Origin of the sequence: Colwellia marinimaniae (assembly GCF_002207865.1) — a bacterium.
In the GTDB taxonomy this organism is placed as follows: domain Bacteria; phylum Pseudomonadota; class Gammaproteobacteria; order Enterobacterales; family Alteromonadaceae; genus Colwellia; species Colwellia marinimaniae.
The window spans coordinates 1-57,671 of the sequence record NZ_BDQM01000016.1; the positions used below are offsets into that span (position 1 = coordinate 1).

General features: G+C 39.7%; 54 protein-coding genes and 1 pseudogene (1 of these 55 running past the window's edge). 35 read left to right on the forward strand and 20 right to left on the reverse strand.

Features of this window, described 5'->3' with window-relative positions; translation table 11 throughout:
* Positions 1-525 precede the first annotated feature (525 nt).
* From MTCD1_RS10745 to MTCD1_RS10785, 9 genes are all read left to right on the forward strand, one after another.
* The gene (locus MTCD1_RS10745) at positions 526-858 is read left to right on the forward strand and encodes a type II toxin-antitoxin system RelE/ParE family toxin (protein WP_057183197.1); all 333 of its coding nucleotides are present in this window, start codon (positions 526-528) and stop codon (positions 856-858) included.
* Positions 845-1,159, forward strand: a complete 315-nt coding sequence (locus tag MTCD1_RS10750) for a helix-turn-helix domain-containing protein (RefSeq protein WP_057183175.1) — start codon at positions 845-847, stop codon at positions 1,157-1,159. The genes MTCD1_RS10745 and MTCD1_RS10750 overlap by 14 nt, the downstream gene beginning before the upstream one ends.
* A gap of 109 nt (positions 1,160-1,268) precedes the next feature.
* Positions 1,269-1,619: a DUF7674 family protein gene (locus MTCD1_RS10755; protein ID WP_057183173.1), complete on the forward strand. Its 351-nt coding sequence runs from the start codon at positions 1,269-1,271 to the stop codon at positions 1,617-1,619.
* A gap of 20 nt (positions 1,620-1,639) precedes the next feature.
* Positions 1,640-1,921 (forward strand): hypothetical protein, encoded by a 282-nt coding sequence (locus tag MTCD1_RS10760; protein WP_057183170.1) that lies wholly within the window; start codon positions 1,640-1,642, stop codon positions 1,919-1,921.
* 506 nt (positions 1,922-2,427) lie between these two features.
* Complete coding sequence (locus MTCD1_RS10765; RefSeq protein WP_057183168.1) at positions 2,428-3,096, forward strand: Fe(II)-2OG oxygenase family protein; 669 nt, start codon at positions 2,428-2,430, stop codon at positions 3,094-3,096.
* A 10-nt stretch (positions 3,097-3,106) separates the two neighbouring features.
* Positions 3,107-4,078: a hypothetical protein gene (locus MTCD1_RS10770; protein WP_057183166.1), complete on the forward strand. Its 972-nt coding sequence runs from the start codon at positions 3,107-3,109 to the stop codon at positions 4,076-4,078.
* 638 nt (positions 4,079-4,716) lie between these two features.
* Positions 4,717-5,391, forward strand: coding sequence for a HupE/UreJ family protein (locus MTCD1_RS10775; RefSeq protein WP_438819284.1), 675 nt, complete (start codon positions 4,717-4,719; stop codon positions 5,389-5,391).
* 200 nt (positions 5,392-5,591) lie between these two features.
* Complete coding sequence (locus MTCD1_RS10780) at positions 5,592-6,134, forward strand: hypothetical protein (RefSeq protein WP_057183162.1); 543 nt, start codon at positions 5,592-5,594, stop codon at positions 6,132-6,134.
* Positions 6,135-6,260: 126 nt separating this feature from the next.
* Positions 6,261-7,571 (forward strand): dipeptidase, encoded by a 1,311-nt coding sequence (locus MTCD1_RS10785; RefSeq protein ID WP_082606606.1) that lies wholly within the window; start codon positions 6,261-6,263, stop codon positions 7,569-7,571.
* A gap of 120 nt (positions 7,572-7,691) precedes the next feature.
* Here the strand turns inward: MTCD1_RS10785 and MTCD1_RS10790 are convergent, their stop codons facing one another.
* The 7 genes from MTCD1_RS10790 to MTCD1_RS10820 form a co-directional block, all read right to left on the reverse strand.
* The gene (locus MTCD1_RS10790; RefSeq protein WP_057183160.1) at positions 7,692-8,273 is read right to left on the reverse strand and encodes a hypothetical protein; all 582 of its coding nucleotides are present in this window, start codon (positions 8,271-8,273) and stop codon (positions 7,692-7,694) included.
* Between the two features lie 148 nt (positions 8,274-8,421).
* Positions 8,422-9,213 (reverse strand): substrate-binding periplasmic protein, encoded by a 792-nt coding sequence (locus MTCD1_RS10795; RefSeq protein ID WP_057183158.1) that lies wholly within the window; start codon positions 9,211-9,213, stop codon positions 8,422-8,424.
* Between the two features lie 109 nt (positions 9,214-9,322).
* Complete coding sequence (locus MTCD1_RS10800) at positions 9,323-12,454, reverse strand: efflux RND transporter permease subunit (RefSeq protein ID WP_088568945.1); 3,132 nt, start codon at positions 12,452-12,454, stop codon at positions 9,323-9,325.
* Positions 12,454-14,220, reverse strand: a complete 1,767-nt coding sequence (locus MTCD1_RS10805) for an efflux RND transporter periplasmic adaptor subunit (RefSeq protein ID WP_057183154.1) — start codon at positions 14,218-14,220, stop codon at positions 12,454-12,456. Before MTCD1_RS10805 ends, MTCD1_RS10800 begins: the two co-directional genes overlap by 1 nt.
* Positions 14,220-15,632, reverse strand: a complete 1,413-nt coding sequence (locus MTCD1_RS10810) for a TolC family protein (RefSeq protein WP_057183152.1) — start codon at positions 15,630-15,632, stop codon at positions 14,220-14,222. Before MTCD1_RS10810 ends, MTCD1_RS10805 begins: the two co-directional genes overlap by 1 nt.
* Positions 15,632-16,228: a DUF411 domain-containing protein gene (locus MTCD1_RS10815; protein WP_057183150.1), complete on the reverse strand. Its 597-nt coding sequence runs from the start codon at positions 16,226-16,228 to the stop codon at positions 15,632-15,634. The genes MTCD1_RS10810 and MTCD1_RS10815 overlap by 1 nt, the downstream gene beginning before the upstream one ends.
* Positions 16,229-16,415: 187 nt before the next feature.
* The gene (locus tag MTCD1_RS10820) at positions 16,416-16,841 is read right to left on the reverse strand and encodes a hypothetical protein (RefSeq protein WP_057183148.1); all 426 of its coding nucleotides are present in this window, start codon (positions 16,839-16,841) and stop codon (positions 16,416-16,418) included.
* A gap of 154 nt (positions 16,842-16,995) precedes the next feature.
* Here MTCD1_RS10820 and MTCD1_RS10825 point away from each other — a divergent pair.
* From MTCD1_RS10825 to MTCD1_RS10845, 5 genes and pseudogenes are all read left to right on the forward strand, one after another.
* A pseudogene (locus MTCD1_RS10825) lies at positions 16,996-17,221 on the forward strand (hypothetical protein); the annotation flags it as partial.
* 250 nt (positions 17,222-17,471) lie between these two features.
* Positions 17,472-17,855, forward strand: coding sequence for a CopL family metal-binding regulatory protein (locus tag MTCD1_RS10830; protein WP_057183146.1), 384 nt, complete (start codon positions 17,472-17,474; stop codon positions 17,853-17,855).
* Between the two features lie 311 nt (positions 17,856-18,166).
* Positions 18,167-18,577 (forward strand): copper resistance CopC family protein, encoded by a 411-nt coding sequence (locus MTCD1_RS10835; RefSeq protein WP_231733103.1) that lies wholly within the window; start codon positions 18,167-18,169, stop codon positions 18,575-18,577.
* Between the two features lie 11 nt (positions 18,578-18,588).
* The gene (locus tag MTCD1_RS10840) at positions 18,589-19,467 is read left to right on the forward strand and encodes a CopD family protein (protein ID WP_057183144.1); all 879 of its coding nucleotides are present in this window, start codon (positions 18,589-18,591) and stop codon (positions 19,465-19,467) included.
* A gap of 35 nt (positions 19,468-19,502) precedes the next feature.
* Entirely contained in the window at positions 19,503-19,982 is a 480-nt protein-coding gene (locus MTCD1_RS10845) for a YybH family protein (protein ID WP_082606605.1), read from the forward strand.
* Between the two features lie 133 nt (positions 19,983-20,115).
* Here the strand turns inward: MTCD1_RS10845 and ilvA are convergent, their stop codons facing one another.
* From ilvA to ilvG, 3 genes are all read right to left on the reverse strand, one after another.
* Positions 20,116-21,684, reverse strand: a complete 1,569-nt coding sequence (gene ilvA, locus MTCD1_RS10850; protein WP_197410305.1) for a threonine ammonia-lyase, biosynthetic — start codon at positions 21,682-21,684, stop codon at positions 20,116-20,118.
* Between the two features lie 302 nt (positions 21,685-21,986).
* A complete protein-coding gene (ilvM, locus tag MTCD1_RS10855; RefSeq protein ID WP_057183140.1) occupies positions 21,987-22,250 on the reverse strand; it encodes an acetolactate synthase 2 small subunit in 264 nt (87 codons plus the stop codon).
* A 1-nt stretch (position 22,251) separates the two neighbouring features.
* Positions 22,252-23,916, reverse strand: a complete 1,665-nt coding sequence (gene ilvG, locus MTCD1_RS10860) for an acetolactate synthase 2 catalytic subunit (RefSeq protein ID WP_057183138.1) — start codon at positions 23,914-23,916, stop codon at positions 22,252-22,254.
* Between the two features lie 443 nt (positions 23,917-24,359).
* Here ilvG and MTCD1_RS10865 point away from each other — a divergent pair, with 443 nt between their 5' ends.
* Positions 24,360-25,883, forward strand: a complete 1,524-nt coding sequence (locus MTCD1_RS10865) for a YifB family Mg chelatase-like AAA ATPase (RefSeq protein ID WP_057183136.1) — start codon at positions 24,360-24,362, stop codon at positions 25,881-25,883.
* 15 nt (positions 25,884-25,898) lie between these two features.
* Here MTCD1_RS10865 and ilvY read toward each other — a convergent pair whose 3' ends face one another.
* Complete coding sequence (gene ilvY / locus MTCD1_RS10870) at positions 25,899-26,777, reverse strand: HTH-type transcriptional activator IlvY (protein ID WP_057183134.1); 879 nt, start codon at positions 26,775-26,777, stop codon at positions 25,899-25,901.
* A gap of 207 nt (positions 26,778-26,984) precedes the next feature.
* Between ilvY and ilvC the strand changes: the two genes are divergently transcribed.
* Together ilvC and ppnP are read left to right on the forward strand one after the other, a co-directional pair.
* Entirely contained in the window at positions 26,985-28,466 is a 1,482-nt protein-coding gene (gene ilvC / locus MTCD1_RS10875) for a ketol-acid reductoisomerase (protein WP_057183132.1), read from the forward strand.
* 416 nt (positions 28,467-28,882) lie between these two features.
* The gene (gene ppnP / locus MTCD1_RS10880; RefSeq protein WP_057183131.1) at positions 28,883-29,197 is read left to right on the forward strand and encodes a pyrimidine/purine nucleoside phosphorylase; all 315 of its coding nucleotides are present in this window, start codon (positions 28,883-28,885) and stop codon (positions 29,195-29,197) included.
* Between the two features lie 279 nt (positions 29,198-29,476).
* Here ppnP and ilvD read toward each other — a convergent pair whose 3' ends face one another.
* The gene (ilvD, locus tag MTCD1_RS10885; RefSeq protein WP_057183128.1) at positions 29,477-31,156 is read right to left on the reverse strand and encodes a dihydroxy-acid dehydratase; all 1,680 of its coding nucleotides are present in this window, start codon (positions 31,154-31,156) and stop codon (positions 29,477-29,479) included.
* 333 nt (positions 31,157-31,489) lie between these two features.
* Between ilvD and MTCD1_RS10890 the strand changes: the two genes are divergently transcribed.
* Both MTCD1_RS10890 and MTCD1_RS10895 read left to right on the forward strand, forming a co-directional pair.
* Complete coding sequence (locus MTCD1_RS10890; protein ID WP_057183126.1) at positions 31,490-32,461, forward strand: SPFH domain-containing protein; 972 nt, start codon at positions 31,490-31,492, stop codon at positions 32,459-32,461.
* 36 nt (positions 32,462-32,497) lie between these two features.
* Positions 32,498-32,959, forward strand: coding sequence for an NfeD family protein (locus MTCD1_RS10895; protein ID WP_057183123.1), 462 nt, complete (start codon positions 32,498-32,500; stop codon positions 32,957-32,959).
* A gap of 95 nt (positions 32,960-33,054) precedes the next feature.
* Here MTCD1_RS10895 and yegD read toward each other — a convergent pair whose 3' ends face one another.
* Entirely contained in the window at positions 33,055-34,428 is a 1,374-nt protein-coding gene (yegD, locus tag MTCD1_RS10900; RefSeq protein ID WP_057183120.1) for a molecular chaperone, read from the reverse strand.
* Between the two features lie 121 nt (positions 34,429-34,549).
* Here yegD and MTCD1_RS10905 point away from each other — a divergent pair, with 121 nt between their 5' ends.
* From MTCD1_RS10905 to MTCD1_RS10915, 3 genes are all read left to right on the forward strand, one after another.
* Positions 34,550-34,939 carry a hypothetical protein gene (locus MTCD1_RS10905; protein ID WP_057183118.1) on the forward strand — a complete coding sequence of 130 codons (390 nt, stop codon included), beginning with the start codon at positions 34,550-34,552 and terminating at the stop codon, positions 34,937-34,939.
* 462 nt (positions 34,940-35,401) lie between these two features.
* A complete protein-coding gene (locus MTCD1_RS10910; RefSeq protein WP_057183116.1) occupies positions 35,402-36,544 on the forward strand; it encodes a Fic family protein in 1,143 nt (380 codons plus the stop codon).
* Positions 36,545-36,807: 263 nt separating this feature from the next.
* Positions 36,808-37,782, forward strand: coding sequence for a transposase (locus MTCD1_RS10915; RefSeq protein WP_088568946.1), 975 nt, complete (start codon positions 36,808-36,810; stop codon positions 37,780-37,782).
* A 540-nt stretch (positions 37,783-38,322) separates the two neighbouring features.
* Here MTCD1_RS10915 and MTCD1_RS10920 read toward each other — a convergent pair.
* Positions 38,323-39,579, reverse strand: coding sequence for a glutamate-5-semialdehyde dehydrogenase (locus tag MTCD1_RS10920; RefSeq protein WP_057183112.1), 1,257 nt, complete (start codon positions 39,577-39,579; stop codon positions 38,323-38,325).
* Between the two features lie 79 nt (positions 39,580-39,658).
* On the reverse strand, positions 39,659-40,756 hold the full coding sequence (gene proB / locus MTCD1_RS10925; protein WP_057183110.1) for a glutamate 5-kinase: 1,098 nt from the start codon (positions 40,754-40,756) through the stop codon (positions 39,659-39,661).
* 349 nt (positions 40,757-41,105) lie between these two features.
* Here proB and yihG point away from each other — a divergent pair, with 349 nt between their 5' ends.
* The 3 genes from yihG to MTCD1_RS10940 all read left to right on the forward strand — a co-directional run bounded on the left by yihG (position 41,106) and on the right by MTCD1_RS10940 (position 43,917).
* Entirely contained in the window at positions 41,106-42,005 is a 900-nt protein-coding gene (gene yihG / locus MTCD1_RS10930) for a 1-acylglycerol-3-phosphate O-acyltransferase, YihG family (RefSeq protein ID WP_057183108.1), read from the forward strand.
* Between the two features lie 71 nt (positions 42,006-42,076).
* A complete protein-coding gene (locus tag MTCD1_RS10935; protein ID WP_057183106.1) occupies positions 42,077-43,348 on the forward strand; it encodes a mechanosensitive ion channel family protein in 1,272 nt (423 codons plus the stop codon).
* A 26-nt stretch (positions 43,349-43,374) separates the two neighbouring features.
* Positions 43,375-43,917 carry an Mpo1 family 2-hydroxy fatty acid dioxygenase gene (locus MTCD1_RS10940; RefSeq protein ID WP_057183104.1) on the forward strand — a complete coding sequence of 181 codons (543 nt, stop codon included), beginning with the start codon at positions 43,375-43,377 and terminating at the stop codon, positions 43,915-43,917.
* 61 nt (positions 43,918-43,978) lie between these two features.
* Here the strand turns inward: MTCD1_RS10940 and tesB are convergent, their stop codons facing one another.
* On the reverse strand, positions 43,979-44,836 hold the full coding sequence (gene tesB, locus MTCD1_RS10945) for an acyl-CoA thioesterase II (RefSeq protein ID WP_057183102.1): 858 nt from the start codon (positions 44,834-44,836) through the stop codon (positions 43,979-43,981).
* A 174-nt stretch (positions 44,837-45,010) separates the two neighbouring features.
* Here tesB and MTCD1_RS10950 point away from each other — a divergent pair, with 174 nt between their 5' ends.
* The 4 genes from MTCD1_RS10950 (at position 45,011) to hemN (ending at position 48,040) form a co-directional block, all read left to right on the forward strand.
* Positions 45,011-45,268: a hypothetical protein gene (locus MTCD1_RS10950; protein WP_057183100.1), complete on the forward strand. Its 258-nt coding sequence runs from the start codon at positions 45,011-45,013 to the stop codon at positions 45,266-45,268.
* Positions 45,269-45,392: 124 nt separating this feature from the next.
* Positions 45,393-46,031 (forward strand): Der GTPase-activating protein YihI, encoded by a 639-nt coding sequence (gene yihI, locus MTCD1_RS10955; RefSeq protein WP_057183098.1) that lies wholly within the window; start codon positions 45,393-45,395, stop codon positions 46,029-46,031.
* A 5-nt stretch (positions 46,032-46,036) separates the two neighbouring features.
* Positions 46,037-46,525, forward strand: a complete 489-nt coding sequence (locus MTCD1_RS10960; protein ID WP_057183096.1) for a DUF2489 domain-containing protein — start codon at positions 46,037-46,039, stop codon at positions 46,523-46,525.
* A 144-nt stretch (positions 46,526-46,669) separates the two neighbouring features.
* Positions 46,670-48,040: an oxygen-independent coproporphyrinogen III oxidase gene (hemN, locus tag MTCD1_RS10965; RefSeq protein ID WP_057183095.1), complete on the forward strand. Its 1,371-nt coding sequence runs from the start codon at positions 46,670-46,672 to the stop codon at positions 48,038-48,040.
* A gap of 184 nt (positions 48,041-48,224) precedes the next feature.
* On the opposite strand, the gene rmf is transcribed toward hemN, so the two are convergent.
* Both rmf and MTCD1_RS10975 read right to left on the reverse strand, forming a co-directional pair.
* Complete coding sequence (gene rmf / locus MTCD1_RS10970) at positions 48,225-48,398, reverse strand: ribosome modulation factor (protein ID WP_057183093.1); 174 nt, start codon at positions 48,396-48,398, stop codon at positions 48,225-48,227.
* A 436-nt stretch (positions 48,399-48,834) separates the two neighbouring features.
* Positions 48,835-49,080 carry a DUF3820 family protein gene (locus tag MTCD1_RS10975; RefSeq protein ID WP_057183091.1) on the reverse strand — a complete coding sequence of 82 codons (246 nt, stop codon included), beginning with the start codon at positions 49,078-49,080 and terminating at the stop codon, positions 48,835-48,837.
* A gap of 96 nt (positions 49,081-49,176) precedes the next feature.
* Between MTCD1_RS10975 and MTCD1_RS10980 the strand changes: the two genes are divergently transcribed.
* From MTCD1_RS10980 to MTCD1_RS10990, 3 genes are all read left to right on the forward strand, one after another.
* Entirely contained in the window at positions 49,177-50,289 is a 1,113-nt protein-coding gene (locus tag MTCD1_RS10980) for a DUF3083 family protein (protein WP_057183089.1), read from the forward strand.
* Positions 50,290-50,699: 410 nt separating this feature from the next.
* Complete coding sequence (gene msrA, locus MTCD1_RS10985) at positions 50,700-51,254, forward strand: peptide-methionine (S)-S-oxide reductase MsrA (protein WP_057183190.1); 555 nt, start codon at positions 50,700-50,702, stop codon at positions 51,252-51,254.
* Positions 51,255-51,349: 95 nt separating this feature from the next.
* Positions 51,350-53,536, forward strand: coding sequence for a DUF6351 family protein (locus MTCD1_RS10990; RefSeq protein WP_057183087.1), 2,187 nt, complete (start codon positions 51,350-51,352; stop codon positions 53,534-53,536).
* A gap of 228 nt (positions 53,537-53,764) precedes the next feature.
* Here MTCD1_RS10990 and nadC read toward each other — a convergent pair whose 3' ends face one another.
* Together nadC and MTCD1_RS11000 are read right to left on the reverse strand one after the other, a co-directional pair.
* Complete coding sequence (gene nadC, locus MTCD1_RS10995) at positions 53,765-54,676, reverse strand: carboxylating nicotinate-nucleotide diphosphorylase (RefSeq protein ID WP_057183085.1); 912 nt, start codon at positions 54,674-54,676, stop codon at positions 53,765-53,767.
* A 13-nt stretch (positions 54,677-54,689) separates the two neighbouring features.
* Positions 54,690-55,211: a retropepsin-like aspartic protease family protein gene (locus MTCD1_RS11000; RefSeq protein WP_057183083.1), complete on the reverse strand. Its 522-nt coding sequence runs from the start codon at positions 55,209-55,211 to the stop codon at positions 54,690-54,692.
* A 119-nt stretch (positions 55,212-55,330) separates the two neighbouring features.
* On the opposite strand from MTCD1_RS11000, the gene ampD reads away from it, so the two are divergent.
* The 3 genes from ampD to pdhR form a co-directional block, all read left to right on the forward strand.
* Entirely contained in the window at positions 55,331-55,900 is a 570-nt protein-coding gene (gene ampD, locus MTCD1_RS11005) for a 1,6-anhydro-N-acetylmuramyl-L-alanine amidase AmpD (protein ID WP_057183081.1), read from the forward strand.
* A 1-nt stretch (position 55,901) separates the two neighbouring features.
* Positions 55,902-56,825, forward strand: a complete 924-nt coding sequence (ampE, locus tag MTCD1_RS11010) for a beta-lactamase regulator AmpE (RefSeq protein WP_057183079.1) — start codon at positions 55,902-55,904, stop codon at positions 56,823-56,825.
* Between the two features lie 290 nt (positions 56,826-57,115).
* Positions 57,116-57,671 carry the 5' portion of a pyruvate dehydrogenase complex transcriptional repressor PdhR gene (pdhR, locus tag MTCD1_RS11015; RefSeq protein ID WP_057183077.1) on the forward strand. The gene runs 206 nt beyond the window's last position, so 556 of the gene's 762 nt are visible here — the first part of the coding sequence; its start codon is at positions 57,116-57,118; its stop codon lies off the right edge, out of view.

Genomic DNA, 57,671 nt, shown 5'->3' on the forward strand with positions numbered 1-57,671 from the left:
CGAAATACTTTTGCTAAGTTATTCGCGTTAAACAGGTACGTTCCCGTTTTTTTCTTCCAACACTTGTGTTTTTTATCCAATATAACAGACACCCACCCAAAATAATCAATAAACAATATCGCAAAAAAACAGTGTTATTAATTAACATTGAACAAAACCATACTTTGATTGTGATCACGAACATTTGAGTGGGTGTCTGCTATATTCTTAAGATCCTCAATGGTTAATTGGTCCGGGCAGAGATCAAAGAACGACGCTGTTTGTCGAAGACATCGACTATAACACTCGATAGCTTTATCACTTTTTCCTTGTAAGGTCAGTTCGTTAAGGTAAGTACAGATGATTTTATTGTATTCTGCCGTAAAGCGGCTTCGTTCAACAAGCACTTCAAACGGAACAAAAACTGTTGGCCGCGCTCACTACGTTCACAATTATGGCCAACTATTACTTAGCCCGTTAATTGGGCGTTATAGCTCAATCATATCCCATCTTGTTTTCTATACGCGATTTGCGTATACTTTCCTCATGAAATGTATATTTGTAGAATCAAAAATATTTGAGAAATACCGAGATGACCACCTCAGTGATGAAGAGTTTAGACTGTTTCAAGCTGAGCTAATGTCAAACCCGAAGAAGGGTGATGTGATTCAAGGTACTGGTGGTTTGCGGAAGGTTCGAGTTGCAAGTAAGGGTAAAGGAAAACGTGGTGGTTCCCGTGTTATTTATTACTTCCTTGATAAAAAGCGACGTTGCTATTTACTTCCTATTTATGGAAAAAGTGAAATGTCGGATTTAACCGCAGATCAAAAGAAACAGTTAAAGGTTTTTATGGAGGTATGGCGTAATGAGCAATCGTGATTTATTTACAGAATTAAGTTCCGCTCTTGTTGAAGCAAAAGAACATTCAGAGGGGAAAATCACCCTTAAAACGCATCATGTCAACGATGTAAGTGAACTTGATATTTCACCTAATGAAATTGTACATATTAGAGAAAAATTTAATATGTCACGTGGTGTGTTTGCTAGTTTGCTTCATACATCTTCTCGTACGTTAGAGAACTGGGAGCAAGGACGCAGTGCTCCAAATGGGCAAGCAATAACACTTTTGAAATTAGTGCAACGTCATCCAGAAACTCTCACGCACATTGCAGAGCTATAACAAGCAATTCAACGTGACACGCAACAGTTGGCCGCGTTCACTCCGTTCACAAGTATGGCCAACTATTACTTAGCCCGTTAATTGGGCGTTATATGCCTAGGGAAATCTAATGCTTGATAGAAGTATTCTGCTGAAAGAATTAAAACGAGAATTCCCTGAATTGACGTCATTAATTAATGCAGAACAAGGATTACTTCACTTTGAGGTTGGCGCTTTCTACCAATTTACTCAATCACTCATAAATGACGGTGACTTAGATAAAGTAAAAACATGCTTCAGTATCGCTAATAACTATTTAGTTAATGGCGATAAAAAAGTTAAAAATGCTATTAGTGTTAGCTACGCAGAGTGTTTAGAGTTTAAGAATACAAAGAATAATAATCGAGAGTGGGCTTGGGAAATATATCCTGAGTTACTTAAAAAAGAATATGAAATTGTACGTGGTAAATTCGGCATATAATAAGCTGTTAGGTGTAAATCATGGATGATAAATATCGTTATATATTTCAATCTCTCATATATGGGTCATTAAGTACGATAGCAATTAACATTCCTCTGGGAGGTATGCTCGTAGTTTTTGGTGCTTTTCCGTTGTTGCTAATATTTCCTGATTTGGCAACGACAAGCGAGTGGGTTGAATACGGCCCTTTTTGGCTAACGATCAAAAAAGAAGAGGTTTGGCTTTTATTTTGGGGTTATTACATATTGGTCTGGGGCATGTTTTTTTATTTTAAGAATAAACGTAACAGTAAAAACACCTAATAAGCTGTTAGTTGGCTAATAAAAAAGATCGTCTAAGTGCTAAATAATTCAGTTTCACCAATTCACTGTTCGGTGCTTTACCGCGAATAAGTTAGTCACTTTTATCACGTTTCTGAAAGGTGTATTAGCGTAACTATTCGCTCTAAATAGTGAGTGTAATGGCTCAAATTCACGGTTTGGTATTTTCATTACGGTGCGTTTAAGTTATTGTTGTACTTGGTGAAAGTATGTTGCAACTAACAAGCAAATCAACTGGGACACGTAACACTTGCTCGGTTCCACTTCGTTTCACATTTTAGCAAGTATTACTTAGCCCGTTATTTGGGCGTTGAGGCTGTAGAATAACTAATTCCGCCAAAACTACTAAAATTTTGTGCTCCTGTATCGAACTGTAGAGGATTAACTCGATATAGGTAATGCATTTACCACCCCGATTTTAGGGGGTAATTCATAATAAACGAGTTATTCTACAAGCTCGTTAGGGCTTTCTCGTAACTTGAGTATATATGGATATTAAAAGTGAACTTTCGAAAAAAGGTTTTGTATTTATTCCCAAGTGGGAACCTGATGCCGAAATCGAATACTTAGCTAAAAAATTTGGAAAAATCGTAAAGGTTTCAGATTATGTTGGACATGAAATTATTCCTAACACTCAAAAAATTCGACCTAAAACACAAAGTAATTCTTCAAAGAATCAATACAGTGGAAAGTTTGGATTAGATGCTTTCCCTTTTCATACCGATTTAGCTCACTGGTCAAAACCTCCTAAATTTTTAATGCTACGATGTGTTCGAGGTTTTGAACAAGTTTCAACAAAAGTATTGCCACTGAAATATATTTTAGATCAGTTGTTTGAGTTAGGCTTACGTCGTGCAGTAGCGCAACCAAGAAGTAACGGAAGCAATACTAAAAGTTGTTTGCTGCCATTGTTATTCAAAATAAATAATCAAAGGTGTATTCGTTGGGACTCTTTATTTTTAGAAGCAGTAAATGATAATGTGAAACGAATTCAACATGTAATGTTAAAAAATGAAACTTGGGATATGGCAATCGACATCAAATTAGTAGATTCAGGTGATACCCTTATCCTAAATAATCACTCAAACTTTCATGCTCGTTCAAATATTCCAAAAGAATGTATCGATCGTGAACTTGAGCGTGTTTACTTTAATTAGAGAAATATAAATGACGAGTACAATAATAAATAATCCATGGGAATCAGATTCTCTCTACGCTAAAGCTCTTATCTATATTCAGCAAATGGAAAACAGTATTGCTGAAGATTGGCAATATGGACTATGGTCTTCATTTGCCTTAGAGCTACTCGCTAGATCTGCATTATCAAATATATCACCAGTATTATTGGCTGACTCTAAGAATTGGAGAAATATAACATTTGCTTTAGGCAGCGCCCCAACAGCTAAAAAATTCAATCCTATTTCAGTGTCAACTAAAGAGGTATTAGCTAGGCTTACAGAACTTTTACCAGACTTCACCGAAGAAATGGCTGGATTTTGCTCAAAACACACAGATGACAGAAATGCAGAGTTGCATACTGGAGAAGTGATATTTGGAAAAAAAGGCACTGCAAATTGGTTACCAAGGTTTTATCAAGCTTGTAACGCATTATTGAAATCTATGGGGAAAACATTAGCAGACCTAGTATCTGACTCCGCTCACGCGGAATCTCTAATTCAGTCATTAAGCGATGTAGCAGCTAAAAGTGTTAAACAAGATATTTCGGCTCACTCAAAAGTTTGGTCAAATAAACCCGACACAGACAAAGAAGATGCTGCATTACAGGCTAAAACATGGGCGACCAGACAATCTGGACACAGAGTAGATTGTCCATCATGTTCCTCTACGGCGCTTGTATATGGTTCTCCTGTTGGAGCTGTCTCTACAGAAATTATTGAGGGTGATGACGAAGTAACCGAAAGACAATCAATGTTACCCTCTACTTTTGAATGTATCGCTTGTAGGCTTAAAATATCTGGCTTTTCAAAGTTATCGGCTTGTGGGTTAGGTGATACTTTCTCAGCAAAAACAATTTATACTGCGGCAGAATATTTTGAATTGTACACTGCTGACGAGCTGCAAGAAGCACGAGATGAAGTAGAAGCATCATTTACATACGAACCTGATTTTAATGAGTAGTAAAGCCCTATAAGAAATTCAACAAGGACAAAAAACAGTTGGCTTTTGCTCCTTCGTCGCTTATTTTAGCCAACAATTTTTTGCCTGTTAATTAGGCGTTAGTTGGCTAATAAAAAAGATCGTCTAAGTGCTAAATAATTCAGTTTCACCAATTCACTGTTTGGTGCTTTACCGCGAATAAGTTAGTCACTTTCATCACGTTTCTGAAAGGTGTATTAGCGTAACTATTCACTCTAAATAGTGAGTGTAATGGCTCAAATTAAGTTAGATAAAACAAAATATTATCAATGTTCATTACTGCTTAATAAAAAGTTTTTTTTCTAGGATTTTTCTATTTTTAGCAATAACTAGCTTTTTAATAGGACTTTTGCGGCTGTTTTTTTCATTGTGGTGGCCTCAATGGCTGATTTAGGGGCATGAAAAGGCAATTGGCCAAGGTGAGCGCAATTTGTTTAAATATATTTCCACTCGAAACTTAACAACTTTAGCCTAAAGGCTTGTCACAATAAATATAACTGGCATGATGTAGTCATCATTTTATCTTGCTTGCTTGGCTCTATAGCGCCATATCAGGCATTCAAAATAGCCTTATTCTAGCGGAGTCATCAATGTTTTCTAGTAGTAAACGCCTAACTTTAATGGTTATGGTGTTATGCCTGATGGGTTTGTTTTCACTCGATGCCATGGCACATGGCGTTGATGAGAGTACCCGACTGTTTTTACAAAATAATACCGGCGTACAATTTTTTGCCTTTATGTATATTGGCGCGAAACATATGGTGACCGGTTATGATCATTTACTGTTTTTAGCCGGCGTCATTTTCTTCTTATACAAGAGTAAAGATATTCTACTTTATGTCAGTATGTTTACTTTGGGCCATAGCCTAACCTTGTTATTTGGTGTGCTGTGGGACGTACAAGTTAATGCCTATATTATCGATGCAATTATTGGCTTGTCGGTTGTTTACAAAGGTTTTGATAACTTAGGTGGTTTTCAGCGTACCTTAGGTTTTACTCCTAATGCTAAAGCTGCGGTGTTGATCTTTGGCCTATTCCATGGCTTTGGCTTAGCGAGCAAATTACAAGAGTTTCAACTGCCACAAGATGGCCTTTTTACCAATTTAATCGCCTTTAATTTAGGTGTGGAACTAGGACAGTTTGCCGCCTTAACCTTTATCTTACTGGTTATTAGCTTTTGGCGGAAACACCCATCGTTTGTGCAGTTTTCAACGGTAAGTAATACTTTATTGATGAGCGCGGGTTTTATGCTGATAGGTTTTCAGTTAACCGGTTATTTTAGTAACCTCAATTAGAGTAAAAGTAGTAGCTATGAAGCGGTCTTATGAAGCAAAATTTATTATTCACGGACGAATAAGTAAAGTTTATAGGGATATATTTACAGCGTTTTTGAGTAATAATGACCGCAAAGGCTAAATAAAAACCAGATTAATGAACGAAATTACTCAATTTAAGTATTAAGAAATATTAAGAAATATAAAGAAGAGAAATAGATATGCAAGATACCTTATCAAACAAAGCTTTGCTCAAAGCCACCGTTATCGCGGTGTTTATTGCCGGCTTAGCGCTGGTAAGTTTTATATTACCGGCAGAATACAATATCGACCCAACAGGTATAGGCGCTAAATTGGGCTTAACGGCTTTAGCTAATCCTAAAGCTGCTGTGGTTAGCGGTGCTGAGACAAAGGCCACTATTGACGTTCCGAAAAGTGTTCAAGCTGCCGATATCATTGAGGTCATTATCCCTGCAGGGCGTGGCCTTGAATTTAAATTTGCCATGGAAAAGTTTAAAAAAATGGAATATCAATGGCAGACTGATGGCGCAGCGATTTTCTTTGATTTACACGGCGAGCCTGAAGGTGATACCACAGGTTATTATGAAAGTTATGCTATTGCCACGTTAGCGGATATGCAGGGTAGCTTTACCACACCTTTTGCTGGTGTGCATGGTTGGTATTGGAAAAATAAATCAGCTCAAGCGGTAGTGATCACACTTACCGTCAGTGGTGAATATAGTGTTATTGGCTTAAAAAAATAGTTATTACAAATTAGCTCGTGATCGAAAGAAAGCGCTTAACAATTTTATCTATATTAAGTGCATATGTTTTGACATTAACGCCTAGCATTGGCAAAGTAATTTTTTAAATGCAAAAAGATAATAATAATGAATCAAATAAGCAGTAAGTCAGTTAAAAATCATCCCTTTAAGCTATCGCCATTAATGGCTGGCATTGTTTTATCCTTGGGCGTAGTCGTCAGTGGTTGTCAAGATGCTAAAACCGTGACACCAAGCAGCGCCAATATAGCTGAATCGACCAGCAATACTGAACAAGTAGTTGCCGTAAATTATGCCGAATTAGCCCAAGAAATCGCTAAAAAATACATTATTACTGATGGCCATATTGATGTGCCATATCGTTTAGAAGATCAATTTGAAAATGTTGCTGAACATACTGAACATGGCGATTTCGATTTTCCAAGAGCAGTTGCTGGCGGTTTAGATGCGCCATTTATGTCGATTTATATTCCAGCCAGACTTGAGAAAAGCGGTGGCAGTAAAGCGCTTGCTGATAAATTGATCACTATGGTTGAAGATATAGTAAAAGCAGCGCCTGATAAATTTGCCTTAGCTTATTCAACGGCTGATGTTAAAGCTAACTTTGCTAAAGGTATCATTTCACTGCCTATGGGCATGGAAAATGGTAGCCCTATTGAAGGTGATTTAGCTAACCTTAAACACTTTTATGACCGCGGTATTCGTTACATTACTTTAACCCACTCAAAAGCGAATCATATCTCTGATTCCTCTTATGATGAAAATCGCCCCGCTGGCGGCTTAACTGATTTTGGTAAAACTTTAGTTGCAGAGATGAATAATATTGGCGTCATGGTTGATGTTGCTCATATCTCAGATGAGGCTTTTTATGATGTCATGGCGATAACTAAGACACCTGTTATCGCTTCACATTCTTCAGCACGTCATTTTACTCCAGGCTTTGAACGTAATATGAGTGATGAGATGATTAAGGCACTGGCGGTAAATGGTGGTGTTATTCAAATCAACTTCGGCTCTAGTTTTATCTCTCAAAAGGCTATTGATTACGGCACGTTACGTAAAGCAGCAATAAAAACTTTTATCACGGAAAACAACCTTGAAAAGGATAGTGATGAAGTTACCACCTTTAAAGCAGCATACAAGATTAGCAATCCATACCCTTTTTCTAGCCTAAGCGATGTGCTTGATCATTTTGACCATGTGGTGCAATTAGTTGGCATTGATTATGTTGGTATTGGCTCTGATTACGACGGAGTTGGTGATAGCTTGCCTAGTAACCTAAAAGATGTGGCTTCGTATCCTAACTTGATCGAAGGCTTGTTAAAGCGTGCCTATAGCGAGGCAGATATTGTAAAAATTCTTTCGGGTAACGTGCTGCGTGTTTGGCAAGCTGCTGAGGCTTATGCTGCACAGCATTAGGTTGTTTACTTAGCCATATTTACTTAATGATATGGTTACTGAGTACTTATTGGTTTCAATTGCTATTTAGTTAGCTGTTGGCAATCGATAGTGCTCATTAAAGCTGACCATGACAGTCAGCTAAGGTAACAACTCAATGGCGCGAACTTGTAATATTGCTTCGCCGCCGTCTTTGTCGGTCAAACTTGGTGTTAAATAAATAGCATCTATATGTTCGGGTAATAAGCCAATATCTGTTGAACTAGCAGGGGTCCATTCTGGTCGATAGAAGTCTTTTAAATCGACTTCTTGCGTAGTCCATTGTCGCGCGGGCGGCAATTTTATTTGATAATGGGCATAACTTTGATCACCATTTTTGCCATATTCTTGCTGTGATAACTTAATTAACAGTGGCGTATCACATTGATACGTTAGACGTATTTTTTTTATGCCCGTTAATGAAGCGCTAGGTAATTTATGAATCAATTCAATCCATGAATTGCGCTTTTCATCAATACGCGGTACACGCTTAAATTTTATCCAGATGCCACCATGTCTAATGAGTTTTTCATTAATGATAGCCTCACTGCCATAAGGGTCAGTGTCATAAGTCCATTGGTTTCTATCTAGTGCGGCATAAGTAGTCTCTGCTTGGACGGCAGTTGCTGCTAAAAGTAGTAAACTCACCATGCTAGTACGCAGTGTAGCGCTGAGAAAATTCATATTAATCCTGTAAAGTAAGGTGCGAACTGGGTGATAAAAATAAGCTGGTCTTGTACGTTATACTCTAGCAAAATACGGGCACATTGTTTTACTAGCACTCGCGTGATTTTTAGCCGCAGGCACGAGCAATGTGCGCGTTAATACTCTGCTATTGCCAGTCGGTGAGGCCATATTTTGCTAATATCTTCTTTAACCTGCCGCTTTGCCTCAGCGTTATTAAGCCGCTATCAAATATCTTTACTAGTTTTTTACTGAGCAAAGCTGAAAAGCCTAAATACAGCGGAGTAAAATCACCTTGGGTTCCGGCATAAATAATGCCTTTGTTTTCTCCTTTGGCTAGTTGGTATTGCACGGTAAATCGAGAGTCTAATAATATATCTAATCGGCCCATTTGTAGCATTTTTAACTGCTTTACTAGTGGCGAGTTACCACTGGCCGCAAAAACATGTTCGCTTTGTGCTTTGAGAAAACGGCTGAATTCTGCGCCATATTGATAACCATTAATGGTACCTAAAATAGCGTTACCTGTTAATGTCGCTGATAAGTGAGTCATACTCTGAAAGCGCCAAGGGTTATCTGCTCTGACATAAAAATCATTATATAAGCCAGCAAAGTTTAACTGACTTTGCTGAAGTTGATAACGTTCAATATGTTGTGGTGTTAAGGCGAGTACTATATCGACTTTGTTTTTTTGCGCTAGCTTTAATGCTCGAGCTAATGGCATTAAAGAAAAGGTTAACTTTATTTCGTTATCTCTAGCTATCTCCTTGACTATTTCCACCAAGAAACCCGGTAAATCTTGCTCGTCACAGACATAAGGGCACCATTCATCAGAGACAACTACTAAGGCCTTAGCTTGTACAGCAGCGTGCGACAAAGTTAGCCATAGCAAGCACAATATCAGGCAGCCCGGTAATGACTTGTTAATGATTTTAATCATGATGTTCTTTTCAAGCTAAAGTGTTGTCGTGCTATCAGTAACTACTAATGTTGCTGATAAAGATAAGTGATAGCCGTAAGTAGCCCCGAGGCCACTTACGGCTAATGAACTAAGCTGCCACTGTTTTTATACTGTTTGCACGCCATAAATAATAAAGCACAGGCAATACTAGCAAGGTTAATAACATAGCACTTGCCATGCCACCAACCATAGGAGCGGCAATACGACTCATCACTTCTGAGCCGGTACCTGAGCCATATAATATTGGTAATAAACCGACAATGACTGTGCCGCCGGTCATCATAATAGGTCTAATTCTTAACCCCGCACCACTCAGCACGGCTTGTAATATTTGCTCTTTGGTGGTGGTTTTTCCTTGGGCTGCATTGTCAGCCAATAAGGCGTGATAAGCTTGGTTTAAGTACACCAGCATGATGACACCAATTTCTACTGCTACGCCGGCCAAGGCGATAAAACCGACACCTACTGCAACCGAGAAATTGAAGCCTTGTAAATACATTAGCCAAATACTGCCGACCATAGCGAGGGGTAGTGTGCCTAAAATCATCGCCACTTCAATAACATTACGGAAGCTTAAATACAGCAATACTATGATAATGGCTAATGTTAACGGTACCACATAAGTGAGTTTAGCTTTTGCCCGTTGCATGTATTCATATTGACCCGCCCAAGTAATAGAGTAGCCAGCGGGTAATTTTAGCTGAGCATCAACCACTTTCTGAGCGTTTTCAACATAAGTGCCAACGTCTATGTCTTCTATATCAATAAAAGTCCAGCCATTTAAACGCGCATTTTCTGACTTGATACCTGGAGGACCATCTTCAATAAATATATGAGCAACATCACCAAGGGAAATCCGTTGGCCATTGGGGGTAACTATCGGCAATAGCGATAGCTGCTCAGGGGAATTACGATAATCTTGCGGGTAACGTAAATTGACTGGATAACGCTCTAAGCCTTCAACGGTAGTGGTAACATTCATGCCGCCAATTGCCGTCGCGATTACTTGCTGAATATCACTAATATTTAAGCCATAACGAGCCGCCTTGGCTCGTTGAATATCAACTTTAATATAGCGACCACCCGCGACACGTTCCGAGTAGACCGAAGCTGTGCCGGGTACGTCAGCTAAAATAACTTCCAGTTGCTGTCCTATTTCTTGAATAACCTTGAGTTTAGGCCCTGCTATTTTGATACCTACCGGAGTTTTGATGCCGGTTGCTAACATGTCTATACGCGTTTTTATCGGCATAACCCAAGCATTGGTGACTCCAGGTAACTTCACTAAGGAATCAAGCTCTTTTTTCAAGCTAGCGGTAGTAACGCCTTCTCGCCATTCACTTTTTGGCTTGAACTGGATAAAGGTTTCTATCATGGTTAAGGGCGCCGGATCCGTGGCCGTTTCAGCGCGGCCCACTTTGCCAAAAACAGTTTTTACTTCAGGTACGGTTTTAATCAGCTTATTGGTTTGTTGTAACAGCTGCCTTGCTTGGCCAATAGAAATACCCGGATAGGTAGTTGGCATATACATTAAGTCGCCTTCATCAAGGGGCGGAATAAATTCGCTACCTATTTTATCTAACGGATATAAACCTATGAGCAGCACCACAACGGCGGCTGATAAGGTAATCTTAGGCGAATGTAACACTGCTTTGAGCGCTGGCATGTAGAGTGATGTTAAAAATCTATTGACTGGGTTTTTATGCTCAGCGAGCACTTTGCCGCGAATAAAATAGCCCATCAATACCGGTACCAAAGTAATAGCTAAGGCCGCCGATGCCGCCATGGCATAAGTTTTGGTGTAGGCCAGGGGCGAAAACATTCGACCTTCTTGCGCCTCAAGAGTAAATACCGGCACAAAACTGACCGTGATAATCAACAAACTAAAAAACAGTGCTGGGCCTACTTCACAAGCGGCATCGGTGACAATTTGCCAACGATTCTCATCGGTTAATGGCGTCTTCTCTATATGTTTATGCATGTTTTCGATCATAACAATAGCGCCATCAACCATAGCGCCAATGGCAATAGCAATACCACCAAGAGACATGATGTTGGCGTTTAAACCTTGGGCATGCATGACAATAAAGGCCGTTAAAATACCGACAGGAATGCTAATTATCACCACTAAAGATGAGCGAAAATGAAAGAGAAAAATAACGCAGACTAAGGCAACGACAGCAAATTCTTCTAACAGTTTCATCGCTAGGTTTTCCACCGCACGCTCAATTAAGGCTGATCTGTCATAAACGGTGATAATTTCTACACCATCAGGTAGGCCTTTTTTTAGCTGCTCAAGCTTAGCTTTAACGCCTTTAATAACCTCTTGGGCATTTTCGCCAAAGCGCATTACCACAATACCACCGACGACTTCACCTTCACCATTGAGCTCGGCAATACCGCGGCGCATTTGTGGCCCTGTGCCAATTTGAGCGACATCTTTTAATAATAAAGGCGTACCATTTTCATTGACGCCAAGGGGAATGTTTTCCAGATCCTCAACACTTTTGATATAACCGGTGGCGCGCACCATATATTCGGCTTCGGCCATTTCCACTACCGAGGCACCAATTTCTTGGTTACCTTGTTGGATCGCCGTTTGGATCAGCGATAGAGGAATACCAAAGGCGCGTAATTTATCGGGATCAATTTGTACCTGATATTGCTTAACCATGCCACCGAGTGTGGCTATTTCAGAAACCCCTTTTACTGTTTGTAATTCAAACTTTAAAAACCAATCTTGTAAACTACGTAGTTGGCTTAGATCATGTTGACCCGTTTTATCAACCAGTGCATATAGGTAAACCCAGCCAACTCCTGTGGCATCAGGGCCTAGTTGTGGCCTAGCTTCGCTAGGTAAACTAGGGCCTACTTGGCTTAAATATTCTAAAACGCGAGAGCGTGCCCAATAAAGGTCGGTATCTTCGTCGAAAATAACATAAACGTAAGAATCGCCAAAAAAGGAGTAACCACGTACAGTTACCGCGCCAGGTACCGATAACATGGCAGTGGTTAATGGATAAGTTACTTGTTCTTCAACAACTTGTGGTGCTTGGCCAGGGTAGCTGGTTTTGATGATAACTTGCACATCAGATAAATCAGGCAGGGCATCAATCGGGGTGTTTTTTACTGAATATAAACCAACACCCACGAGTATCATGGTGGCCAGTATGACAAAGAAGCGATTGTTTACCGACCAGCGAATAATAGCTGTAATCATTACAGACCTCCTTTAAGCATGAGTGCCTGAGGCATTTCCTCAGGCATGTTATGTTTCATGCTTGAGTTCATTGCCATAGCGCTAACAATAATGAATTCACCATGATGAATTTCGAAGGTGAACATCAAATAAGCATCGACAGTAAAAAGTGTCATATCAACATTTTCTGCGACTATGAAGTCAACAGTCGCCGCTGCTCGACCCCATTTTTTAATGGCTTCACGGTGTAGAGTAACCATGCGGTGGGCTGACATAACCGAGCTTACTGTGCCATTTACCGTGGCACTGCTGACGGGTTTGTCACCATTTTGTTCAATATTAATAATGCGATAATCGTTGTCACTGACTTTTTCAATCTCAACACGGATAGTCATATCTGCTTTTAGTTGAGAAAAGTCGACTGAGTCTAAAGCGATAAAGTCCATGGTCATTGCTGGCCAGTCCCATGCCGGGATAGCCGGGTGAGCTAAAGTTAGCATCTTATGATCTGCCATTAGGCTAACTATGCTGGCATCGACCCACACTGTGCTGGGCACTGAATCATGGTTCATACGTTTAAAGTCAGAGGTTTTACTCGATTCAGAGTCGAGTAAAAATTGCGCCGAACTAACCACTTTTTCACCTGCGCTCAGGCCGGATAATATTTCCACATGATGGCTATCAAAACGTCCAACACTAACGGCGATAGATTTAAAGTTTCCTTCGCCCAGGGCTAATACCACACGGTCTTGATTGCCGGTGCGAATTAGCGCCTCTTTGGGTATTAATAGTGCTTTTTCATCACTGCTAGTATGAATGGTAATTTGCGCAAACATATTAGGCTTAAATTCACCATTTTCATTGTTAAAGCGCAACCTGACTTTTACCGTGCGGGTTTTTGCATCTAAGATGGGGTAAACGTAATCTATCTTACCTTGCCAGGTTTTACCCGGTAAATAATCTAGGCTCATGGTCACAGCTGTGCCTTGTACTACTTGATTTGCCTGGCGCTCAAATACCTCGGCAACCACCCAAACTTGTGATAAATCACCAATAGACATTAAGGTTGAACCAGGCTTAACAAAAAAACCTTCCCGTATTTCTAGGCTTTCAATGACGCCATTTTGTGGCGCATAAAAGGTAATGTTTTGTTGCACCTTATGCGTTTTTTTAAGCTTTTTAATCGCTGATTTTGGTAATTGTAGCGCCACTAAGCGGTTTTCTGCCGCGGTAATTAAACGGCTATTTTTTCGGTCTATGGCGAGTAAAAACTCTTCTTGGGCATTGACTAGCTCAGGAGAATAAATATCATATAGTGGCTGGCCTTTTTTTACTGCATCGCCAATGGCTTTAACATAAAGTTTTTCTATCCAGCCTTCTACTCTAGGATGAATATGTACTAAGGTATCTTCATCAAAGGTGACATAACCTACGGTATCAATTTGTGTATGTAATATTTTAACTTCGGCAATTACGGTACGAACACCTAAGTTATTAACGACATTGGGGGAAATACGAATAGTGCCGACACCTTCATCTGGCCCTGAACCATCGTCAGCATAATAGGGGATTAAATCCATACCCATAGGTGACTTTCCGGCTTTATCGCGACGATAATTAGCATCCATAGGGGCAACCCAATAAAGCGGCTCACTGCTGGCACTACTGTCGCTATTAGTTAGGTTACTTTGGGGCGTGAATATGGTGTAAGCCGTTACGGTAAGAGCTGCACCAAAAATTAAGCCAACTAGGCTGGCTTTAACTGTTGAGGTTTTAGTTGCTGTCATTATTGTTCTCCCGCTATGTTATTGGCGGTACTTAACGAGCCAACAAATAAGTAATTTAATTCTAAAATAAGCTTTTGCTCTGCGACCTGAATGCCTAAGTCGTCAATTTTGGCATTGAGCACAGCAATACGTGAACGCACTACTTCAGCAAAGTCACCGTAATCATTGGTGTAAGCGGTTAATGACGCTTCTGCCTGATCTTCAACTTGTGGTAAAAGTCGCGTTTGGTAGAGAATTTTTCGTTCTTCTAAGCGTAATAAACGGCCTTTGGCACTTGAAAAAGCACCCAGTAGTTGACGCAATAACAGTATTTTTTCTGTTTTCACCGCCTCAGTTTTTGAAATTGCGGATTTTACCACCATATCTTGGCGGTTTTCAGTAAACAGCGGCAAATCGAAGGTGATGCCAACAGAGAGGAAATCTGAGCGGCTATTACCCATAGGGTCATTACCACGATAACCATAACTGGCATTAACTCCCCACTCGGGTTGATATTGCTGCTCGGCTAAGTGAATGCCGGTTTTACTGGCAGATATTTTTTTATCCAGCGCAAATACGGCGGGATGATTAGCAAAGTGTTTTGCGAGCACTTCCACAGACAACCAAGTTTTACCATAAACAAGCTTGTTATTGAGTAAATCAAGTTGTGGTAATTGCTGGGCTAATTGTATGTTGTGCAGTTGGCTAATAGCGCTGATAGCATCTTGCTGGCTATTGGCACTGGTAGTAAAAGCCGTCGATAGCCATTGCGCCAACATACCCAAATAGGCATTTTTTTGTTGCGCTAATATATCTAACCTGTCATCGAGGCGAGTTAATTCAAGTTGCGCTCGAACAATATCTTGTTGGCTGGTCTTGCCTAAGGCAGAAGAGTAACTGGCTTGAGCGACATCAGCTAATTGTTCGAACAAAGAACGATTTTTTTCAATAAGGCTAATACTTTGCTGAACCCGAAAGGCATCAAGCCATAAGGTACCTACGGTCACGGCGATTTTAGCTTTTCGGTCGGCCCGTTGAAAAGGGTAAGCTTCACTTTCAATACGTAATTGTTGATTTTTAATGGCCAGGCTATCGCCACGTGGAAACATCTGGGTAATACCTACCTTAAGCTGGGTCATACCTTCTTGATAAAAATCAAAGCCATCGGTTGGTAAATTTGCCAGCCCAATGGACATTTTGGGATCTGGCATACTAGCCGCAGCATGGCTCATGGCCTCAACTGCTTGTTGTAGATGTTTATTTCCCGTTAGCCAAGGGTCATTTTTTTGCGCGGTTGTCACTGCGCTATTAAATGACAAAATTTGTTCATTGTTAGCCGCTTGACTCATTGGGCTAACACTAAAAAGGCAACTTAAGGCTATGGCACTGGCAACTGAGCTTATCTTGGTCTGACTTGGTTTATTGCTAATCATTAGAATTGCTCCTGATAATTATTAAGCTCGGCGTAAATACCATAACTACCGTCAGCGTTAAGTAAAATGACTTGGTAGGGCATAAATTTATCCCCTATTTCCATACCAGGTGTACCAATTGGCATAGCGGGTACCGATAAACCAAGGGCATTTTTGGGTGGCTGAGCTAAAAACTGATGAATGAATTTAGCCGGTACATGACCTTCAAAAACATAGCCGTCTTTTGACACTGCGGTATGACATGAACGATATTGCGGCGCTATGCCCTTAGCTTGCTTGAAGGCCGATAAATTTTCGTGGTTATGAGCTTTAGTGGTAAAACCGTGTTGCTCAATATGGTCTATCCATTTCTCACAACAACCACAAGTAGGGCTTTTATACACTGCAAGTATCGGGTGCAGTGTCGTAGTTTGTGTGATTGCTATTGTTGGTGTGACGACTACTGGCGTTGCCCGGTCAATTTTTGGCGGGGTAACTTTCTGCTTAGCTACGGGCGTTGCTTGCGTGTTTTGTTCTGAACAAGCACTAAGTAATAATAAGCTAGCGAAAAGGCTAATAGCTATAGTGGCTTTAGCGGGAAAAGAAAATGAAAACATAACTCCCTCCTTGGGGGAAAATTTAACAATATGAGTACTTAAGGTAATTACCGTACTTTGTCGTGATTGATTCTAAAATTTATATATTTTTTAATACGTTTAATGCTGGAACTGCTTAACGGCCAACCGATAAGGTGTGCTTTGTTAAATACTTTAGCAATAAACTTTAGACGTAATGAGGCTGTGTTTAGCTCAGAATAGGAGGTCGATAAAGGGAGGTAAGGGTATTACTGGCAATAAAAGCACTAGAGGAAACTATCTTATTCGCTATGGCAATTTCAGTGTGGTAATTAATAATGGCTGTAAATGCTGAGATGGTAGAGCAACCACTGGTTAAGCAGTCACATTCTTGCGCACAACATTCTTCTGTAGCTGTTATTTCGCAAGATGTTGTACTGAGTGTTGATTCATCGCACTCAGACATAGCGCTCATTTGGTGTTTTGAGTTAACTGCCATTGCCATATGCTGATGTGGACTTTTTGCCGATGACATACCAGGCATAGACTGCATACTGGTCATGCCATAAAACATGGTCATTGATGCCACTGATTGAGCAATAAAGATCAAACACAGTAATATCACCAGCAATGTTTTATTTAAAAATGTAGGCACAAGCACACTTAAATTATGAAATAACTATTATTATTCTAGCATTAATAAAAACATAATATCAATAACTAGCTATTTGTTATCTTGCCATTTTTACCTTGGCTCAGGTTATACCCATGCTAATTACAATGGCTACTAGTTAATAAATAAGGGCTTTTCGGCTATGGGCGGTAGTTACAGCATCACCAGTGGTATGGTGATGTTCCCGTTTATGTTTGGTGTTGGTATTTTTTTTATAACAGTAAAAATCCCATTGGCTGGGTCTTAGCTTTAGCACCATGACGTCATTTGATTTAATTGTTATCTTAGTTTTGGTAATGGGTGGCTTAGGTTTGTTTTTACGCTCGTTGAAGAAAATTGATGCCGCCTTGCCAGCTGAGTAATATTGATTAATTAGCAGTAATCGCAGCGATTAATGTCTCGCTGGGCAGTGAATTTTGAGGGTATAAATAATATTTTCAACTCCGCTATTGGATAACTGTTTAGCTGCTGTTTTGATTAGATTTAGTTATGATTTAGCTTTAATGAATTAGCGTTTATAAGCTATAAATTGACCTATTACCGAAAAAAGTTGCTTGAATGACGTGATTTTTTGTGTAACATAAAAGTGATTCTTATTCTTCGTGAGTTACCATGTTACCAACGTTCACTAAAGCCTTAATGGTATTACTACTGTGTTTGACCTTTATCGGTCAAGTCATGGCGTCTACCCTTATGCCTTATCATATGATGAATATGATGAATATGAATGAAGTGACAATGCAGCAACAATCTCATGATATGGCCATGATGGCTGACAATGCTGAGCAAATGGCGAGTGATAGTGCAACTGCAACGAATGATTGCTGCACCAATGACTGTGAATGTTTAATTGCTGGTTGCTCAACATTTGCAGCATTGAGCCAAACTGCTCAAACAGAGTTTAATATGGCCTCTGCTTCGAAGATTCACTGCATTACCACATCAGCTCTGAGCCAATACCTAACCTCCCTATACCGACCGCCAATATTGAGTTAAATAGAGCATAAATGTGTCCAGAATTTGGTTCATTTACTGCGCTAGCTCATACCAAACAGAGCAATATATTAGTCCGATTGGTATTACCTCAGGCACCTTGACGGCTACGTCAATTCAAAGTTTTTCTAAAGAAAACTCTGCTATTTTTAATAGTAGCTTTTGAAAAAATAGGTTATCAACCCATATTTGATAACTTGCCTTGTCGCCATGTTTTTTATTGCTCTTTAAAGCAATATTAGCACTGACATTACTTATAAAACTGCACGTTATGGCAGTACGTTTACCTTGTTAAACAACACCTAGGAACACACATGAATACCATTAAATTATTACTTACGATTACTTTATTATTTATTTCTTCATCGGTATTAGCACATGCCGGCTTAAAAACTTCATTACCAAAAGACGGCGCTATGTTAATGGCAAGTCCAAAAGTGTTGCAGTTGGTTTTTACTAAGGATGTTCGCTTAGTGAAACTTACCCTGGCCGATAAAAGTGGTGCTCTGCTGCCCATTGAGTTTAAACCTTCAACCACAGCAGCGAGCTCTTATAAGCTTGTTTTACCCAATTTACCGAGCAGCAACTACCAAGTTAATTGGACTGTTATGGGCATGGATGCTCATAAAATGAAAGGAAAATTTACCTTTATGGTTCATGGGGCAGCTACCAAGGTAATGAACAACCATAAAGAAAAGCCATCTAATGGTCAGCATAATCATTAGGAGCAGTTAACATGGAAATATCACCTTGGGACATCGCAATTATTATCAGTAAACTAATGATATACATTGGCATATCTGGTGCTGTTGGTGGTATTTTCATCTATTGGTTAGTTATCAAACGAGGTTACCCATTCAATTTACGGCGGCACTGTCAACTTCTGCTCTTACTCGGTGTTTTTGGCACAATTTTGAATTTCTTTATGCAAGTAGGGGCTTTTGCCGAAGCAGGGCTATCAGGTGTTTTTGACGCCTTTTATAACTCCTTGTTGTGGCAATCAAATGCTGGTGAGTCACTTTTATATCGCCTTGCCGGCTTTATACTGGCATTAATTTCAGTGTCTAAAGGCATAGCAACTGGGCAATATCGTCGGATATTTTTAGTTACTTTTATCTTAAGTGCTTTACTACTGGTGCGTTCGTTCAGTGTTATTGGTCATACCGCCGAGATGAATTTGGCTTGGCAATTGTTATTGAATTTACATGTGCTACTCGTTTTCTGCTGGCTAGGCTCACTTTGGCCGCTGTGGAAAGCCTGTGGAGCTTTATCTGCACCTGTTTTACATGATGTTATGCAGCAGTTTGGCTACTATGCCAGCTATATTGTTTCGCTCTTGATACTTTGTGGCTTGATGGTGGCTTATCAACTGTTTGGCTCAATAGCTAGCTTGTTTTTTACAAGTTATGGGCAAAGTTTTTTATTAAAACTTGCTTTAGTCATGGGCATATTGTTGATCGCTGCGCAGCATAAATTTAACTTGGTCGCTAAACTAATAAAAAATGAGCAGGGTAAACAAGCCCTAGCTCGCTCTATTCAATGGGAGATGATTTTAGCCTTGGGAATTTTACTGACCACCACTTGGCTTACTACTGTCGTTGGACCTGATTATTAAATAAAAATTAAAAATTCACACAAAAGAGAGAAGCTATGAAAAGTTATAAATTACTATGTTTCACCGTACTATTTTCGGCCCTGGTACCGACCGCTTATGCCCATGACGATGCTAAAAAAGCACAGACAAAGTCTAGTATGTTTATCGGCGTCGATACCATGGCGGCTAAGGTGGTTCAGCGTTTTCATCAGGCACTAAAGTCTGGCGATAAAGTTACTGCTCGGCAGTTACTGGCAGACGATGTACAAATATTTGAAGGGGGCGGAGTAGAGCGCTCGGCTGATGAATATGCCAGTCATCATATGTTGTCAGATATGAAATATCTAGCAGCAGTAAATAGCAAAACATTAGAGCATAATGTCAAGGTTATGGGTAACACCGCGGTATCAATGTTTCGTAGTCAAACTACAGGGATGTTCAAAGGAAAAGAGCGTAATTACCAAAGCATGGAGACGCTGGTCTTAGAAAAACAACAGGGTGAATGGAAAATAATTCGTATCCATTGGTCTAATTAAATAATCTGGGTAGATGTTACGCTAGCCGATTTTTGACTAACGGTTGCGTTTAATTCACCGGCAATAGACTTGCTATTGCCGGTGGATATCGGTTGAGTTAAATACAACGATTAAGCTAGCGATAGCAGCATAGTTAATTTAAAAAGGTTTGATAGGCAAGGTTATCGCTTTCTTCTTGCCATTGATAACCCAGTGCATCAAGGTGTTTAAAAAATGCCTCTTGCTGATTTTTATCTAGATCAAAGCCGGCAAGTACTTGCCCAAAAGCTGCGCCATGATTACGATAATGAAATAGCGTGATATTCCAATGTTCACCCATAGCATCTAAGAATTTCTCTAAGGCGCCTGGATGTTCAGGAAATTCAAAACTAAATAGTCGCTCTTTTTTACTGTCTTCTGCATTACTCGGATTTTTACCGCCTATCATATAGCGAACATGTAATTTGGCTAACTCATTATCGGTAAAGTCTCTCACTTGATAGTTAGCACTAACTAAACCTTGCAGTAACTCTTGGCGCTCTTGCACACTACCGTCTAAACGGACACCAACAAAAATTTCTGCGCTCGGTTTACCCGAATAGCGATAGTTAAACTCAGTAATTGTGCGGTTGCCTAATGCTTGGCAAAAACGTTTAAAACTGCCTTTTTCTTCTGGGATAGTCACCGCTAAAATGGCTTCTTTTTTCTCGCCGAGTTCACAACGCTCGGAGACATAGCGCAAGGTATGAAAGTTCATATTCGCGCCGGATAAAATCGCTGCTAGTTTTTCGTCGCCCTTGCTAGTTTGACAATATTTTTGTAAGCCAGCTAATGATAAAGCACCGGCAGGCTCAGCAATAACACGGGTTTGTTCAAAGATATCTTTTATTGAGGCACAAATTTCATCGGTAGAGACTGTCATGACTTCATCACAATAATGCTGGATTAACTCGAAAGTGTGTGCACCAATACGTTTAACCGCGACACCATCAGCAAATAAGCCAACATGTTCCAGGTCAACAGGCTTGCCAGCGTCAAGGGCAGCTTTTAAACAAGCTGAGTCCTGAGCTTCCACCCCGATGATTTTTGTACTTGGACTTAATTGTTTTAAATATACTGCCATGCCAGCAAGTAAGCCACCGCCGCCGACAGGAATAAAAACCACATCGGCATTGGGTAACTGCTGTAATAGTTCTTTAGCGACTGTGCCTTGACCGGCAATAACCTCAATATCATCAAAAGGATGAATAAGGGTTTTATTTTCGGCTTTGGCATACTCAATAGCAGCGGTTTGTGCTTCATTATAGCTATTACCAACTAAGCGTACTTCAGCGCCAAAACGTCGGACATTATCGACTTTAATCTCTGGGGTAGTCTTAGGCATAACTATGGTCGCTTTAATGCCTAACTTATTGGCCGCCAGTGCTAAGCCTTGCGCGTGATTACCGGCAGAGGCGGCAATCACACCATGAATACATTGCTCTTCACTTAGGCTATTGAGCTTATTGTAGGCACCGCGTAACTTAAACGAATGCACAGCTTGTTGATCTTCACGTTTTAAATAAATTTGGTTATTTAAGCGAGCAGATAATTTAGTGAGCTGCGTTAACTCGGTTTCAACCACAACATCATAAATTGGCGCTAATAGAATACGTCTAAGGTAATCTAGTTGCGTTGCATGTTTTGCTTCTTGTGCCGAGAGTAGTGCCTGTGTTTCTGTCATAGTATTGCCTAAAAAATATATCGCCATAGCGATCAATTGGAGTCGTTACGTATCAACTAAGCTCAAGTAGAACACGGTTAATTATTTGGCTTAAGCGCAGCTTTAGCAGCGCTCATAGCTAACATTGCTTCGCTACGATGAGCCATGTCTGTTTTTTGCGCCGTGGCAATTAAATAGCCATACCCAAGTATAAATTACCCAGCCATGTTCTTATACCTAGATGAGGATATGAGTGGTCAGCACATTTTCTAATAAAACTTCAGCTATGCTACTGGTGCTAACCTGTATGGCACTGCTGGTTTTTAAGCGCTACATTGCGGTATTTTTGTTGGGCTAGCGTCTACTTTGACATCCTTGATGTCGATCAATTTGTTAATTTGATCAATAAGCAGAGAAATAGGGCGATCACTGCTGACAGTCATAGTAATAGTAGCAACATTATTACCGGTATTTACTTCGGCATTCATGGCATTAATTAAGAAGCCGCGATAACGAGTGACTTGTAAAATTCGTTCTAGCACCACTTGTTTATCGTCAGCCATAATGACTAGTTGATACTTATTCATCTTAAACACCCTCCATCATTTTATCATTTGCGGTATTTGGCGGTACTAATGGCCAAACATTCTCTGTGGCATCAATTTTCACTTGTAAAAAATAAGGACCATCATGATCTAGCATCTCTTCAATGGCAGCTTTGACTTCACTCTTTTTAGTGATCTTCTGTGATTTTATATCGAACGCCCTCGATAACATAACAAAGTCTGGGTTATCTGATAAATCTGTTTCACTTAATCTACCGTCAAAAAACAGGTCTTGCCATTGACGCACCATACCCAATTTTGCGTTATCAATCAGCACAATTTTTACCGGGATTTGGTAGCGTTTGATAGTAGCCAGCTCTTGAATATTCATCATAATTGAGCCATCACCCGAGATAACAATAACGGTATCGTGCGGTCGTGATATTTGCGCGCCAATCGCTGCCGGTAAACCAAAACCCATAGTACCCATGCCGCCACTGGTTAAAAAGTTACTTGGATCATCAAAGCTCATATGCTGTGCAGCCCACATTTGATGTTGGCCAACATCCGTGGTTACACACGTGTTACTTGGCATTAAATCACTTACGGTTTTTAATAGCGCTGGGGCATAAATATTGTCGCCTGGATGATCATAGCGCCAAGCAAAATCAGTTTTCATTTGCTGTACTTTCTGTTGCCATGCTTTGATTGCTAGCGGCATAGTTAGTAGTGGTAAATTGCCTTTTAAATCACCTAAAATGGCAGCATCAGCGGTGCGGCGTTTATTAATTTCAGCGGTATCAATATCAAAATGAATAACCTTGGCATGTGGAGCAAACTCATCTAGTTTACCGGTAACTCGGTCATCAAAACGAGCGCCAACCACCACTAATAAATCACTTTCCTGCACGGCAATGTTGGCCGCTTTAGTACCGTGCATGCCTAACATGCCCAGGTAGTTGTCATTATCAGGGTTAATTGCACCTAAGCCCTTTAAGGTTGAGACACTTGGCATGCCGGTTTTATTAGCAAACTCTCGAACTTCATCGATAGCACTGGCCATACCGACACCGCCACCTACGTACAATATAGGCTGTTTGGCATGGGTTAATAATTCAAGGGCTTTACTGATATCAGCCAGCGGTAATTTAACCTTGTTTTTTAAGTGCGATAATTTGTCGAAACGTTGAGTTACTGCGGCTAATTGTATGTCTTTTGGAATATCTACCAGTACTGGGCCATGGCGACCTTCCAGAGCAATTTCAAAGGCTTGATATAAAACTTCTTCAAGATCATTAATATCGGTTACTTGAAAAGAATGCTTAGTACAAGCAAGGGATAAACCAAAAATGTCAATTTCTTGAAACGCATCACTACCCATAGCAGAAGTAGGAACTTGACCGGTAATGGCAACAATAGGAATTGAGTCGGCCAATGCATCGGCAAGACCAGTGATTAAGTTTGTTGCCCCTGGACCTGAGGTAGCAAAACAGACACCTACTTTGCCGGCAGCACGGGCATAACCAACCGCAGAAAATGCTGCTCCTTGCTCATGACGGCATAAAAAATGTTTCACATCACTGTCGTATAAAGCGTCATAAATCGGCATTATGGCGCCACCGGGGTAGCCAAAAACGTGCTGTACGCCATGTTCTTTTAACACTTCAAATAATAATGCGCTGCCTGTTAGCGTTTTACTCTCGGTCATGATGATTCCAACTGTTATCTTGTTAATGTCTATATTGTCAGCGTTTTATATTTTAATAAAATGCATAATAAAATTTAGTAACAAAGTACTAAAAAGAAAACCCTCGGTTCTTGCGAAGCGAGGGTTTGTTATTTGTTTGCATATTTTTCTTTCGCTCAACAAAACCCTCGAGATGATCTAATAATCACCACGACGAGAAGGTTAATAATAATTGAGTTGAATTTATGCATTTTATCTCTTTACTGGATTTATTTTGCGTCGTCTAATTTTTGTTATTTTTATGTTCAGCGTCGCTTACTTATTAAATTAGTACCATAGCTCTAATCCTATGTGCAAGTTTTTTTGTTATAGCTTTTTTGTGTGCTAATCGACAATAGGTAATAAACCCATTTCATCATATTTGAACTACACTGGAAAAATGGAATCAATAAAATGGAACTTTTATGTCACTTTCCTGTGTGTATAGTCGAGCTCGAGTTGGTCTTGAATCTCCTCTCGTTACTGTTGAAGTTCACCTAGCGAATGGCCTGCCGGCATTCAATATTGTTGGTTTACCAGAAACCTCGGTAAAAGAAGCAAAAGATCGAGTACGTAGTGCCATTATCAACTGCGGCTATGAGTTTCCCGCTAAGCGCATCACTATCAACTTAGCACCGGCCGACCTACCCAAGGAAGGCGGCCGCTTTGATTTACCTATTGCTGTTGGTATTCTCGCGGCGTCCGAGCAGTTACCACCAGTGGATTTATCCCAATATGAATTTGCCGGTGAATTGGCTTTATCGGGTGAACTCAGAGCCATTGTTGGTGAAATCCCTGTCGCTATGGCATGTAGTCAAAGTCAGCGAACCTTGATAATTCCCATGCAAAACACCGAGCAAGCTAGTTGGGTCAAGCAAGCAAAAATTCATGGCATTAGCCATTTAACCCAGTTGTTTCCACACTTTGCCGGTCAAAAAGTTTTACCCTTGGTTACTGAACAGCTCATTGCCGAAGAGTTGGGTGGACAAGGGTTAGATATGAGTGATGTCATGGGCCAGCCCTTGGCAAAACGTGCTTTAGAAATGGCCGCCAGTGGGGGTCATAATTTATTGTTTATCGGTCCGCCGGGAACAGGGAAAACCATGTTAGCCAGTCGTTTAGCAGGAATTCTACCGCCAATGACCGAGCAAGAAGCACTAGAAGTCGCTGCTATTCAATCGATTAGCCATCATGAGATTACTCGTAACTCTTGGTTTACTCGACCGTTTCGTGCCCCTCATCACACGGCTTCGTCAGCTGCTTTAGTGGGCGGTGGCAGTCAGCCTAAGCCTGGGGAAATTACTTTAGCGCACAATGGCGTGCTGTTTTTAGATGAATTGCCTGAGTTTGAACGAAAAGTATTAGACGTACTACGTGAGCCAATGGAATCGGGAGAAGTCACTATCTCGCGAGCTTTGCACAAACAATGTTTTCCAGCACGTTTTCAACTGATTGCTGCGATGAACCCTAGCCCTACGGGTTTTTATAACGATAAGCGCAGTACCCCAGAGCAAGTGTTGCGCTATTTAAATCGTTTATCGGGGCCATTTCTTGATCGAATTGATATTCAAATTGAAGTGGCCAGATTACCTCGCGGTACCTGGGCACAGAGCAGTCAAAAAAATGAAACAAGTGTCCAAATACAACAGCGAGTGCAAGCCTGTCGGGCGATTCAGTTACAAAGACAAGGCAAAGCTAATGCTCATATCAGCAGTCGGGAGTTGAAACAATATTGCCAGTTAACTGCTGATGACAATGAATTTTTAGAGCTAGCGGTAGAAAAATTGGGTTTATCAACCCGTGCACACCATAAAATTTTAAAAATCTCTCGTACGCTAGCGGATATGGAAAAATCGCCAGAAATTCTTCGCAAGCACTTGACCGAAGCGTTATCTTATCGGGCGATGGATCGGTTGTTACGTCACTTAACCAGCGCAATTGCCGTTTGATTTAAGCTGGGTATGTTAAGAAATCGCCTGAAAAAAGGCTTTAATGAGTGGCTGGGCTTTTGATTGATTCAAACAACAAACGCCAAGTTCGAACGGCTCTATTTCGCCGATATTCGCGAGATTTCTCACTTTATCTTTTACCGGGCTGTTATCCACCACCACTTGCGGCACTATGCCAACGCCACAACCTAAAGCAACCATACTGACCAAGGCTTCATGTCCTGAAACCGTGGCGTAGATCATAGGTTTGCCTTGCTGTTTTTTACGATACCAGAGTTCAAATCGTTTTCGAGCGGCACCATGTTCGGGCAAAATTATCGGAATTTTTGACCAAGTAAGTACGTTTTCACTCAGCTGCTGCTGTACTTTACACGCCATAGTTGGCGCAATCACCGCCATGGCTATGGTATCTAAGTGATGAAAGTAAACACTACGAGGTAACTGCTCTGGTGCGGCAGCGATAGCAAAATCAACGGATTGATTTTGTACTTGTTCCAGGGCATCAGCAGCATCACCCGTGGTTAACATGATCTCTACCAAAGGATGGCGAGCACGAAATCGTTCCAGCAAGGGCGGTAAATGGCTGTACGCCGCGGTAACCGAACAGTAAATATGAAGTTTCCCGGTTAGCTCAATTTGTTTTTCAGCAAGAGATTGCTTAAAACTATGCCATTGCTCAAGCTGTTGCTCGGCATAAATTTTGAATTTTTTGCCAATATCGGTAAGTACCACAGTGCGATTGTCGCGATGTAATAACTCACCGCCGACTTCATCTTCCAGTCGTTGAATTGCCCGACTCAGTGTGGATGGGCTAATGTGATGAGCACGTGCCGTTTTAGCAAAGTGTAAACTTTGGCTCAAATGGCTAAACATCGCTAGTGCTTTTTGATCCATGACTTTCCGTAGGCGTGATTTTAATCGCGCAGGTATATTTATATAGTTCGTTGCAAAAAACGCAACGTGATGGTGCGAATATATCACTTTTTGCAACAAGAAGGCTAGGTTATGATGTTTACATGGTAAAAAACATGGTAAAAAGTATCGTCAGAAAGCTGACTTTGTTTTTAACTAATATCCAGAACAAAATTTAAAGGAATCAACATGAGCAATTATTTCAATACCTTAAGCCTACGTGAAAAGTTAGGTCAATTAGGCCAATGTCGTTTTATGCAACGTGAAGAATTCAGTGATGGCTGTAACTTCATCAAAGACTGGAACATTGTTATTGTTGGTTGTGGTTCACAAGGTTTAAACCAAGGTTTAAACATGCGTGATTCTGGTTTAAATATTTCTTATGCGCTACGTGATGCAGCGATCAGCGAGAAGCGTCAATCATGGCAGTGGGCTACTGAAAATGGTTTTACTGTTGGCAACTATGCAGAATTGATTCCGCAAGCCGATTTAGTATTAAACCTAACACCTGACAAACAACATACTTCTGCCGTTACTGCGGTCATGCCGTTGATGAAGCAAGGCGCTACGCTGTCTTACTCACATGGTTTTAATATTGTTGAAGAAGGCATGCAAGTTCGCCCTGATATCACCGTGGTTATGGTGGCGCCTAAGTGTCCAGGTACTGAAGTACGTGAAGAGTATAAACGTGGTTTTGGTGTACCAACACTTATCGCCGTTCATCCAGAAAATGATCCACAAGGTAACGGTTTAGCCATTGCGAAGGCTTATGCCAGTGCCACTGGTGGTGATAGAGCGGGTGTTTTACAGTCATCATTCATTGCTGAAGTTAAGTCTGACTTAATGGGTGAGCAAACCATTCTTTGTGGTATGTTGCAAACGGCTGCGGTATTAGGTCACCAGCAATTAGTCGCCCAAGGCATGGATGCAGCTTATGCGCGTAAATTATTACAATACGGCTTAGAGACAACTACTGAAGGTCTTAAGCATGGTGGCATCACTAACATGATGGACAGATTATCAAACCCGGCGAAAATAAAAGCCTTTGATATGTCAGAAGAATTAAAAGTGATTTTACGTCCGTTATTTGAAAAACATATGGATGATATTATTGAAGGTCACTTCTCGAAAACTATGATGGCAGATTGGGCTAATGATGATATTAACTTATTAACATGGCGTGCAGAAACTGCTGAGTCTACCTTTGAATTAGCCGCTGATTGCGAAACAGAAATTACTGAACAAGAGTATTACGACAAGGGAATTTTCGTCATTGCTATGATCAAAGCCGGCGTTGAACTTGCTTTTGAAGCTATGGTTGAGGCTGGCATTGTTGAAGAGTCGGCTTATTACGAGTCACTGCATGAAACACCATTAATTGCTAACTGTATTGCGCGTAACAAGCTATACGAAATGAACGTGGTTATTTCTGATACTGCCGAATATGGCAACTACTTATTTACCCATGCAGCAGTACCCTTGCTTGCAGATTTTACGCAAAAATTAACCCTTGAAGAATTAGGCGAAGGGTTCAAAGATAGCTCAAATAATGTTGATAATGCTCGTTTAATTGAAGTAAACGAAGCTATTCGCAGTCATGGTGTTGAAGTGATTGGTAAAAAATTGCGTGGTTACATGAAAGATATGAAGAAAATTGCTAGTGCAAAATAATACTCGTATCTTGAAGTAGAGCGAGTATAAGTAACTAAAAACGGCAGCTGAATTCAACGTCAATGCCGTTTTTTATTGCCTGGATATTTAATACCAATTTGATTAAATTTCTTCCCAACTCAGAGCTATACTCGATGTTCAATAATTAGGCAAACTCGTTTCGGTTTAGTCACTCTAAATCAAATGAATTTAACGAAGTTAGTGGGCATCGAGTAAGCTCCCAAGGGCGAGTTTAAAAGGCTTACACGCTGCGTTATTGATTTTTGAGAAGGGAATAACCATTCTCTTCAAACAATGCCTTGCCTCTAAGCCTTTTATCTCTCGCTGAGTGGGAAAGAACTTAATCAATTTGGTATAAGTGAAAATTTTGCTATTAATTGCCGAACATTAAAAACGTCTTAACAAGGAACAAACCTATGTCAGAGTTCAAACAAGTTACCATAAGCAAAGCCGCCAATGTCTATTTCGATGGCAAAGTCACCAGCCGTAAAATTACCTTTAGTGATGGTAGTTTTAAAACCTTAGGCATTATGATGCCAGGTGATTATAAGTTTGCCACCAATGAACAAGAACTGATGGAAATTACCGCCGGAGAGTGTGAAGTTTTACTTAGCGGTGCCAGTGATTGGCAAAGTATCAGCGCCGGACAATCTTTTAACGTTGAAGCTAATAGCTCCTTTGAGATCAAAGCTAAAACCTTAGTGGATTATTGTTGTACTTATATAAGCTAACTAATTTACTGATTACTATTAGTTAACATTAGACGCTATTGCGCCAATGTTAATATTACTTGACCACTTCAGACAATATCTTTTTCAATTCGCCTTGTTGTGGTGAGCATACTCTGGGTTTGTTGAGATATCGAAGCTGCTCGCTGGACAAGGGTAAGCAGGTCTAACTTTAGGGTACTGGTCGCATTCATAGCCAAAGCGTAACCCTCGATGGTGGGCCTGCTATCAGCGAGCACCTGAGCCGATAAAGCATCAGGTGCTGCAAACCTATCACGCGAATTAGTCTATTTCATCGGTAACACAGCCCAGCGATGCTGATTTTACTGTGGCGATATATTTTCTTAGTACGCCGCTGGTTGCCCGGTAAGCAGGTTTTACCCAAGCTGCTTTTCGCTTGGCGATTTCAGCCTCATCGACCTTTAGCTCTAAAGTGTTCGAGATAGCATCAATGCGGATAATGTCACCATTTTGTACCAAACCAATCAAGCCGCCTTCAGAAGCTTCTGGGGTAATATGGCCAACAACAAAACCGTGAGAACCACCGGAAAATCGACCATCGGTGATTAAAGCCACGTCATTGCCAAGGCCAGCACCCATTACTGCGGAAGTGGGTTTAAGCATTTCTGGCATACCTGGGCCACCTTTGGGTCCAGAATAACGAATAACAATCACATCACCTTTTTGTACCTCTGCTGAGATACCTTTAATGGCGGCAAATTCATCTTCATAAACTCTGGCCGGACCTTCAAATATTTCGCCTTCTTTACCGGTGATTTTTGCTACCGAACCTTCAACCGCCAGGTTACCATAAAGAATTTGTAAGTGACCCGTTGCTTTCAAAGGATTATCAATAGGTCGGATGATATCTTGGCCTGCGGGCAGACCAGGTACATCAGCCAGATTTTCCGCGATTGTTTTACCAGTAACGGTCAAACAATCGCCGTGCAATAAACCTTCAGCCAATAAATATTTCATTACTGCCGGAATGCCGCCAATCGCATGTAAATCTTGCATCAAGTATTCACCCGATGGCTTTAAGTTGGCCAAGAAGGGGGTCTTGTCAGCCATAGCTTGGAAATCATCTAGGGTTAAGTCAACGCCACAGGCACGCGCCATGGCAATCATGTGCATAGTGGCGTTGGTGGAACCGCCTAAAATCATGATGATGCGCAAGGCATTTTCAAAGGCCTTTTTGGTCATAATGTCTTTTGGTTTGATGTCTTTTTCCATCAAGTTTCTGATGGCAGCACCCACTTTGGTCAATTCAACTTTTTTCTCATCACTAACCGCTGGGTTGGAAGACGAGTAGGGTAGACTCATGCCTAACGCTTCAATGGCGGAAGACATGGTATTAGCCGTGTACATGCCACCACAGGCGCCAGCGCCGGGGATAGCATTTTGAATGATACCCTTATAATCTTCGTCAGTGATCACGCCCTGTAATTTTTTGCCGTAAGCTTCGAAAGCAGAAACAATGTTCAAGTCTTCACCTTTCCACTTTCCTGCTTTGATAGTACCGCCATAAACTAAAATAGCCGGACGATTTAAACGCGCTAAAGCAATCATAGCCCCGGGCATGTTTTTATCACAGCCAACCACTGGCACAATGGCATCATAATACTGAGCGCCAGCGACCGTTTCGATAGAATCAGCAATGATGTCACGGGAAACCAGCGAATATTTCATGCCCTCAGTGCCATTGGCAATACCATCACTTACCCCGATGGTGTGAAATATTAAGCCCACCAAGTCAGCTGCTTTTACGCTGGTTTTGACCTGTTTAGCCAGGTCGTTTAAGTGCATGTTGCACGGGTTTCCTTCCCATCCGGTAGAAACAATACCAACCTGAGCTTTTTTCATGTCTTCTTCGGTCAAACCAATGGCATATAGCATGGCTTGTGAAGCAGGTTGTGATTCGTCTAAAGTGATTGTTTTTGAATATTTATTAATTTCTGACATGAGTATTAGTGTTTTGGCTTATTAATGTCCACCATCATAGAGTTTTCTCTTAAATAAAACTAGCCGATAGCGGGCATTTTTTCTTCTGAGATATAACCAGAGCCAGTGACTTAAAGGTGAACAATAAGTGGTCAGTGATAAAAAGACAGCTTGAGGCAGACCGTATTAACGTGTGCGCTGGTTGCTAGTAAACCTTTAATATCATACAGGCAAAAAGAACAGTGTAACCAAGAGCCTAGCTAGAAATAACTTGCTTTGCAGTTAACAGTCAATTAACGTGTGATCAGAAATAATTCTCAGTTAAATTCATATCATTAGAAGGTAAATTTATTTATGGACAATATCTTGTTAAGCTTACTCACTAACCCGCTTGTCTGGGTGACGATTGTTATTTTATACACCCTAAAAAAGGGTGTCTATTTTGTGCCGCAAAACCGTGGCTATGTTGTTTATACCTTAGGGAAATACACCAAAACCCTATCGGCGGGTTTAAATTTTCTTATTCCTTACGTACAAACAGTGGCGGCTGATCGAAATTTAAAAGAGCAATCGTTAGAAATAATCTCTCAGCCAGCCATCACCAAAGATAATATCACCTTGGATATAGACGGTATTTTGTTTATGAAAGTTATCGATGCCGCTGCCGCGACCAATAACATTACCGATTATAAAACGTCCGTTGTGCAACTTGCCATGACCTCAATGCGTAATGCTATTGGTTCGATGGAGTTAGATGAATGTTTCCAAAATCGTGATGCTATCAATGCGCAAATTTTAGGTGCTATGACTGAAGCGACCGCACCTTGGGGCGTTATGGTGACGCGTTATGAAATTAAAGATATCACCCCGCCGCAAACCATTCGTGAAGATATGGAAAAACAAATGACGGCAGAGCGAGAAAAACGTTCGGTGATTTTAACCGCTGAAGGGGTTAAAACCTCCGCCATTACCGAAGCTGAAGGTTTAAAACAAGCGCGTGTTTTAGATGCAGAAGCGGCAAAAGCAGAGCAAGTATTAGCGGCACAAGCCACTAAAGAATCACAAATATTAGAGGCAACCGGTAAAGCTGAAGCGATACGTTTAGTGGCTGAAGCCGATGCTAGTGCCTTAGAGGTGGTGGGTAATGTCGCCAATACTGAACAAGGTCGAGCGGCGGTAACCTTGACCTTAGCGCAAGATGCTATTAAGGCGCATCTTGCCATAGCGAATGAAAGTACTATAGTGCTAACCGATGGTAAAACCGGTGATAACATTGCCAATACTGTTGCCCAAGCGATTGCGGTATCGAGTAGTTTAAAGCTTTAATGTTGCTAAGAGTTAAAGGTAAGGAATTATATTAATATGCAGACCTTTTTAGAAAACCATCAACTTATCTGGTATGCCATCGCGGGTTTAAGTCTAGTGCTTGAGTTAGGTATTATGGGCTTAAGTGGCCCGTTATTATTCTTTGCTATCGCCAGCGCTCTCACTGGGGTGTTAATCAGTGTCGGACTTATTGACGGTTGGCAAAATGAAATATTGGTGGTTGGGGTATTATCTGCTGTTATTACCTTGTTGCTGTGGAAGCCGTTAAAGAAGATGCAAAACTCCCGCAGCAAAACCGATGATTCCAGCGATATGATAGGTTTGCAAGTACCGGTAAGTGATGATATTACCAAAGCTAGTGGTAGTATTCGTTACTCAGGACTTAATTGGCCGGCGCGTTTAGCTGATGATGTTGATATTGAGGTAATTGAAAGTAATAGCCAATGTACTATTGTGGCGATTACGGGAAACACTATGTTGGTTGCGCCAATTAACTAACTCACTATTCTTTTAAAGTAATTTATCAGAGTTATTATAAACCAGTACGAATATCATTATTCGTACTGGTTTTTTATTGTCAATTTCTTACGTATTTACTTATAAATACGTTCAGCCCAGCGGGCTAAGCCTGAGGTGACACTACCAAAATGGTCACCGACAATCAGTGGGATGCCAGGCATTTGTTGCTGTAAAAACTCACTCAGCACCGGTGATTTTGCTGTACCGCCGGTAACAAAAATAACATCAGGCTGACATTGGGCTTCTGCCACGGCCGATGTCATCAACTGAGCTATCTGATCGAGAGTTCGAATATTTGCTTGTTTTAACATTGCTCGAGAGACAGTTATCGCTAAGTTTTCATGAATATCATCTAGATGAATGATTTGCTCTTCATGATCAGATAAGCCAATTTTGGCTTGCTCAGCGGCATTGACTAGTTGATAACTGAGTTTGTGATCGTGGACAGTTAGTAAACGTGACACCAACTCGCTTTCTTGCGCATCTAGGCTTAATAGTTCTAGTTCACGTCTATTTTTGGCGCTATAAAACTCGGTTTGTGCATTAATATTATTGATTGCCAGAGCTTGTCTAAAGTTTGCGCTGGGCATAGGTTTACCTGTTTTTAGTAAACTGTTCATGCCCAAGCTTGGCATGATACCTTGCAAGGCTAATTGAATATCAAAGTCATTACCGGCAACACGAACACCTGCATGCGCGAGCAGATGCTCGTTACGATTATCATGTTCAACGAAATCTGGGCCCATTAGTAACATTGAACAATCGCTGGTGCCACCACCAATATCTACCACTAATACCCGAGTTTCTTTAGTAAGAGATGCTTCAAATTCAAAACCTGCAGCGACGGGTTCATATTGAAACTCAACATCTTTAAAACCAACACGTTTTGCCGCTTTAGTTAAGACACTAATGGCCTGTCGGTTACTTTCCTCGCCATGTAAACCTTGGAAGTTAATCGGGCGACCGATAACCGTTTGGGTCACTTCTTTTTGTAAGGCTTGCTCGGTGAGATTTTTTACATTGCTCATCATGCAAGCGACAATATCTTCAAAAAATTGAATTTGTGTGTTTGCTAAACCACTAGCACCTAAAAATGATTTCGGCGATTTGATGTAGTAGCCTTCTTCTGGATCTTGAAGATATTGTGTTAAGGCGCTTTTACCAAAGAGTAATTCACTGGAGATACCGTCAAATTTTAACTCGCGTAGTGCCGATTGGCCTTTTTGTAGCTGATGTCTACGCTCAGCAATATAGTCTGCTTGTTGTGGCGCCGCTAATTGTTGCGATAGCCAACTACTAATAACATCGCGACTTGGCGCATATAGATTAGAAGCAATGTATGACTCATTACCTAACTTATTACCGAGTAAAGGAATAATGTGGGGTTGGCCGTTGCGCATAGTGGCGACACTACAATTAGACGTACCGTAATCGAAACCTATCATCATTAATACCTATGAGAATACCTGGAAGAAAAAGGTCGCGTAGCATACTCAGTTAATCAGTGATTCACAAGACTTTGTCAGTTAAAATGGCAAAAATAATCTCGAAAATTCAAGGGTCTCTATAATGAAATTAAGTAAAACCAATCAAAAAATTGATAATAATGTCTGTAAAGCGTTAACGGTTGCATGTGAGTCTTCTTTGCATGACGTTGCCGGTTTTGTTTGGTTAACCCATAGGGCGAATTACACTAATTTTCCGGCCAGCTTAGTGATCACTTGTGTGTTTAATACCGATGAAGAAGTGGCTGCGATGAAAGCAGAGCAGCAAGATGAAGTATTACGCTTGAGTATTCAAAAGCAATTATTAAAAGTGGGCGTAGTGGTTAAAAATATTAAACAGAGTGTGCACTTTGATAGTGAGGAAGCTTGTCAGCGACAACACCGCGGGGAATGGGCTGATCGCCTAGCATTGAGCGTAGTAAAACAAAAACCTAATGCTCGACGTGTTCATTAAGAGGAGTCTTTAATATAGGGTAATAATAGCTTCAAAGATGATAATCTTTCTTGATTATTAATAGCTATTGATAGTAAGGAATTGAACACATCTACCAGCCTAATTTTTTATCACCAAGCTATAGTTGCATGATAATTAAAATAATTGAGTAGAATATTTTAGGTTGTGTTTCTAACTCAACTTGGTGCGCTTTGCGGAAGTTAGCTTAAAAATATTTGCGATATATTTTCTAATAAATATTTTATGTCATGTTACTGAGCCGGCTCAGTAATAAGCTGTTAAAGCTCTCTCATATTCCACTGTATTAATCATATATCTGTAGTAATGAACAAAGTCTTTGTATGTAGTTAGTAGATCTACTATTATGTAGTTATTGAACGGGTTGTTTTGTAGTTAATGCTTTATGTGTGTGTGCTTAATTAATTATAAAAACAATCACTTATGTGGCTTTGGTGTAGATAAATGAATAGCAGAAACGAGTTTAACCTCAGAGTGGTTAGTCCAAGTTTTGATTCTGAGTTGACAGATTCTTTGATTGAGTTAAATCATTTAAGAAAATTAAAATTACAAGGTACAACAGCCCCTTGGATATTTTTTCAATTAAAACATATATTTCATATTTTGGAGAGTGTGGGGTCTGCAAGGATTGAAGGAAATAGAACTACGATTTCAGAATATATTGAAAGAAAAATCGAAAATAAAGAAAGATCGAACGAAAGGTTTTCAGAGATTGCAAATGTTGAAGCTGCTATGGAATTTATTGAAGATAGCATTAGTGAGGGGACTGAATTCACTCACCACTTTATTAAACAGTTGCACCAGTTAGTCGTTGGAGAATTAACCGACGAAGGCGATCGAACTCCAGGTGCTTATAGAACTTGGAATGTAGAAATATCTCAGTCTGATCATACGCCACCGGATCATATTCAAGTTCAATCGTATATGGACGAATTTATTGACTTTATCAATCAAGATGGAGCGGATAAATACGATTTATTAAAAACTGCTATAGCACACCATAGGTTCACTTGGATTCACCCTTTTGGAAATGGTAACGGCAGAGTCGTAAGATTGCTTACTTATGCTTTAATGATTAAGTATGGTTTCAATGTCAAAGATGGAAAGATTATTAACCCAACGGCAGTCTTTTGCAATGATAGAGACAAGTATTATGAACGTTTGTCTGAAGCTGATTTAGGTACTGATGAAAGCTTATTAAATTGGTGTGACTACGTATTAACCGGAATTTTAGAAGAAGTAACTAAAGTTAATAAACTGCTAGATTTTGACTTTCTATATAAGAATATTCTAGTGCCTACTATTAGCTTAGGTGCGGAAAGAGGATATCTTAATAAAGAAGAAGCAAAGGTTTTGAATATAGGAATATTAAAACAAAGCTTCAAGGCAAGTGAACTTGATGAAGCACTTGAAGGTTTAACTAGTCGACAGAGAACACATCTTCTATCAAAGATGAAAGAATCTGGGTTTATTAGACCATTAAAAGAGAATGGTCGAACTTATTACGTTAGTTTCATGAATAACTTTCTAATGAGGAGTCTTATTCAGATACTAGAGAAAGAGAACTTCATTCCAGCTATAGATTAGTCGCCTTAACAAGCCATTCAAACGGACAAATTACAGTTGGCTTTTTGTTCGTGCCTCACTTATTTTAGCCAACTGCAATTTGCCGCTTAATGGGGCGTTATGCCTATTAAAAATATAAAAATATAACAAAAAATATAACAGACACCCACTCAAAAAAAATATAACAGACACCTAAAAATATAACAGACACCCACTCAAATGGAAATAATGAGTGACTCTACTATGCTTAAATAATCATCAATAAATTTCCATTGAGAGTTATTATGGCCACGGCAAGAAAACAACAAATAAGCTTAGTTGACACGCCTTATTATCATTGTGTATCTCGTTGTGTTCGGCGGGCATATCTGTGTGGTGAAGATAAACACACCGGGCAAAGTTATGAACATCGACGTGCTTGGGTCGCCGATAAATTACAGGAGTTAAGTGACGTTTTTGCTATTGATGTCTGTGCTTATGCGGTCATGAGTAATCATACCCATTTGGTATTATTTATTGATGAGCAGCAAGCTAAGTCATGGACAATGCATGAAGTGATTAGCCGTTGGCATCGGTTATTTAAAGGGACCTTGCTAACGCAACAATATTTACGGGGTGAGCCACTCATTGACACGCTACAACAGGTTGTAAACGAAACCGCCAAGGTTTATCGTCAGCGCCTGATGGATATCAGTTGGTTTATGCGTATTTTAAATGAAACCATTGCTAAACAAGCCAATCTTGAAGATGGGTGTACCGGCAGGTTTTGGGAAGGACGTTTTAAATCTCAAGCCTTGCTTGATGAAGCCGCGTTAATAGCCTGTATGGCTTATGTTGATTTAAATCCAATTAGAGCTAAGAGTGCTAAAACCCCAGAAACATCGAACTACACCAGTATTCAACGACGGATAAAAGCCGCGATTAAAGGGCAACAAGCCCAACAACTACTGCCCTTTATTGGCAATCCAAGAAAGAACATGCCTACAGGTTTACCGTTTGAATTAAGTGACTATATACAATTACTTGATGTAACAGGTCGCTGTATTCGAGCCGATAAACGCGGTTATATTGACAAAGCCCAACCTGAAATATTAACCCGCTTAGGCATTAGTACCCAAAACTGGTTAGTATTAACTACACAATTTAGACAATGTTTTCATGGTGCCGTGGGAAGGACACAAGCACTAACGGATTTTTGTCAGCATCAACATTTAAAGAAACGCGCTACGGTGTCAATTTGCCAAAAGTTACTTGCTTAATAATCCATATAACTCATCGGGATAAATTACTCACTTAAGGCTAGTTGTGTCTTTAATTTGATGAATTCTCTGTTTTTGTCCATTGTTATTAATATTCTATTCGACACCATAAAAATCAAAGAAAACTCTGCTCAATGTAAATAAGAAACGATGATTTATTGAACTTATGTATTAATTATTTTGAGTGGGTGTCTGGTGATTTTTTTCTATAAGTTGTTCAAACGGACGAAAAACAGTTGGCTTTCGTTCGTTCCGCACTAATTTTAGCCAACTGCAATTTACCGCTTAAAACGGCGTTATCGATACAAAAGCTAATCCAAATCAACGTTACAGATTAAAAGCTAATGTCCGTTGTGTGGTAACAGTGCTCCTTAGCCCGTTAACCAGAACATGTTCATTTTCTAGAATTAACTAAGACAGCCATCGTTATAGTTGCATAACCCTTTAGATTTTAGCTGCTATTTCTTAACTCATAGGCTTAAAATTAAAGTGGCTGTCTTTGTTATATAGTATTTGTTATATATATTTGTTATATATTATTTATGCTCGTACTTGGCCATCACCAAAAACGACGAATTTCTCTGTGGTTAATGCTTCGAGCCCCATAGGACCGTACGCATGTAATTTACTGGTTGAGATGCCTATTTCCGAGCCTAAACCTAATTGATTACCATCTGAAAAACGTGAAGAGGCATTGACCATCACTACCGAGGAATTTATTTGGCGAATAAATGCTTGGCTACGCGAAATATCTTGGCTGATAATTACTTCAGTATGATCAGAGGTAAACTCATGGATGTGGCTAATGGCCTTATCAAAACTACGGACCACCTTAACGGCGATTTCTTGCGCTAAATACTCGGCTTGATAATCTTCTTCGGTTGCTAATTCAGCATGAGCAAAATAACCAATACTATTTTTACAGGCATGTATTTTCACTTGTGCCGCCTCTTCAAGTGCCTTAGCCGCTAATGGCAAAAAGTCGGCACTGATATCTCCATGTACTAAGACCGTTTCAAAGGCATTACAAGCACTGGGCTTTTGTGTTTTACCGTTCACTAAAATATTAACTGCTTTCGTTAAATCGGCATATTTATCTATGTATAAGTGGCAAACGCCCTTAAAGTGCTGAATCACTGGGATACGACTATTTTCACTGACATAGCGGATAAGACTTTCGCCGCCACGTGGAATGACTAGATCTATGGTGTCGCTTTGTTTTAACAATTGCTCAATAACACTACGACTGGTATCCGGTACCACACTGACAATATTTTCATCGACATCATGAGCAATTAATACCTGATGCAAACAGTGAGCAATTGCTAAGTTGGAGTGAATTGCCTCTGAGCCACCTCGTAAAATCACCGCATTACCCGACTTTATACATAAAGCGGCAGCTTCGGCGGTAACATTGGGCCGTGCTTCGTAAATCATGGCAATAACACCAAGAGGGATACGCATTTTACCGACTTGAATACCGTTCGGGCGTAATGAGAGCTTATCAATACCACCGATAGGATCGGCTAAGGCAACAATTTCACGTATAGCGGCAGCAATTTCTTTAATGCCTTGCGCTGTTAATACCAGTCGATCAAGCATGGCTGCTGATAAACCTTTCTCTTTACCGGCGGCAATATCTTTACTATTTTCTTTAATAATAATGTCGCTATTATTTTCAATAGCCGTGGCCAGGGCATTTAACAAGGTGTTTTTTTTACTGCTGTTAAGTTGTGCCGCAACTCTGCTGGCTATTTTAGCCTTGTGTGCCATGGTGGCGATATTAAAGTCGGTCATCTTGCTACTCTTTCGAAAAGTTGTTTTAAGTATTTATGGGTAATTATAAAGTGGCTTATAAGGCTCTTTACCATGCTCTTTATAAAATAACCATATCATCGCGGTGTACTACTACATCACCTTGGTCATGGCCTAAAATAGTGCTGATATCGTTACTATGTTTACCCATAATTCGTTTTAAATCATGATAGCTATATAACGAAATACCTTTCGCGATTACGGCATTATTTTGTGCATCAATAAGCTCGACCGCATCGCCGGCTTTGAATTCTTTTGTTACCGATTTTATGCCAGCAGGTAATAGAGAGGCGCCTTTATTAACTAAGGCATTAACGGCGCCTGGGTCTAGGCTAATGATACCTTGGCTTTTTAAGGTATGTTTGAGCCAGTGTTTTTTTGCGCGAATAATATCTTTATCTGCGGCAAAACGAGTACCTGGATTAACTTTAGCTAACAGAGAGCTAAATACCTCACTTTTGGTACCGTTGATAATATAGGTATTGATGCCGTGTTCAACCGCTTTTTCTGCGGCTTGGATTTTGGTTTTCATACCACCAGTCGCCAAATGATTACGACTGGTGCCGGCCATGGCATAAATTTCATCAGTAATCTTATCAATATTAGGAATTAATACCGCATCATCATGGATTTTTGGGTCTTTGGTAAAAACGCCATCTATATCACTTAAGATGAATAAACTGTCGGCTTCACATACCTGAGCAACTAAAGCCGCAAGGTTGTCATTATCGCCTATGGTAAGATCTTTAGTGGTGACGGTGTCATTTTCATTAACGATAGGCAGTATACCGTTGGCCAATTGAATTTTAATGGTTTCTTGGATGCTGACAAAACGTTTTCTATCGGTTAAATCTTCTTGGGTGACCAGTATCTGGCTACAAGGGCTATCAAAAAATCGCTGCCAATTAGCCATCATTTGCATCTGACCAACACTTGCCATGGCCTTTTTAGTGGCGACAGAGAGCTTTGGTGAACCATGATGAATAAGAGCACGGCCAGCTGCGACACCGCCAGAGGAAACTAAAATGATCTCTTTACCTTGTTGTTGGCATTTAGTAATAAATTGCGCAATTGCTAAGATATATTGGCCACTACAACCATCGCTAGTGGGTGCAACTAAGGCACTACCAACCTTGATTACGGCTCTATGAAAGTTCATTTTATCTCCTATTTTTGTTGATTATTTGAGTATGCGATAAACTGAGTAAAAACTCAATTATTAACGGTGATTAGGTAAAGTTGCAAGTGTGAAAAGTATGTTTTTAGCTGTTTAATAACGTATATGCAGCTAAGCATGCATTTTATCCCTTTATTTTAACTAAAAAAGTGCAAAGAAAGACCGATAAAAAAAAAGCGATCATTTTTCACCCATGCGTGATTTATACTGATAGCGTTATATTAAAATGAATTGCCTTAAGAAGTGAGAATAAAAAAATATAATTTATAGCTAAATCATGATTAAATAACGTAATCCGTGTGACTTATCTATTATTAGTAATTATTAAGATATGCTAAATTTTTTACCCGCAAAATTGATCGGTTTTTTATCTTTTTCTCTCTATATATTTAATACTATATTTTGGCTCTTGCCTATTTTAGTGTTTTCAATGTTTAAAGCATTAATACCATTGCGTTTTTCTAAACAGTTTTTTAGTTACTTACTCGACATGATGGCGAGTAATTGGGTAGCGACCAATAGTGTAATTCAAAAAGTATTCACTAAAACCACCATAGTGATAACTGGATTAGAAGAACTTAAAATTAAGGACTGGTATTTGGTGTTAGCAAACCATCAAAGCTGGGTTGATATTGTCGTTTTACAACGGGCTTTACATGGCCATATTCCATTTTTGAAATTTTTCTTAAAAAGAGAGCTTATTTACGTACCACTATTGGGCTTAGCTTGGTGGGCACTTGATTTTCCTTTTCTGAAGCGCTATAGCCAAGCTTTTTTAAAGAAGAACCCTCATTTACGTGGTAAAGATTTAGCAACGACCAGAAAAGCCTGTGCTAAGTTTAAACACAAACCTGTTAGTGTGATGAACTTTATTGAAGGTACTCGCTTCACTGAGAATAAGCATGATAAGCAAGGTTCACCCTTTAAATATTTACTGAAACCTAAATCAGGTGGTATCTCTTTTGTATTGGATGCCATGGGCGAGCATTTAACTAAAATTGTTGATGTTACTATTTATTACCCGGACGGCATCCCTAATTTTAGTGATTTTGTCTGCGGGGAAGTAGAAAGGGTGCATATTGAAGTACATGTTTTGGATATTCGTAGTGCCTTAGGGCATATCGACTTTTCAGATCGTAATGATAAAATTGCTTTTCAAAAGTGGTTAACTCAATTTTGGCATGAGAAAGATGCTCGTCTTGAAAAAATTAGCCAGCAGTATAACGATTAACTATTTAATAAAACTGAGCGCTTGCTGCCAGCGAGTCAATTCACTTAGCCAGACTATGACCGGAAACCTATATGAATGAACTGATCAGTATTTGGTTAAGTGAGCAAGGCCTTAGCGCTAAATATTTAGCCAGTGGCGCCATTAGCCTAGGCATCTGCTTAATATTTTTGCTTGCCGCGCTAAGTTATTATCTGGCAAAACATCAAGTATTAGCGTTGATAAACAAGGTCATTATTAATAGCAAAAACACCTGGGATGACACCTTGATGGAGCATGGCGTATTGAGTCGAATGGCCTTGCTGTTGCCGTTAGTGTTAGTACTTTTTTTAACCCCACTTATTATAGACACTAGCAGTGTCGCTAGTACCTTACTTATGCTATTTAGTAAGGTATTGCTTACCTTTCAAATATCTCGTTGTATTAGCGCCTTGCTAAATGTCAGTAAAAATATATACCAAGAAAGTGCCAAACAACGTTTTTTACCGTTAAGTGCTATTATTCAAATCATCAAATTAGCCTTATATTTAGTGACTGCTATTGTCATTCTTTCGCTTATTATAAACAAGTCACCGGTTTATTTACTCAGTGGCTTAGGGGCTTTAACCGCGGTTTTATTGTTGGTTTTTCAAGATACCATTAAAGGTTTGGTGGCCAGTATTCAAATATCAGCGAACCGCATGGTGGTTGCCGGTGATTGGATTGAATTACCTAAATATGGTGCCGATGGTGATGTCATAGAAATTGGTTTAAGTACGGTTAAAATAGAGAATTTTGATAAAACCATTACCACGGTACCAACTTACGCCTTGATTAGTGACTCTTTCAAGAACTGGCGTAATATGTATAACACTGGCGGGCGCCGTATTAAGCGCACGATTATTATTGATATCGGCAGTATTGGTTTTTATAGCGCAGCACAAATAAATAAGCTGACTAATGCCCACTTATTACAGGGTTATCTCAGTGATAAAAAGCAAGAACTCGCGAAAAATGAGCAAGATAATAATAGTGAACAAGAGAGTAATAGTGATGAAGTTGAGCAATCGTTGCATTCACTCAATAATCGACAGCTGACTAATATCGGTACTTTTCGTGCTTATATCACCAAGTACTTACAACAAAATAGTTGTATCCGTGATGACCTAACCTGTATGGTCAGACAGCTGGCTGCCACGGAAACTGGACTACCTTTAGAAATATACTGTTTTGCTAATACCACAAATTGGCCTGAATATGAGGCTATCCAAGCCGATATTTTTGATCATCTTTTTGCCATTGCACCACAGTTTGATTTACGTATTTTCCAGCACCCAAGTGGTTATGATTGGCAAAAAAACGCATAAAATAATTCATACAATTAGAGTGAAAGATGAAATCAATAGAAGAGCAATTAGCACGATATAAAAGCGTGCATTTAAATAAAAAAAATATTAACACCCATTTTATTGGTGTACCTTTAATTGTGTTGGCAGTCACCTTGATGCTGGATACCATTCGCTTTGAAATAAGTATCAATGATATCTTGAGTATGCCGTTCACCCTACACCTTACTTTAGCTATGGTGATTTTTGCGGTAATAGCAATTTACTATCTGGCTTTACACCGTTTTTTAGCCTTGGGCATGTTGCTGTATATTTTAGTTAACTTAGCTATCGCGCAATTATTTAGTGGCGTTGAGGGGGTGTTTTATATTGCCATTGGCTTGTTTGTTGTTGGTTGGCTTATTCAATTTTTGGGTCATCATTATGAAAAAGCGAAACCGGCTTTTATGGATGACTTGAGCCAGATTGTTATTGGACCATTATTTTTAATGGCTGAAGTGTATTTTATGCTTGGTTTAGAGCCAGTATTAAAAGCAAATATTACTTCATTAGCGATTGAAAAGCGTAAAGCCTTAGCAAAAGCGCGCTAAGTAACGTCCGTTAAACTAGCTATCAAAAATGATATGGCTATAAACTTTATAGCCATAAACCTTACCGCTGTCTAATCACCCCTTCTTGCATGGTTGACGCGACTAACTCACCCTGACGGTTATATATCTGTCCTCGAACCAGTCCTCGGCCATTACTCGCTGACGGACTGTCCATACAATAAAGTAACCAATCATCGAAGCGAAATGGACGATGGAACCACATAGCGTGATCTATGGTGGCTATTTGGAAGTTTGGCTGCCAATGACTTGCCCCATGAGGCAATAGCGCAGTCGGTAAAAAGTGAAAATCTGAGGTGTAAGCCAACATATAAGTATGTATGCCTCGATCATTCGGTAAATCGCCGTTGGCTTTGATCCACATTTGGCTGGCCGAATTGGTTGGCTTTGGTTGTAACCAGTTATATTGTTGCACGGGACGAACATCGATAGGCTTTTCGGCTAAAAATTTTTCGCGCAGTGACTCAGGGATATACTGCTGATTCGCTTTTATATAATCGGTAAATGATGACAGTTCTTCAGGAGGGGTAACCTTTGGCATGGTATCTTGATGGTCAAAGCCCGTTTCAGTATGTTGAAAAGAGGCGGTCATATAAAAGATGGTTTTACCATTTTGTACCGCTTGCACACGACGGGTGCTAAAACTAGCGCCGTCACGAATGACTTCTACTTGATAAACAACCGGCATACTTGCATCGCCTGGGCGTAAAAAATATGAATGCAGCGAATGAACAAAGCGATTAGCGGCAATGGTCTCTTGAGCGGCAGAAAGGGCTTGACCCATTACTTGACCACCGAAGAGTGCCTTATAGCCTAAATCTTGACTTTGTCCGCGATAGATACCTTGCTCAATTACTTCTAATTTTAATAACGCCGATAATTCGTCTAGTACACGTGACATTTTTTTACCTTACATTTCAAAGGCTATTTGCCTAAATAGCAATTTATTTAAGGTATCTAGTGTAATCATTATTGATGTTACATGCAAAGTAGGTTAAGTTTTGTGCAAAATAATAATAATAATACAAATAACAGAATTTTAATTAAATCATAATTGGACTGGGAAGAGGTAATTATGGCTGTAGCAATGCGAAGAGAAAATTTGTTGGAACGTCGGCAAAACATGCCGAGTGATGCAGATGATCTCTGGGAAGAATTAACTCTGGCACAAAAATTTTCGGCCAGCAGCTTAACGCAATTTGGTTATCAACTTAACTTTATTAGAGATTTTCATGATAAGCATATTGCCGTGTTAAGCTGTAATGACAATATTGCGATTATCTCTAAAGGGGGAGAAATCAATACTCACCCTAATATCCAAATTCGTCATTAAGCTAGCGAGACAGAAAAAAGCGCCTATTGGCGCTTTTTTTGTGTCTTTTTTCTACTTTTTAAGGTTTTTCGGCGTTTAATAACGTAAAATAGTCGGCATTATTGGTAAATAAGTAATTGTATCTATGTCTCGTTCAAAAAAATCAAGAAAGCCAGGTAACGCACCGACTGCTAAACCTAAGTTAAGTAAGCAAGAATTATCTAAAGTTGAAAAACGGACTCGTAAAACTACGGGTAAACCGGCGGGCAATCGCCAAAAAGAAGCTGTGCAAGAAAAAACAAATAGCAATCAGCAAGTGACTAACACAGACTCTCGTTTAGGGAATAAAACCCCTATTGCTTTGGGAAAAATTGTCGCCAAAGCAGAAAAAACAAAACAAGTAAAAACACCACAAAAAAGCCAGAAGTCAGCAGGTATCGCTAGTATTCGTTATGTTGAAAATGTTGAAAATGTTGAAAATGCTGAGAGTGAACTCCCGGTTAACAATGAACTGTCTGCAGAGCAAGAACTTGATGCCATTGAGCAAGATGAAGCATTGCAAAGTATTTTAGCTAAGCAAGAAGATGATATTGCCTTAACTGAGCAAGAAGTTAATTACTACAATGACATGATGGCGCGTCATCAAGCTTTATCGACTGAATTAGGTCTTGATGAAGAAGATGATGAAGAAGTTAGCGATGAAGCTAACAACAGTGGTAGTGAAGAAGAGTTATGGGATAAGTTAGATAACCCTGACTTTTCCGATTTTAAAGAGAAAGAGTAGCCTGAATGAGTGATTTTTGGCTTTATGCTTTGTTGCTTGCTGTGATAATAGTCTTGGTTTTAGCATTTTATGCGGGCAAGCTATTAAAGCAAGTAGCACAGCAAAAGCAGCAACAAGCTCAAGCAAAAATAAAACAGCAACAAGCATTGAATAAACACGACAAGAAAGTTTTTGATAGTGTGTTATTAATTACTCGCGCTATGCAGCAAGAGCAATGTGAATTTGATGAAGGCTGCTGGCGCTTATCGGTACTGTTATCATCCTTAAAAACAGTGACTGAAGTAACGAGCAAGTTCCCCGGCATTTATACTCTATATGATGAAATTAAAGGCTTTGCCATACGTGATGCACGTAAAGCCTTAACAAAAAAAGAGCGCATGCGCGAAGACTATCAACGCATGAAGGCTTTAAATGAAATGCATGATAAAGTCGTCGCAGACTTAGATGTGCTGCATCAGTTCACCTCAGAGCAGCTCACTCGCTTAACTGCTTAGTTATCCCCTTTTTATATTTGCCGCCAATAGCGGCAATCTCTCGCTATTGCTCTTCTTATTAAGGCTATTATTGCGCTTGATCAATAACCCTATATCTCAACTGGCTATAATGTTTTCGTTAACTAAATAACAGAGTAAGAAAACATGCAAGTAAGTCAATTTTTAGATAATACGCTATTAAATAAATATAACACCAGTGGACCAAGATACACCTCTTACCCCACGGCGTTAGAGTTCCATGATGATTTTAACCATGACGATTTTATTGAAGCGATAGCAAATTCACCAAGCCGTGAATTGTCATTGTACGTACATATCCCTTTCTGTCATACACTTTGCTATTACTGTGGTTGTAATAAAGTGGTAACTCGCCATCGTGATAAAGCGGATACTTACCTGGAATATTTAGCGCAAGAAATAGCCTTACAAGCGCCATTATTTAAAGACTATAAAGTTAAACAGTTACATTGGGGTGGCGGTACACCAAGTTTTTTAACCCAGCCACAAATAACACAATTGGTCAGCTTGCTTAAAGAAAAGTTCGATTTTTCTGATGATTTAGAAATGAGTATTGAAATTGATCCTCGTGAAATCGAAATGGACTTAGCCGATCACTTATATGCTTTAGGTTTTAATCGCTTAAGCTTAGGTGTGCAAGATCTTGATTTGAAGGTACAACAAGCCATTAATCGCGTACAGTCAACTGAGTTTATTGGTGACTTTATTAAGCATGCTAAAGCGGTCGGCTTTAAATCTATTAATATCGATCTTATTTATGGCTTACCACATCAAACGCTAGTGAATTTTGAAAAAACCTTAGTGAAAGCACATCAATGGCATGTTGATCGTATTTCATTGTTTAGCTATGCCCATTTACCCAGTCGTTTTGCTGCGCAGCGTAAATTGCGTGATGAATGGCTACCTAATACGCAAGAAAAATTTGCCTTAATGAAGTTGGCTATTGAGAAACTCTGTGATTTTGGCTATGACTTTATTGGCATGGATCATTTTGCTAAGCCTAATGACGAGTTATCACTCGCGCAAAATGATGGAACTTTGCATCGTAACTTTCAAGGCTATACCACCAAGGGCGGCTGTGATCTATTAGGCTTAGGGGTGTCAGCAATTAGTGCCATTGGTAATAGCTTTAGCCAAAATATTAAAGATTTGAACGAATATTACCGAGCGATTACACAACACCAGCATGCACAAATTAAAGGTGTTAGCTTGTCGGAAGATGATATTTTACGCGGCGAAGTTATTGGTGAATTAATGTGTAACTTGTATCTAGATAAACAGGTGATTAATAAAAAATATAACATTAACTTTGATGAATACTTTGCGGAAGATTTACTGTTATTAAATAGCTTTATTGATGATGGTTTACTCGAAAATAATAAAGATTTTATCAAAGTCGAGCAAAAAGCCCGTTTACTAATTCGTATTATTTGCATGAGCTTTGATGCTTATATGAAAAAACATATTAATCAACAGCGCTTCTCGCGGGTAATTTAATCTACTGGGTATACCTGCATAGACTTTGCGATTTGCTTGTTGAGGCTAACGTGTTGCAGGTAATTTACTAAAGATACTTACTAAAGATACTTACTAAAGATACTTATTGAAGGTAATGACCCCGAATGTTTAAGTTCGGGGCTTAGCACGGTAATTTTCTGCTTATTTAGGCGGGCAAGTTGAGTTAGCGAAATAAGCCCATATTCCTATCGGTAATGGCCTCTCGCCAACCTCCTAACCAGTGCGATTTCACCTCAATATTTTGATAAGGGCACTGCTCCTTAGCTTTGCCACCTAAGCCAGCTTGATAGCCATTAGCATGGGCTCTGCCAAATTTATCTCTTTTTTGTCTTTTCATCCACAACACCTCGTAATTATCTTATAAATTTATTGATAACAAATTTAGAAACCTAATTAGCTAAAGGTTTCTAAATACTACAGAGTGGTCGATTTACTAACTTTGCCTTATATTTCGCATAAATTTTATTTAATCGACAGTTTATTTAAGAGGATTTTGGCAAGTGATGCAAGCGGAAAAAGCTAAATTACCAGCCTGAAAAAAAGACCGAAAGAGAAAGTTCTAATAGCTACTTTGCTACCTTAAAAGATTGTTTGTTAAAACAACTGCTTAACAAATTGTCATGAGAATCGATATTACTTGAGATATTAAGCAGCCTGTTTTTTAGACAAAATTACTCTAAAGAAAATAGCATGGCAGGCTTTAATATTGAACAGTCTGATAGCAGGTTAATTGCTGAGGGACTTAGCTCACTTTGGCAAGGTTTAATTAAGCATTAACTTTTTAATAAAGGTTGCAGCATAGCTTCTAGCCCGTTGAGCTTTACTTCATACATTAAAGCTAACTGTTGCCCTAATTTACCTTCGGGAAAACCCTTGCCATGGAACCAAACCAAATAAGGCTCCGGCAGTTGTAACAGCTTTCTGCCAGCATATTTTCCAAAGGGCATGGTTTGATTAATGGCATCAATCAGTGCTTGTTGGTCGTTTAGCAAAATACTTCCTTCTCTGGCGCGTGTCATATTAGTGACATATCTAAGTCACAAAAGCTTCATCGGCGCTCATTATACTGCTCCTATCTTAAAAGGTAACCGCGTTAATAAAATTAGGGAGGACAGATGTCAATTATTAGAAAGCGAAGTGCTGCTCACAAAGCGTACTTACCAGGTAATGTGCGTGATAATCAATATATTTTAGCTGAGTTTAGTTTGACCGATGAGTTAATACAGCAGTTTTCAGGAAAATACAGCGAGTTAAAACCACAGCCATACTCTGATTGTTATCAGCAATTATCGGCATTGTTTTTTGAATTGACCGATGAAATAGAGCTCGATAATTGTCAATTTATTGCCAACGATAAATTAGCGCGTGTTCGTTATAGCCAGGAATTACATCAATGGCAAACCAATCAGCAAATTATATTTTATTACAATCCCGAAAGTCACCACCTGAAAAAGTCATTCTTTGATGGTAGTAAAAGAGCAAAGAAAGTTTGCTTACTTTTTTTGGCTACGGGCAATGACATTCGAGTTAATGCCGCCAAATTCCATAGCCGAGTGAGTCAAGTGGTACAAAAATTCTGCGAAAAGATTCAGCTAGATAAAAGTGACATGCGTCTTAGAGATCATCAGCACCTTACCTATGATTTATTTGCTAAAAATAAGGGCTGTACCACAACACAAGTACATAAATTACGTGAAATTAAAAAACGTTATGCCAGTCAAGGTGTACAATTACCCGCTTACCACAGTGCCATGAGTTATGCCGTGGTCACCTTAAATATAACTAATAAACTATTGCAGCAGGTAGAAATTGATAGCAACTCACAAGATCCTTACAACCCTTTGTACACTTATTTAACTGACGTCTTTACTATGGCGGCAAAGCGCTATAACTTGAATAATGGTGCTATGATTGCTAATGGTTTAGTGCCAATTATTAGGTATAGTATTCATGAGATCGTTTCCCGTGTTGGCGAGTTACAAATGTTGGGCTACAACCCAGAGCAAAGCCCTTGTGGCATTATTAGTAAGTGGAATGCCAGGGAATTAACTGATAGCGTGCAATTCGTTTTTGTCGCGACCCCTGAGAATAATAGTGACTATGGTTTTGGTCGTTTTTTAAATCAAATCGAACAAGCGATGAAATTGATGGCGGTAGAGCTGGAAATAGAGCCGAGTAAAGACGAGTTGATGGTCAGATTTCATCAACATCTGGCTTATAATTTTTAATGGAGTTATTTAAGCTGATGGTGGCGATAATAAATTGAACGGCCGAAGTCATTGCATTGTTATCATCACGCGGCGCAATAATAGCCTGAATCTGTTTGGTTATTGTTAAAACGTGTGGCATCTGCTTTTATTCGGTAACAAATAGGTTAAATAAGTATAATAATACTCTTAGGGTCTGTTGAAATTTTGACATAACTTTTACAGCACTTTGTTTGCTATGTAGACAAGGCAGAGCTCGTGCAGTGTCGCTCTGCTACGAAACTAGCGCCGCGATTAAAACCGCTTTATATTAGATAAATTTTAACCCTAAAAGATCAACAGAGCCGAGTAAAATAACCATGAGTTCTTAGCTTTTTGTAATAAGAAGACTGAGGTAAATGATAAAATTAATGAATAAGGTACCAGGTAAAATGACCGAGCAAGTTAACGAAAAAACGATACAAACGACTACTCTGGCTGGAGGTTGTTTTTGGTGTATTGAAAGTGCTTTTAACTGTGTTAAGGGTATTATTAGCGCAACATCTGGTTATATGGGTGGTGAGAGTATAGATCCAACGTATAAAGAGATTTGTACGGGCAATAGCGGCCATGCTGAAGTAGTACAGCTGCAGTTTGATAGCCAGATAATTAGTTATGGTGAAATACTGGAAATATTTTTCAGCTTACACAATCCAACACAGCTAAATCGTCAAGGCAATGATATTGGTAGCCAGTACCGCTCTGAAATATTTACCCATGATGCACAACAAGAAAAAGTTGCCTTAGCTATGCTGGCGCAGATCACGGCAGAGCAATTATTTGATGATCCTATCGTAACGCAAGTTAGCCCTGCAGTTACTTTCTATTGTGGTGAAGATTATCATCAAGAATACTTTAAAAATAATCCTGAAAATCAGTACTGCCAAGCAGTAGTATCACCTAAATTAGCCAAGTTTAGAAAAACCTTCGTGGCTAAATTGAAATAAGCGATAACGTTTTCTGCGTAATATTTTCTACCTTAACTGATGTTCTGCACTATATTTAACCTAGGTGTTGGCTGTTTTTTTTCGGTGGTGCTGCTATGCATAAGAAAAAACTTATTTTCTCTATTCTCACGCTATTAGCTGTTCTAGTCTGGTTATATCCGGCAGAGCAGCCTTATAAATATCGACAAGTTAAACGCATAGCGGTAGCAGAAGAAAATTATTTACTGCCAATTTTTCCGCATATTAGTCAAGTTAGTCGGCCAAAAGAAGCCTTTCATTTTCCTATTAAGTTAGGGGACGTTGGCCCCAGTAATTCTTTATATTCAGGGCCTAAGCAATATCCTTTTTATTGTATGACCATAGATTCACAGCTAGAGCAGCCTTTGGTTGATAACCAAGAAGGTTTTGGTGTGCCTGTCTATGATAATCTCGCCCAGCGCAGTAAAATTATTGGTTATTCAAAAGATTGCTTAGTGGCAAGTCATTTACAGTTTTATTATTTAACTCTAGATAATAACTTGGTTAAGCTGCCTATTGAGCAGTTTTCCCAATTAGCGTCTTTAAGAGATGCGCAGTTGCCTTTGCAATTGTTTCGAGCCGAGCAAGGCAGTATTAACCGCTTTATTTATACTATTGCTATGGCAATAACGCCGGAAGAGCTTGGCACACGTTCGATGAGCTCATTATGGAATAAAAAATTAATATATCAGTTTAATGGTGGCTCGGGCATAGGTTTTCGCCAAGGTCGACAAAAAGCAATCAGAACGATTACTCGTCGTTTAAGCGAAGTGCAGCAAGGTTATGCGATCATAAGTTCCAGCGGTAATCGTACTAGTTATACCTATAACATGTTATTGGCCGAAGATACCGCTCGTAGGGTTAAGCTGCATTTTGTCAGTCTATTTGGTGAGCCTTTGTACACGGTTGGTATTGGCGGCTCAGGTGGTGGCTTGGCGCAATATCTTATCGGACAAAATAGTCATGGTATTCTTGATGGCTTAATTCCGCAGTATTCATATCCTGATATGGTCAGCCAAACTATATATACCTTAGATTGTGATTTGTTTAATAATTATTTTACCTTTAGAGCCAAGGATAATAGCCGTTGGCAGCAATGGGATCAGCGACAACTACTTGAAGGCATGAATAGCTTACAAGACTTTCCGCAAAAAATAGCCTTTTTACAACCAGTAGCGCAATTAATGGCGGGTATGGTACCGAGTTTCCCCCAAGGTAATAGTGAATGTATCAATGGTTACTTTGGCTTATCCACCTTTATCCACAACCCAAGACAAGGCTTCTTGCGACATTTTTATAGCGATGAAGTGGTAAAACAAACCAATTGGAATTATTGGGAAGATATGGCTTGGCTTTTCAGTCGTGATCAACATGGCTTAGTGGAAAGTACTTGGGATAATGACGGGGTGCAATATGGTTTACATGCCTTAAAACAAAAACAGATCACTTTAGCTGAATTTGTCCATCTCAATAAAAACATAGGCAGTTGGAAAGAGCAGTACAAAATGAAGGCTGAAAATATTATCACGCCGTTTGGCCGGAAAATGCCTTTTTGGTTGTCTTTATGGGGCAGTGACAATATAACTCAAGTCATTGATAACCAAATGGCGCCACGGCGTAGTGCTTCACTCAACGCTATTGAGGCGGCTTATCGAGGAGGACAGGTTTTTATTGGTAAGCTGGACTTGCCTATCATTGATGTTCGTCATTACTTAGAAGAAAAACTCGATATGCATCATATGTCGGCATCTTTTAGTACTCGTTTACGTTTACAACAAGCCAATGGCCATTTTGATAACCAAGTTATTTGGGTGGCAAAGCGCGACTTTGATCCAACCAAGAACGCTTTTGTTTTGATGGATTTATGGCTACTAAAACGCAAACAGTTTCCTGAGCTCAATGCCGCGCAAAGCAAGCCAGTACAATTACAAGATACTTGTTTTGATGATAAGGGCGAGGTAATAGCGCAAGGCAAGGGGGTTTGGCAAGGAAAATGGAATCAAGTTGGCTATGAAAAAAAATCGTTAAATCGAGGCGCATGTGCAGAGCATTATGCTATTTTTTCCAATAGCCGTATTCAAGCAGAAGGTCCATGGCAGGGGAGCGTGTTTAAATGTTATAAAATTCCACTTGCGCAGGCCATTAAACAAGGTATGTATGGCTCTATTGACTTAACTAAACACCTCAAGGATATGCAGGTTATTTTTGCTAGCGGGGTGTGTGACTATAGCCAGGGCGATGCCGGTAGGCCTAAAGATATTTAGGGGCGGTTAAATTTTGATTCGTTTAATACTGCTATCTGAAATGTTTGATTTATTAGATGATTACCTAAAGGGCAACAGCGCAAACTTAGCTAATATATTTTTGCCAGTGGTTTGTTATTGTGGATAGCCATTTTTTTTTGAATTTATATTTAAGAACGTTTTCATACAAAAAAAGCGGTCAGCATAAGATGCTTAGCGCTTTTTTATTATTCGAGTATAGACTTGCTGTTACTTAAAGCGCATCGACAAATCAATCGCGTTAACATGCTTGGTTAGCGCACCACTGGAGATGTAATCGACACCTGCTTTGGCGTATTCTTGCAACGTTTCTATGGTCATATTGCCGGATACTTCTAACTTTGCTTTACCGCGAGTTGCCGTTACGGCTTGCTCTATCATGGCCGGAGTGAAGTTATCTAACATGATAATATCAGCGCCAGCATTAAGTGCTTGGTCAAGCTCATCGAGAGACTCAACCTCTACTTCAACGGTTTTATCACTGTGATTTTTTTTAGCGCTAGCTACCGCTTGGCTAATGCCACCACAAGCGGCGATATGATTCTCTTTTATTAAAAAGGCATCAAATAAACCAATTCTATGGTTTACCCCACCACCACAAAGCACAGCATATTTTTGTGCGCTACGTAAACCTGGTAAAGTCTTGCGGGTATCAAGCAGCTTAGTTTGGCTACCGGCTAGCTCTTTTACATAGTGGCTGGTTAACGTGGCAGTACCCGATAAGGTTTGCAAAAAGTTTAACGCCACACGTTCACCGGTTAATAAAATACGAGCATTACCTGCTAATTCGAATAAAGTGCTATTGGCAGCAACGGCTTCACCGTCATTAACAAACCAGGTAATTTTTGTAGGTAAAGAGTTAGTGGTTTGCTGCGTTGATTTATTTAATGAAGCATCTAGTTGCTTGAATACTTCGTTGACCCAAGCAACACCACAGATGATACAATCTTCACGAGTAATTACAGTAGCGACGGCTTGTTCATGTTCAGGAATGAGCATAGCGGTAATATCTTGGTTTGCTTGAGGCATTGCATCACCAACGGCGCCTAAATCTTCACAAAGGGCCCAAGAAATGGTTTTACTAATATCTTGCTGTAATTTTTCTAATTGTGCATTAAGCATGGTTTGCTTCCTGTTACAGGGGTTCTCGTAAGATTAATTGTTTACCCGTTTGATAAAAGTCTACTTGTTTTAGTGCGCTCATGCCTAATAGTATTTCATCTGCTTTCATTGCCGGGTTAATGTGAGCAGCGACATTATACAAGAAAATATTACCTAAGCTCAATTGCGCAATTTCAGTTTTATAAACCGTGATAGTGCCATTGGCGGTTTGTACTCGGTAACTCCCTTGAACTACTAGGTCTAGTTGCTCTGCTATATGGGCAGGGATTGATACCTGGGTTGCACCAGTATCGAGTAAAAAGGTCACCGCAGTGCCATTTATTGTGCCGCTAGCAAGATAATGACCTTGCCTATTTTGCGCTAAAATCACTTCAGCTTGACCATCGGCGGTTAAACGTATTTCTGGCTGGCTATTAGGATTATATTGTTCATCAAGTATATCTTGAAATAAAAACATTAATAACGCCAGCGCTATTATCCAAGCAATCCAGACAAAAATTTTCGCCATTTTGTTTGTTGGGTCAACTTCAGTCATACTAAGCAGCTCTTGATAAGGTTAGCTGTATTGTATGTTGTCTTAAGTAAGCAATAAAGCCCAAAATGTAACCTTAACCAAGTGCCGAAAAGTAATACCACTAAAATAATGAGCAATCCATGTTTTCTATTTCTTCTGGCTGGCTAGCACAAGCACAACATTTCCCCTCGCCGTATTTTTCTCCGCGCGAATTAGCGGATGACATTAGTTTATTGGTTATCCATAATATTTCCCTGCCGGCAGGGCAGTTTGGTGGTAATTGCATCCATGATTTATTTCTTGGGCAATTAGATTGTAACGCCCATGCTAGTTTTAATGACTTGCAGGGGGTGGAAGTTTCCGCGCATTGTCTTATCCGCCGGGATGGTCGCATTAGCCAGTATGTATCTTTTGATGATAAGGCTTGGCATGCGGGAGCTTCTTCATTTAGAGCAAGGCCGCGCTGTAATGATTATTCTATTGGTATTGAATTAGAGGGCACAGATGATATTTGTTATACCGCAGAGCAGTACCAACAACTAATAGCGTTAACACTTTGTTTGCAAAATAAATTTCCTGGCATTATCATGAGTCATATCGTGGGTCATTGTGATATTGCCCCAGGTAGAAAAACCGATCCCGGGCCAGTATTTGATTGGCAATACTTTCGTCAGTGTTTAACTGAACAAGCGACAAGGAATAATATTTAGCATGAGTTTATTAAGTTTATTAATTGCACTGGCTGCAGAGCGTTCGTTATCTGCCAAAGTGTGGCGATTTAATTTTTATTATCAACACTATCTACATTTTTTTAGCAAAAACTTTACCGCTAAACAAGGTACGGTCGCGAGTGCGGTCTTCATTATCTTACCTGTTATGGCGACGTATTTTTTGCTTGAGCTAATTGATAACAGCGTCATGCAATTAGTTATCTCGACTTTGGTGCTTATTGTTTGTTTTGGTTGTACCACCACGAGAAAGAGTTATAAAAGCTACCTGCACTCAGCTTTTCGCGGTGAAGAAACGACCACGGCAATGCACCATCAGCAGTTATTATCGGACAAAAACTTACCTAATATGGGCTTTGGTCCAGCACTCATTTGGTTAAACTACCGTTATTACATTGCTATTATGCTGTATTTTACCGTGTTTGGTGCTGCTGGCGCGGTATTTTACCGTTTGTTGACTAGCGTTATTGAACATAAAAAATCTCAATGTATTGCCAGTGAAAATGAAAATAAAGCACAAGCAGAGGCTAACTCGGTAGCTAAAAGCGGCACTGAGCATGAGGCTCAACATGAAGGGAATGTTGCCCCTACTATTATCAATGGCTGTCAAAACCATCACGATGTACTTTATTGGCTAGATTGGGTACCTGTGCGAGTTGCCTCTTTTGGTTATATGTTTGTTGGTCACTTCTCTAAAGCTATGCCCGTTTGGTTAGACAGTTTATTTGATAGCCAAAAACCTACTCATCAAATTTTAATTGATGTTGCGCAAAAATCGGAAGACATTATAGTGAATGAGGACGACTGCACAGCTGAGCCTTGTTTATTAGTCAGACTAGCAAAACGTAATGTCTTACTGGTCCTTGCCGTTATTTCAATATTGACCTTAGCTGGCTTACTAAACTAAGTAAACAGCCTAAATCAATGGTCAGACCAATCGTCCTTCTTGCTTTAATGCGCTAAAATTAGACAGTAATTTATTACTTTAGCGCATAAAACCTTGCTTAAATCCTAGCCATAAACTAAATTTACTTGTCAAAAGTAGCTATATTTGCTACTTTATTACTCATAAATTAATTGGTCTTACCAATTTACCAAGAGTTTTTTAGGGGCTTTTGCCTAGACATTTCTCTTTAGTCTCGTGGAAATAATGAGTTAATTAACTTTTATGAATGCCAACCTAACGAAAAGAAATCAATGCTAGCATCAAAAAAAACTGGCCGAGTGAAGCCGCAGAAGTTGGCTGACATTATCTTAGCCCAGCTTGAAGCCATGATTATTGAAGGCAGTTTAAAGCCGGGTGAAAAATTATTACCCGAGCGTGAACTGGCTTTGCAGTTTGAAGTTTCAAGGCCATCATTACGTGAAGCAATACAGAAATTAGAGAGCAAAGGTTTAGTGACTCGCAAACAAGGTGGTGGCACCTTTGTCTGTAAAAATTTACTCAGCGGGTTTTCCGATCCCTTGTTTGAATTAATGTCTAATGATAATGAATCACAATTTGATTTATTAGAATTTCGTCATGGTATTGAAGGTATGGCCTCGTATTATGCTGCCATGCGTGGCACGCCAGCAGATTTTGAGCAAATTCAAATTAAGCACGATGACATTGGTACTAGCCAATTAGAAAATGATTTTCGCGTGGAAGCAGAAGCGGTGGTTGAATTTCATTTAGCTATTTGTGCCGCTTCACATAATGCGGTGATATTTCAACTTGCTCGCAGTATGTCTGCATTACTTGCTGATAATATTG

Bases quoted from the DNA above. Each gene is read 5' to 3' on its own strand.
- MTCD1_RS10745 (WP_057183197.1), top strand. From the start codon at position 526: ATGAAATGTATATTTGTAGAATCAAAAATATTTGAGAAATACCGAGAT.
- MTCD1_RS10750 (WP_057183175.1), top strand. From the start codon at position 845: ATGAGCAATCGTGATTTATTTACAGAATTAAGTTCCGCTCTTGTTGAA.
- MTCD1_RS10755 (WP_057183173.1), top strand. From the start codon at position 1,269: ATGCTTGATAGAAGTATTCTGCTGAAAGAATTAAAACGAGAATTCCCT.
- MTCD1_RS10760 (WP_057183170.1), top strand. From the start codon at position 1,640: ATGGATGATAAATATCGTTATATATTTCAATCTCTCATATATGGGTCA.
- MTCD1_RS10765 (WP_057183168.1), top strand. From the start codon at position 2,428: ATGGATATTAAAAGTGAACTTTCGAAAAAAGGTTTTGTATTTATTCCC.
- MTCD1_RS10770 (WP_057183166.1), top strand. From the start codon at position 3,107: ATGACGAGTACAATAATAAATAATCCATGGGAATCAGATTCTCTCTAC.
- MTCD1_RS10775 (WP_438819284.1), top strand. From the start codon at position 4,717: ATGGTTATGGTGTTATGCCTGATGGGTTTGTTTTCACTCGATGCCATG.
- MTCD1_RS10780 (WP_057183162.1), top strand. From the start codon at position 5,592: ATGCAAGATACCTTATCAAACAAAGCTTTGCTCAAAGCCACCGTTATC.
- MTCD1_RS10785 (WP_082606606.1), top strand. From the start codon at position 6,261: ATGAATCAAATAAGCAGTAAGTCAGTTAAAAATCATCCCTTTAAGCTA.
- MTCD1_RS10790 (WP_057183160.1), bottom strand. From the start codon at position 8,273: ATGAATTTTCTCAGCGCTACACTGCGTACTAGCATGGTGAGTTTACTA.
- MTCD1_RS10795 (WP_057183158.1), bottom strand. From the start codon at position 9,213: ATGATTAAAATCATTAACAAGTCATTACCGGGCTGCCTGATATTGTGC.
- MTCD1_RS10800 (WP_088568945.1), bottom strand. From the start codon at position 12,454: ATGATTACAGCTATTATTCGCTGGTCGGTAAACAATCGCTTCTTTGTC.
- MTCD1_RS10805 (WP_057183154.1), bottom strand. From the start codon at position 14,220: ATGACAGCAACTAAAACCTCAACAGTTAAAGCCAGCCTAGTTGGCTTA.
- MTCD1_RS10810 (WP_057183152.1), bottom strand. From the start codon at position 15,632: ATGATTAGCAATAAACCAAGTCAGACCAAGATAAGCTCAGTTGCCAGT.
- MTCD1_RS10815 (WP_057183150.1), bottom strand. From the start codon at position 16,228: ATGTTTTCATTTTCTTTTCCCGCTAAAGCCACTATAGCTATTAGCCTT.
- MTCD1_RS10830 (WP_057183146.1), top strand. From the start codon at position 17,472: ATGTTACCAACGTTCACTAAAGCCTTAATGGTATTACTACTGTGTTTG.
- MTCD1_RS10835 (WP_231733103.1), top strand. From the start codon at position 18,167: ATGAATACCATTAAATTATTACTTACGATTACTTTATTATTTATTTCT.
- MTCD1_RS10840 (WP_057183144.1), top strand. From the start codon at position 18,589: ATGGAAATATCACCTTGGGACATCGCAATTATTATCAGTAAACTAATG.
- MTCD1_RS10845 (WP_082606605.1), top strand. From the start codon at position 19,503: ATGAAAAGTTATAAATTACTATGTTTCACCGTACTATTTTCGGCCCTG.
- ilvA (WP_197410305.1), bottom strand. From the start codon at position 21,684: ATGACAGAAACACAGGCACTACTCTCGGCACAAGAAGCAAAACATGCA.
- ilvM (WP_057183140.1), bottom strand. From the start codon at position 22,250: ATGAATAAGTATCAACTAGTCATTATGGCTGACGATAAACAAGTGGTG.
- ilvG (WP_057183138.1), bottom strand. From the start codon at position 23,916: ATGACCGAGAGTAAAACGCTAACAGGCAGCGCATTATTATTTGAAGTG.
- MTCD1_RS10865 (WP_057183136.1), top strand. From the start codon at position 24,360: ATGTCACTTTCCTGTGTGTATAGTCGAGCTCGAGTTGGTCTTGAATCT.
- ilvY (WP_057183134.1), bottom strand. From the start codon at position 26,777: ATGGATCAAAAAGCACTAGCGATGTTTAGCCATTTGAGCCAAAGTTTA.
- ilvC (WP_057183132.1), top strand. From the start codon at position 26,985: ATGAGCAATTATTTCAATACCTTAAGCCTACGTGAAAAGTTAGGTCAA.
- ppnP (WP_057183131.1), top strand. From the start codon at position 28,883: ATGTCAGAGTTCAAACAAGTTACCATAAGCAAAGCCGCCAATGTCTAT.
- ilvD (WP_057183128.1), bottom strand. From the start codon at position 31,156: ATGTCAGAAATTAATAAATATTCAAAAACAATCACTTTAGACGAATCA.
- MTCD1_RS10890 (WP_057183126.1), top strand. From the start codon at position 31,490: ATGGACAATATCTTGTTAAGCTTACTCACTAACCCGCTTGTCTGGGTG.
- MTCD1_RS10895 (WP_057183123.1), top strand. From the start codon at position 32,498: ATGCAGACCTTTTTAGAAAACCATCAACTTATCTGGTATGCCATCGCG.
- yegD (WP_057183120.1), bottom strand. From the start codon at position 34,428: ATGATGATAGGTTTCGATTACGGTACGTCTAATTGTAGTGTCGCCACT.
- MTCD1_RS10905 (WP_057183118.1), top strand. From the start codon at position 34,550: ATGAAATTAAGTAAAACCAATCAAAAAATTGATAATAATGTCTGTAAA.
- MTCD1_RS10910 (WP_057183116.1), top strand. From the start codon at position 35,402: ATGAATAGCAGAAACGAGTTTAACCTCAGAGTGGTTAGTCCAAGTTTT.
- MTCD1_RS10915 (WP_088568946.1), top strand. From the start codon at position 36,808: ATGGCCACGGCAAGAAAACAACAAATAAGCTTAGTTGACACGCCTTAT.
- MTCD1_RS10920 (WP_057183112.1), bottom strand. From the start codon at position 39,579: ATGACCGACTTTAATATCGCCACCATGGCACACAAGGCTAAAATAGCC.
- proB (WP_057183110.1), bottom strand. From the start codon at position 40,756: ATGAACTTTCATAGAGCCGTAATCAAGGTTGGTAGTGCCTTAGTTGCA.
- yihG (WP_057183108.1), top strand. From the start codon at position 41,106: ATGCTAAATTTTTTACCCGCAAAATTGATCGGTTTTTTATCTTTTTCT.
- MTCD1_RS10935 (WP_057183106.1), top strand. From the start codon at position 42,077: ATGAATGAACTGATCAGTATTTGGTTAAGTGAGCAAGGCCTTAGCGCT.
- MTCD1_RS10940 (WP_057183104.1), top strand. From the start codon at position 43,375: ATGAAATCAATAGAAGAGCAATTAGCACGATATAAAAGCGTGCATTTA.
- tesB (WP_057183102.1), bottom strand. From the start codon at position 44,836: ATGTCACGTGTACTAGACGAATTATCGGCGTTATTAAAATTAGAAGTA.
- MTCD1_RS10950 (WP_057183100.1), top strand. From the start codon at position 45,011: ATGGCTGTAGCAATGCGAAGAGAAAATTTGTTGGAACGTCGGCAAAAC.
- yihI (WP_057183098.1), top strand. From the start codon at position 45,393: ATGTCTCGTTCAAAAAAATCAAGAAAGCCAGGTAACGCACCGACTGCT.
- MTCD1_RS10960 (WP_057183096.1), top strand. From the start codon at position 46,037: ATGAGTGATTTTTGGCTTTATGCTTTGTTGCTTGCTGTGATAATAGTC.
- hemN (WP_057183095.1), top strand. From the start codon at position 46,670: ATGCAAGTAAGTCAATTTTTAGATAATACGCTATTAAATAAATATAAC.
- rmf (WP_057183093.1), bottom strand. From the start codon at position 48,398: ATGAAAAGACAAAAAAGAGATAAATTTGGCAGAGCCCATGCTAATGGC.
- MTCD1_RS10975 (WP_057183091.1), bottom strand. From the start codon at position 49,080: ATGACACGCGCCAGAGAAGGAAGTATTTTGCTAAACGACCAACAAGCA.
- MTCD1_RS10980 (WP_057183089.1), top strand. From the start codon at position 49,177: ATGTCAATTATTAGAAAGCGAAGTGCTGCTCACAAAGCGTACTTACCA.
- msrA (WP_057183190.1), top strand. From the start codon at position 50,700: ATGACCGAGCAAGTTAACGAAAAAACGATACAAACGACTACTCTGGCT.
- MTCD1_RS10990 (WP_057183087.1), top strand. From the start codon at position 51,350: ATGCATAAGAAAAAACTTATTTTCTCTATTCTCACGCTATTAGCTGTT.
- nadC (WP_057183085.1), bottom strand. From the start codon at position 54,676: ATGCTTAATGCACAATTAGAAAAATTACAGCAAGATATTAGTAAAACC.
- MTCD1_RS11000 (WP_057183083.1), bottom strand. From the start codon at position 55,211: ATGACTGAAGTTGACCCAACAAACAAAATGGCGAAAATTTTTGTCTGG.
- ampD (WP_057183081.1), top strand. From the start codon at position 55,331: ATGTTTTCTATTTCTTCTGGCTGGCTAGCACAAGCACAACATTTCCCC.
- ampE (WP_057183079.1), top strand. From the start codon at position 55,902: ATGAGTTTATTAAGTTTATTAATTGCACTGGCTGCAGAGCGTTCGTTA.